Consider the following 47,881-nt stretch of genomic DNA (forward strand, 5'->3'; position numbering starts at 1 on the left):
CGCGGGCGCCCACATGGTGCCGATCACGCACCCCGCCGCGATCGCCGCGGTGATCGCCGAGTTCCTCGGCCGCACGGCGTGACGGCAGAGCTCCTGCCCAGCGCGGCCGAGCTCGGGTGCCGGCGCCGGTCACGCCCACGCCCACGCACCGCGCTCGCGGCGTTGCGTCTGCTCGCTGCCGGGCTCGTCGTGATCACGGTGATCACGATCGTGCTGCTGCAGCTGCTCCCGCCGGACGGGCCCGGGTCGGCGTACGCGCAGTGGGGGTGGCGCATCCCGTTCGCGATCGGCTTCGTGCTCTCTGCGGCGATCTTCCTCTACTACCTGCGCTCGGTCCCCGAGTCCGAGCTGTGGACGAGGATGCCGAAGGCGGACCGGCCGCTGCGGACGCTGCTGCGCGGGCGCAACGCGCGGTCGCTCGGGTTGGCGTTCCTGGTCGGCACCGGGGCGTGGCTCACGCTCGACGCCACCGTCGGCGTGTTCGCCGGGCACCTCAAGGGGCTCGGCACTCACCCGCCGCCGTCAACGCGGCCATCCTCACCGCGGCGGTGATCGGGATCGGGATGTTCCCGCTCATCGGCGCGGCCGGGCAGCGGCACGGCCGCAGGCGGGTCTTCCTGGTGATCGGCGCGCTCAACGGCGTCGTCGCTCCGGTGCCGCTCGGCGTCGCGATCGCCGGGCGGGAGAGCACCGCGGCCGTGCTCGTCGCGGGCGGGCTCGTCGTCGGCTCGTACCTGAGCAAGGACCTGCGTCACGTGGATCTCGCGGACGCCTGAGGAACCGGGTCCGCTCACTCGTCCATGCAGCCGAAGAACGGGACGTCGAACTCGTAGAGCAGCCGCAGTCCGGCACCGGCGGCGACGAGGAGCCAGCCCTGCCGCCACGTCGTCGAGCTGTGGGTGACGTCGTCTGCGAGCCGCGGGTCCACCCGGCCCCGCGGGTCGTGGACGACGTCGATCCGCTCGCCCTCAACGCCGAGCCGGTCGTCCGTGGTCATGGATCTGATCGCGCGGTCGGTGCACTCGACGTCGGTGACGTGCCGGACGCGGTGATTCTCCCCCGAGGACACCGTGACCGGGTGGACGGCGAGCACGGTGCACGAGGTCGGCTCGCCACGCCGTGCGAGGACCTCGGCGTCGGTTGCGGCACCGATGAATTGCAGCCCGGTCATGAACACGAAGAAGGCTCCGAAGAACACGAGGACGTTCCGGTACCGCAGCTGCGAGGAGGCCGCGAGGGCGAACCCGCCGACCACGAGCACCGTGCACAGGCTCCCGCCCCGTGCGGTGGCGGCGAAGAAGTCGGGTCCGTCCGCGGCGAGGCGACGCCCGGCGACCACCAGCCCCCCAGCCACCGCCGGTATGCCGACGGCGAAGGCCAACCGGCCGAGGAACCCACCGAAATCCACCGTCCGCTCCTCCCTGTCGGGGGGGACGACCCGATCGCGGGTCGAACGGTTGGGGTGATCGCGCCCGGCTCACCCCTCGCACGGCCGGTCGAGGTCGACCCCCGGCGGGAGCAGGGCGCGCTCGGTGGGGGTGAACGGGCGGTCGGTGAGCCGGCAGAGCCGGTCGACCCACCCCTCTGCCTCCAGCGGGAAGGTGAACGGGCGACGCCCCTCGTTGCCGGAGGTGATGTTCAGGCGCTCGTCGCTCGTCAGCTGGTCGTCCATCTCCATGCCCGGCGGCATCGTGGAGCCGACCCGCTGCCCTCGGACCGGATCGTGCACGATCACCCGGAAACCCGTGGACGGGTCGTGCCTGGCAAAGCTCACCAGGTGCCCGTCTCGGAGGAACCCGAGTTCGGGTCCCGCGTCCGCAGCCGCGATGGGTGGCCCGACCGGGTCTCCGGTGACGAGATCGACCACCTGGGTGGTGCGGTCCTGGCCGTCGATTGCGGCGAACCGACCGGAAGCGTCGAAGGTCACCCACAGGGACGGCGCCTCCGCACGGAACGAAGATCGTCGCATCGGTGCCGGGGATCCGCTCACGGACGCGGCTCGTGCGTCGACCAGGCACGTCGCCATCACGCCCGGCGGACCGGGCCGGTCGCCCCGCGGGAACAGGGACTTTCACCCGGCCGGCGCGGGCCGTGCGACCGCAGCCCGCGCCACCCCTGCGCGGCACCCTCGACCCCGGCAGCGAGTGGAGGTCGAGGAGATGAAGCAGGGACGCAAGCGGGTCGTCGTGGGCGTCGACGGCTCGGACGGCAGCCGGGCCGCGCTGGCCCACGCCCTGGAGGACGCCTCCCGCCGCGGGGCCGCCGTCGAGGTGGTCTCCGCGTTCGAGGCGCCGACGTACTACTGGCTCTCCCCCTACCAGGTCCCCCTGATCCCGCTGGAGCAGGTGGAGGCGGAGGTCCGGCGCGCCGTCGAGTCGGTGGTGCAGGAGGTCACCGGCGAGCTCGCCGACGAGATCTCACCGATGCCGCGGGTGACGGTGCACGTCGCCCCGGGCAGCGCGAAGACGGCGCTGCTCGAGGCCGCCGAGGACGCCGACCTGCTGGTGGTGGGCAGCCGCGGCCACGGCGCGGTCGGGAGCCTGCTGCTCGGCTCGGTGAGCCTCGCCTGCGCGCTGCACGCCCCGTGCCCGGTCACGATCGTGCACGCGACCCGGCCGAAGAAGGCCGAGGAGCCGGCGATGCAGCACGCCGCGCCGGCGACCTCCTGACCCGTGCCCGCGCCGGCCGAAGGGTGGAGAGGATGACGACGCCCACCGTCGCGAACGTCATGGCCCGCGACGTGCCGACGGCCCGTCCCGCGACGCCGGTCGACGAGCTGGCCCGCGCGCTGGACGGGAACCGCGTGGGTGCGCTGCCGGTGCTCGACCCGCAGGACCGGGTCATCGGGATGGTCTCGCGGCGGGACCTGCGCCCCGGACGGGCGCAGCGCCGCCCGGGGCGCCGGCGCTGGTGGCCGCGGCCGCACCGTCGCACCGCCGGCACGGTCCGCGACGTGATGACCGCGTCGGCGGGGGCGGTCACCCCGGGCACGACCCTGGCGCAGGCGGCCCGGCGCATGATCGAGCACGGCGTCGAGCACCTCCCGGTGGTCGACGGTGGGGCGCTCGTCGGCGTGGTCAGCCGCGCCGACCTCGTCCGCGCCTTCGTCCGTCCCGGCGACGACATCCACGACGCCGTCCTCGGCGAGGCCTTCCGGTACGTGCTGTGGGCCGACCCGGCCGAGGTGGACGTCACCGTCACCGACGCCGGCGTCACCGTGTCCGGCGCCGTCGCGCAGCGCAGCACCACGACGATCGGCGAGCGGCTCGTGCACCGCATCGACGGGGTCGTCTACACGGTGTCGGGAATCGACCGCACGGACGGCTGCGGCGGCGCATCGGGGCGGGCCGCGCCGCCGACCGCGGGCTCGCCGTGACCGCCGCCCACGGCCCGGCCGCCGTCGGCGTCCCGGGGAACGGCGTGCCGGGCGCCCGCCCCCGCGGCCCCGTCGTGGTCTGCACCGACCGGTCGGCCGCGGGCGACCGGGCCGTCCGGTGGGCGGCCGCCGCCGCGCGACGGGCCAGGACCGCCCTCCACGTCGTGACCGCCGAACCACCGCAGGCCGGGGCGCCGGCCGGGCGCCGGGCCGGGTTCGCCGCCGCGTGCGCGGCCGACCGGTCAGCCGGTGCGGGCGCCCTGGTCGTCCCGGCGACGCTGCCCGACGTCGAGGCGGTCGTCGCCGGCTCGTCCTGCCCCGTGGTGGTCGTGCCCGACCGGGTGCCGGACGACGAACGCGGCCCGGTCGTGCTCGCGGTGGCGCCGTGGACGGGCGATGACGCCATCGCGCTCGCATTCGCCGAGGCCGCGGGGCACCGCGCCCCGTTGCTCGCGGTGCGCGCCTGGTCCGAACCCGGCATCGACCTCGGCCGACCGCGCGCGGACCGGATCGCCCGGTGGGACCGCTGCGCGGAGCGGGCCCGCCGCGAACTGGCGGCGAGGCTCGCGCCGTGGCGGGCCGCGCACCCCGGGGTCGAAGTGCGCGTCGAGGCGGTGGACGACCCGGCCGCCGGCGAGCTGCTGGCCGCGCTGTCGCAGCGCGCCCGCACGGTCGTGGTCGGTCGCCCGCGGCCCGCCGAACGTGTCCGGGGCGCACCGCCGCTCGGTTCCCGCTGGGGGTCCCCGGTGGCCGCGCTGCTGCGCGCGACCGGGTGCCCGGTCCTGGTGGTGCCGCCCGCGCAACCGCCGCACGCAGCCCGTCGCGTCGAAGGGAGCAGGTCATGAAGGCTCAGGTGGGTGACTGGATCGTGATCGAGGGCCGCACCCTCGGCGACCGCCGTCGGCAGGGCCAGATCGTCGAGCTCGTGCACGCCGACGGCACGCCGCCCTACCGGGTGCGCTGGGTGGACGACGACCACGTGTCGGTGGTGTTCCCCGGCCCCGACGCGCGGATCGAGCCCCACCCGGTTCCCCCGGCCACCGGGCCCACCCGCTGAGCGCCGCTACCGGCTCGCCCCGACCCGGTGCGCGAGCCGCTCCCGGGTGCGCTGCGTCAGCGCCTGCAACCGCGCGGACGTGCGGGGCCGCAACCGCAGCGGGCCGCGCAGGGCCCGGGCCGCCGGGGGCAGGGCGGCGAGATCGGCCTCGAACCGCTCCCGCGCCGCGGCCACCGCCTCGGCCGGGGACGGCCGCGGCCCGATCCGGCGGCCCGCCCGCACCACCGGCTCCAGCAGCGGCTCGCTCCCGGCGGGGCAGGCCTCGTCCGCCAGCCCGAGCACGTCCGCGCAGCCCGGCCCGCGGAACACCTGCTTCGCCCCCGGCAGCGTGGCCTTGCCCTCCGACAGCTTCATCACCGGCCGCCCGGCGTACTCGACGAGCTTGTAGGCCGCGTCCAGGTAGGGGGCGTCCGCCGAGGTCCCGACCTTGGTGCCGACCGCGAGCACGTCCACCGGGGCGCCCCGTTCGTGCAGCTCCTCGATCCCGTGCTCGTCGAGCCCGCCGCTGGCCACGATCCGCGCCCGCGCGAGGCCGGCCGCGTCCAGGATCGCGCGGGCCCGCTGCGCCAGCGCGGCCAGGTCGCCGCTGTCGAGCCGGACCCCGATCTCCCGATCGGGCGGCACGCCGCGCAGCACCTCGGCCGCGCGGCGCACCCCCTCCTCGGTGTCGTAGGTGTCGACGAGCAGCGTGACCGGGCCGACGGCCGCGTCCGCGAACGCCGCGAAGGCGGCCCGCTCGTCGTCGAACACCTCGACGAAGGAGTGCGCCATGGTGCCGCTCGCCCGCATGCCGTACACCCGCGCCGCGGCGACGTCGCTGGTCGCGGCGAACCCGACGATCGCGCCCGCCCGCGCGGCGTGCAGCCCGGCCTCGACCCCGTGCGTGCGGCGGAGCGCGAAGTCCACCACGGGCTTGCCACGGGCGGCGACGACGCAGCGCGCCGCCTTCGACGCGAGCGCCGTCTGGTGGCTGATCTGGTTGAGCACCCACGTCTCGAGCAGCTGGGCCTGCGGCAGGGGCGCGGTCAGCTCCAGCAGCGGTTCCCCGGGGAGCACCACGCGCCCCTCGGGGACGGCGCGGACGTCGCCGGTGAACCGCAGCCCCGCGAGCGGGCGCAGCTCGGCCACCGGGACCCCGAGGACCTCGGCGAACGCATCCAGGTCGGCCTCGTCGACGCGGAACCGCTCCAGGTGGTCGAGCACGTCGGCGAGCCCGGCCGCGACGAGGAACCCCCGCTCGGCGCGCGACTCCCGGGTGATGAGGCTGAACGTCGCGGGCGCGGTCAGGCCCTCCCGGAGGTAGGCGAGCGCCATCGTCACCTCGTAGAGGTCGGTGGCGAGCGGCGAACCGACGCCGAGCGCCGTCGGCGCTCGATCGTGGCCCCGCCGGCGGGTCCGGCCGGTCACGACTCGGCGAACAGGCCGATGACGTTCCCGTCGGGGTCGGCGAACGTCGCGACGGCCATGCCGGTGCCGATCCCCGTCGGCTCCTTCACCGTCCGCCCGCCGAGCTCGGCCGCGCGGCCGAGGGTCGCGTCGAGGTCGCGCACCGCGACGTAGAACCCGACCCAGGGCGGGGTGTCCGGCGGCGCGGGGGCGATCCCGCCGCCGATGCCGGAGCCGGAGCCCGCCCGCACCACGCCGTAGCCGGTCCGGTCGTCGACCTCGACGGCCCACCCGAACAGCTCGGAGTAGAACCGCCTGCTCCGGTCGGCGTCCGGGGTGCCGATCTCGAAGTGCACCACCGGCGCCCCGCCCTCGGCGCCCCCGTCCGCGGAGCGGGTCCGCTCGCTGGTCAGGAGCACGTCGAGCACGTCCCGGGCCGAGACGACCCCGACCGCCTGCCCGCTGTCACCGACGGGGACGTGCCGGATCCCGGCGTCGAGCATGAGCGACGCGGTGTCGGAGATGGTGTCGTCGGGGTCGGCCCACACCAGCTCGGCCGTCATCACGTCCACCGTCTGGGCGTCGTCGAGCGACCAGCCCGCCGCGACGGCCCGGACGACGTCGCGCTCGGAGATCAGGCCGACCGTGCGGCCGCCCTCGGCGACGAGGACGGTGCTGACCTCGTCCGCCGCGAGCTCCCTCGCCACGTCCCGCAGCGACCGCCAGGCCGGCACGGTCGCCACCACGCGCGTCATGACGAGGCGCACGGGATCGGAGGGGCGGGCCTCCCGCGTCGTGGTGATCATTTCTCCTCCGTTCGCCGGTGTCGACCCGGTCAGCGTTCCGGGCCCCGTCGGCGACGGCAGCGGCCGGAGGGCCCCGTACCGGCGGGACCTCCGGCTCCCGATCACCGGGTCGGCGCCACGCCGGCCCGCAGGGCCTGGAGCTCGACGACGCGGCGCACGTCGTCGAGCCCGATCACGCCGACCGCGCGCCCGTCGGGCCCGGTGACCACGAGCCCGGCCGGGTCGATCGGCCTGCGCAGGACCTCCAGGGCCGGTTCGTCGACGCCGACGACGCCGTTCGGCCGCAGCGGCCGGGCCACGTCCCGCACCGCCTTCGACGGGCGGGCGTCCAGGGGCACGCGGGCCAGGTCGGTGAGGGTGATCCAGCCGGTCGGCCTGCCGTGGAAGTCGATGACGGGGAACGCCTCGACCGGCGGCGCCCCGGGCCCGAGCAGGTGGTCGACGAGCGCCGCGACCGTCCACCACCCCGGCGCGAAGTACGGCTCCCGCCGCATCACGTCCCCGGCGGTGAGGCCGGCCAGCCGCTCGGCGGTGATCCCCTGCACCCGCTCGCCCGCGGCGGCGCCGGTGAGGAACCACCCGACGAGCACCAGCCACAACCCGTCGAGCCGGCCGTTGAGCAGCAGCAGGACGCCGAGCCCGGCCACGAGCGCGCCCAGGAACTGGCCCGCGCCGCCCGCGGCGCGGGTCGCCCGCTCCCGGCTCCCGGTGAACCGCCACACCAGCCCGTGCACGACGCGGCCCCCGTCCAGCGGGGTGCCCGGCAGCAGGTTGAAGATCCCCAGCATCAGGTTCACGGTCGCGAGCCACAGCAGCACGGCCGACGCGAGCGCCGGCGCGCCGGTCGCGGTCGCCGCCCAGCTCCCGACGCCGAACACCCCGGCGAGACCGAGGCTGACCGCGGGCCCGACCAGCGCGATCCGGATCTCGGTCCCCGGGCGTTGCGGCTGGTCCACGAGCTCCGAGACACCCCCGAGCAGCCAGAGGGTGATGGAGCGGACGCCGAGCCCCGCGTGGCGCGCGACCATCGCGTGCGCCACCTCGTGCGCGAGCAGCGACAGCACGAACACCGCGGCGCCGGCGGCACCGACGAGCAGGTAGGTGAACGGGCTGTGGCCGGGCGCCATGTCGGGCAGGACGTTCAGCGCCAGCAGCTCCCCGAGCAGCAGCACGATGACGAGCGCGGACCAGTGGGCGCCGACCGGGATGCCGCCGATCCGGCCGAACGAGACCGTCGCCTTCATCGGGCCACCTCCGCTTGTGCCGGCCTGCACGCGCGGCCGATCGCGTGTCGTACCCCCACCCATACCTCGAAGGTGGCACGCATCCGGGGCACCGTGCAGGGGCGTGCGGCCCGGGACGGGCGGGTCCACCGGCCGGGCCGGGGCCTACCGGGCCCGGCCCGCCATCAGCCGGATCGCGAGCCGGATCGCGGAGGCGACCGCGACGAGCAGGGCGAGCGTCGATCCGACGATCCCCAGGACCAGGACCGCGCGGACGACGAGCGCCCAGTCGACCCCGGACGCCGGGAACGCGAACGGGAACACCCGGACGAGGCGGACCATCGCCGCGAGCCCGAGCGCCGTCGTCACGACCTCCCCGACCGCCCGCAGCAGCGGCCGGTCGACGACCAGGCAGACGAAGTTCACCGCGACCCCGACCGCGACCGCGAGGTTCACCAGGGTGAGCACGCGCACGAAGTCCTGGGTGAGGAAAGGCAGGGCGGCCCAGCCCGGCCAGACGTTCACCGCGACCAGCAGGGCGGCATCCCCGGCGACGGCGAACGCGTGGCCCACGGCCCGGCTCCTGCGCGAGGACGGCGTCGTGTCGATGCCGGTCACGACGCCGGGACCCCCTCCAGCGGCACGCCGACGGCCAGGAAGCGGACCGTTTCGCCGGGGTGCAGGTCGCGCACCTCGTCGCCGCACCCGACCCGCACCGGGCCGCCGCCCGGGCGGGGCCCGGCGGACACGGTCACCTCGCGGCCGACGACGCTCACCGTGATCGGCTGCCCGCGGTACTCGACGGCGAACTCGAGCCGCCCGAGGGCGAGCGGCCAGTGCGGGTTGAACCACAGCGCGTCGTGGCGGGTCTCCAGGCCGGCGAAGCAGCGCTGGAGCAGGTCCACCGAGCCGGCCATCGCGCCGAGGTGGATCCCCTCGGCGGTGGTCCCGCCCTGGATGTCGGCGAGGTCGCTCACGACGGCGCGCTCGAAGTGCTCGAGCGCCTGCGCCCGGTTGGCGCGGGCGAGGACCCAGGCGTGCACGAGGGCGCTCAGCGTGGAGCCGTGGGAGGTGCGCGCGAGGTAGTACTCGATGGTGCGCGGGATCGCCTCGGCCGGGAGCGCGTAGCCGAGCCGGCCGAGCAGCTGGCGCAGCTCGTCGGCCGACAGCAGGTAGAACAGCATCAGCACGTCGGCCTGCTTGGACGCCTGGTAGTCGTCGACGGAGCGGCCCTCGGCCTCGAGGATGCGGTCGAGGCGCTGGATGTCGCCGTAGCGGCGGCGGTAGCCCTCCCAGTCGAGTTCGGGCAGGTCCCGGTAGCCCTCGAACTGGCTGATGATCCCGTCCGACGCGATCGGCACGTACATGCGCCTGCTGATGTCGCGCCAGTGCAGCAGCTCCTCCGAGCGCAGCCCGAGGCCCTCCACCAGCTCCGTCCGCCGGGTGGGCGGCAGCACGTCCAGCACCTCCTGGGCGCGCAGCAGCAGCCACACCACCATCACGTTGGTGTAGGCGTTGTCGTCGATGCCCGGCTCGGCCGCACCCGGGTAGCGGGTGCTGTACTCGTCGGGCCCCATGACCCCGCGGATGCGGAACCGGTCCCGCGACGCGTCGTAGGTGGTCGCGCTCGCGAAGAACCGGGCGATCTCCAGCAGGGTCTCGGCGCCGTGGTCGGCGAGGAACTCCACGTCGCCGGTCGCCTGGTAGTACTGCCAGATGTTGTAGGCGACGGCGAGGCCGACGTGGCGCTGCAGGTGGCTGGTGTCGGGCAGCCAGCGCCCCGACCGCGGGTTGAGGTGCACCCGCTGGGTCTCCTCGCGGCCGTCGCTGCCCGACTGCCACGGGTACATGGCGCCGGTGTACCCGGCCTCCCGGGCGGCCCGCCGCGCGGCGTCGAGCCGGCGGGTGCGGTAGCGCAGCAGCGCACGGGCCAGGCCGGGCAGCCGCAGGGTCAGGAGCGGGAGGACGAACAGCTCGTCCCAGAACACGTGCCCCCGGTAGGCCTCGCCGTGCAGGCCGCGGGCCGGGATGCCCGCGTCGAGGTCGACGTTGTGCGGCGAGACCGACTGCAGCACGTGGAACACGCTCAGCCGCACGGTGCGCAGCACCTCGTCGGTGGTGCGGCGCTCGGGGGCGGCGAGGTCGTCGAGCTCCACGCGGAACCGCCGCCACAGCTGGTGCCACACGAGCTCGTGGCGGGTGAGCAGCTCGTCGAACCCCGCCGCCGCGGCCACCCGCTCGGTGGCGGCGAGCGCGGGCTCGGAGATGGCCGGGTCCCGGGAGGTCTGCAGCGCGACGACCTTCTCGATGCCCACCGAGCCGCCGGCGGGCAGGCTGAGCGCGAGCTCGTGGGCGACCCGCTCCCCGTCCCGCACGAGGCGCCGCCCCGGGTCCGGCGGGCCGGAGCGGTGGATCCGGGTCCGCGCGGCCTCCGCGATCCGCACCTCGGACTGGTTCGTCCGGGCCACCAGCAGGAGCGTGTCCGGGGCGGGCTCGCCGGTGGCCACCACCTCGAGGTGGTCGTTCGCCATGCCCGCGTACCGGGCGACGCCGCTGTTGGTGACCGCGCCGTCGATGCCGGAGGCCACCCGGAGGGTGCCGCTCCAGTCCTCGGCGGTGACCACCGTGTGCAGGCCCGCGAGCTGCGGCTGGGCCATGCTGACCAGCCGCCGCTGCCGCAGCGACGTGGTCCGGCCGTCCGCGTCGACGAACCGCAGCTTGCGGACGAGGACGCCGCGCCGCATGTCGAGCGCCCACCGGTCCTCCAGCACCTGCACGTCGGCGAGGTCGATCCAGCCGCCGTCGCCGATGGCGAACCGCAGGTCGAGCCAGTTCGGCAGGTTCACGAGGCTCTCGTTCTCGACCGCCGTCCCGGCGATCTCGTCGCGGAGCCGGTTGTAGATCCCGGCCGCGTAGGTCCCGGGGTAGTGGACGCCGTCCGCGCGCGCCTCGGGGGCCGCGCCGCGGGTGGCGAACCGGCCGTTCCCGAGGGTGCACAGCGCCTCGCGGCGCCCTTCGGCGGCGGGGTCGCGACCGTCGAACTCGAACGTCCAGGTGTCCACGACCGGCTCCGCGCCGGGCTGGGCGCTCACCGGACCCGCCCTTCGCGGGGCGCGTCCGAGGCGAGGGCGAAGTAGTTCTCCTCCTCCTGGACGAAGTGCAGCTGCAGCACGGCGTTGAGCCCGTACAGCGTGGCGAGGACGTCCTCGACCTGGCCGGGTTCGAGCCGGCCCGCCGCGTCGGCGAGCTCGAGGTGGGTGGCGAGCCGGGCGGTGAGCCGCTCGATCTCGGCGTGCATCCTGCTCATCGTGGCGGTGGCCTCGGGACCACCGAGCGGCCCGGCGAGCGCCGGGTACAGCTCGGTCTCCTCGGCGCGTTCGTGCGGGAGCAGGTCCTCGACGAGGAAGGCGTGCGCGCGGCGCAGTGCGTCGAGCGCCTCCGGGCCCGGGCCCACCACGAGCAGGCTCGCCGCCCGCCGCAGCAGGCCGAAGACGTCGGTGAGCCGGTCGTGCTCGCCGGCGAACCGGTGGACGAGGACGTCGGCCTCGCCGGTGAGCCGCGGGCCGGTCGCGGGTCCCGCGCCGAGCGCGCGCAGCGCGTTGAGGATCACGGCGACGTCGATGCCCTCCTGCAGCAGCGCGCCGAGCGCCGGAGGCAGCCACCCGGCGGCGGCGACCGCCATCGCGGCGAGCGACAGGCCCATCCCGACCGTCGCGCTCTGCACCGCGATCCGGCGGGCCCGGCGGGCGATCTCCATGGCGTCGGCGACGCGGTCGAGGCGGTCGGTCGTGAGGACGACGTCCGACGCCTCCGACGACGCCGTCGCGCCGCGGGCGCCCATCGCGACCCCGACGTCGGCGGCGGCCAGCGCCGGGGCGTCGTTGACGCCGTCGCCGACCATCACGGTCGTGGCCCGTCGGCACTCGGCGCGCACCGCCTCGACCTTGTCGGCCGGGGTCTGCTCGGCCCGCACCTCGTCGAGGCCGAGCACCGTGCCCACCTCGCGAGCGGGCTCGGCCCGGTCGCCGGTGAGCATGACGACACGTTCCAGGCCGACGGACCGCAGCCTGCGGATGGTCCGCGAGGCGTCGCGGCGGAGCGGGTCGCGCAGCACCACGGCGCCCGCGGGCTCGCCGGCGACGCCGATCCACGCGACGGCGGCGCCGTCCAGCCGGGCGCGGTCGACCACGGCCCTGCCCCACGGCTCCTCGGTGGCCGCCGCGTGCTTGCCCACCTCGACCCGCGTGCCGTCGACCACCGCCGTGACGCCCCGCCCCGGCTGCTCGTCGACCCGCTGCGGGACGGGCAGGTCGAGGCCTCGGCGCCGGGCCTCGGTGACGATCGCCTCGGCGAGCACGTGCGGCGACAGCTGCTCCGCGGCGGCGGCGAGGCGCAGGACCTCGGTCGGGTCACGGCCCGGCCCCACGGCGACCTCCACCACGGCCGGCCTGCCGACGGTCAGCGTCCCCGTCTTGTCCATCACGAGCGTCCGGGCCCGCCCCAGTTCCTCCAGCGCCCCGCCGCTGCGCACGACGACCCCGATCCGCGACGCGCGAGACAGCCCGGACACGATCGCCACCGGCGCGGCCAGCAGCAGCGGGCACGGCGTCGCCACCACGAGCACGGCCACCGCCCGCACCGCCGACCCGCTCGCGAACCAGGCCAGGCCGGCCACCGCGAGGGCGAGCGGCAAGAACCAGGCGGCGTACCGGTCCGCCAGACGCACGACGGGGGCGCTCTCCGCGCCCGCGGCCTGGGCCAGCCGGACGATCCCGGCGTAGGTGCTGTCCTGCGCGGTCGCGCTCGCGCGCAGCTCGAAGGCGGCGCCCGCGTTGACGACCCCGCTCCGCAGCGGGTCGCCGACGGCGCGCTCGACCAGCAGCGGCTCCCCGGTGAGCGCGGACTCGTCGACCACCGCGCCCGCCGCCTCGACCCGGCCGTCGACCGGAACGACCTCGCCGGGCCCCACGATCACCAGGTCACCCGGGGTCACCTCGGCGAGCGGCACCACCTCGACCGCGCCCCCGCGGCGCCTGCGCGCCGAGCGGGGCACGCGCTCGAGCAGGGCGCGCAGGTCCCGCGACGCGCGCCGCTCGGCGGCCGACTCGAGCGCCTGCCCGGTGGCGACCATGACCGCGATCAGCGCCCCGGCGAGGTACTCCCCCACGGCCACCGTGCCGACCAGGGCGATGACGGCGAGCAGGTCGACCCCCGCTCGGCCGCGCCGCAGGGCGGCGACGACCCATGCCAGCGACGGCACCACCGCCGACACCGTGCCGACCACCCAGCAGGCGTCGGCGACCGCCTGCCTGCCGAGCGCCCAGGCGATGCCGCCTGCGGCGAACGCGCCGACCGTGACGGCCAGGAACGCGCGTTCCCGCCAGCGCGTCCGGACACCGGTGGAAGGGCCCCTCACCACGCCTCGAGCATCCGCGACGGGGTCGGTGGTCCGTCAGGGCCGGGCGGGCCCGCCCGCCGGGACCAACGGCCTCCCGATCAGCCCGGGGCCCGGGACGCGGCGGCGCGGCGCAGCAGGTCGACGACCTCGTCGTCGGTGACCTGCCGGAAGTTGGCGTAGAACCAGCCGACCCCGAGGAACCGCGCCGGCGTCTCGAGGCACACCAGCTCGTCGACCTCCCCGCTCAGCGCGGCGGCGGTGTCGCGGGAGCACACCGGGGCCGCGAGCACGACCCGGTCCGCGCCCTGCGCCCGGACCACCTGGCAGGCCGCGCGGGCGGTCGCGCCGGTGGCGATCCCGTCGTCGACCACCACCGCCGTCCGCCCGGCCACGGGCTCCCGGGCCCGGCCGCCGCGGTAGAGCAGGGCCCGCCGGTCGATCTCGGCGCGGGCCCGCCGGGCGAGGTCGGCCAGCACCGTCTCGCTCACGCGCGCCCTGCGGACGACCGACTCGTTGCGCACCAGGACACCGCCCTCGCCCGCCGCGCCGGCGGCGAGCTCGGGTTGGGCCGGGACGCCGAGCTTGCGCACGAGGACGACGTCCAGGGGAGCGCCGAGCGCCTCCGCCACCTCGGACGCGACCACGACCCCGCCCCGGGGCAGCCCGAGGACGACCACGTCGTCGCCGCGCAGGTGGTCCAGCGCCCCGGAGAGGCGCCGTCCCGCGTCCATCCGATCGACGAACGGCATCGCATCGCCCCCTTTCTCCTCCCGGTTCACCCCCCGGCGGCGGGCGGCGGGGCGCTCGGTGCCGCGGCGACGCGGAGGACGTGGCGGACCCCGTACAGCCGGGTGAACCCGCGCCACGGCGCGGGCAGCTCGGCCGCCACGTCGGGCGTGGCGAGCACGCGGGGTTCGCGCACGTCGTACCGCACGCCGCGGACCTTCAGGCCGCCTGTCCCGGCCGCCAGGAGGTTGCGGAGCCAGTCCGTCTCCGCGCCGTACGGCAACGGAACCACGAATCCATCGTGCACCCGCAGCGCCACCACGGGGGTGCGGTAGGTGCGGCCGGACCGGCGGCCGACGTGCTCCACGTAGCCCGCGTACCAGAGGCGGCGCCCGGCCAGCCGCATCATCAGCGGGTTCAGCACCCGCTTGTTGAACCGCCGCACCCGGTCGAGCACCGCGGGCGAGCCGGTGCGGAAGGTGACGACGACGAGCGCGCGGAGGGCGACGGCGCCCAGCGCGACCGCCAGCAACCGCCGCCACCGCGCGGCAGGGCGTGCCATGGCTCCTCCTGCACGGATCAGTGGGATCGGGCCCGCAGCGCGTCCAGCCGCGCGCGGTAGTCCTGCTCGTCGATCTCCCCGCGGGCGAACCGCTCGGCCAGCAGCTCCTCCGGGGTGACCCGTTCCTCGGGCACCCGGCCGCCCGTCACCTGCAGGTACCGCACGAGCGCGATCAACCCGAGCACGACCAGCGCCAGGAACAGCAGCGTGCCGATGCCCATGAGCGCCATGCCCCAGCCGCCCGCGCCGGGCCCGTACCACCACATCATCTCGATCTCCTCACCTCGCGGGACCGCCCGGCCCCGACCACCCGCGTCCGCACCAGCTCCGCCAGGGCCCACGCCACGACGACCGCGACCACGAACACGGCGAGCAGCCCCTCGCTGAGCGCGCCCTCGTCGGCGCGGATGAACGCCACGACGCCGACCGCGCCCGCCCCGACGGCGGAGACGGCGGCCGCGACGCCCCACGCCCCGCGGAACGCCTCCCGCCCGACCGCCGCCACCGCGGCGAGGCCGAGCACGAGCCCGACCGCGGCCATCCCGCGCGGGTCGCGCACGAACGGCATCCCGCCGCGCGCCAGGTATCCGACGTACGGGACGACGATCGCCGCGACCAGCAGCGTCGCGACCCCGTCCCGCCAACCGAGCCTCACCGACGCCACCTCCAGCGCCGAGCGTGTTCCCCGCCGGCCGGGCCCGGCACGGCCATCGGGCCCGCCGCGGGGGACCGTTGGTCACCGTTCGTGACGCGCGGGGGCGGGTCGGGCATTCGTCCGGTTCACGCGTTCCGCGCTGATCGCGTTCAGCGTCGCCACAGCATCCCTGCGATTTCGTACCGCCGGACTCCCCGGAAACAGGAGATGCGATGACCCACTCCCTCGACACCCGCTTCGCGCAACGGACCTCCCCCGTGCTGCTCGTCCGGCGCGGTCTGGTCGCGCTGACCGGGATCGGGATCCTCGCCACCGCGTTCGAGCTCGCCGCCGAGCGGCACTGGGGCCACGTCGAGCAGCTCGTCCCCTGGCTCGCCCTCGTCCTCCTCGCGATCGCCGTCGGGCTCACCCTGCTGCCCGACGGCCGGGGCACGACCGCCGCCCGCGTGCTCGCGGTCGTCGTGCTCGGCGCCTCGGCCTACGGGGTGATCGAGCACGTGCTGGTCAACGCGGGCGCCGGCCGGTTCGACCCGCGCCTCGGTGACGTGTGGGCGTCGCTGCCGCTGCTGGAGCGCGGCTGGTACGCGCTCACGAAGACCGTCGGGTCGGCGCCGACGCTCGCCCCCGGCGTCCTCGCCCAGACCGCCCTGCTGTTGCTCCTGGCCACCGTGTGCCGGGCCGGAACCGGAAGCGGGTCCAGCCCTGTTACCGCAGGTACGGCCCCGAATGGGCATTGACCGCCGTCGACCCCGCGAGAAACATTGGCGGGTCGCGGTGCGCGAGCGCCGTGATACGAGCAGTCGCCCGTCGCTCCGGTCCCTGGCGGCGGGCTTCTTCGGCTGTGCCCCAACACGGCCTTAAGACCAGGCTGCCTTCGAGCGATCGCGAGGACGGACGGCACCATGCGGCACCGGGACCAACGCTCCGAACTCGCGCCCGCCCCCAGCGGCGGGCCCGGCCCCGCTCCCGCGCTCGTCGCGCGCGAGCCGATCATCGACGCGCTCCACCAGGTGATCAGCGACCTGTTCGCGGTCGGGCTCCAGCTCCACCTGACGGTCGGGGACTTCGATCCCGACAGCGAGGCGGCCCAGCGCCTGCGCGCCGCCCTGAAGCGCCTCGACGAGGTCCTGGCCACGCTCCGGTGGGCGATCCACCTCCACCCGCCGGCCGAACCCGCGGCCGGGGTCGCCGACTGGCGCCAGGTCGCCCAGGCCGAAGGCGTCATCGCCGAGCGCCACGGCGTTCCCGTCGCCGACGCCGTCACGGCGCTGGCCGCGTACGCCCGCGAGCGCGGCGAGCGGCTGCCCGACGTCGCGCGCGCCGTGCTCGACGGGGACGTCGACATCCGCCCGGACTGACGCGCCCGCCGCCCGGGCGTCGGCGTTCCCGCCGTGCCAGGATCGCCGGGTCCTCTGCTCCGGCGCGGGAGGTGCGGTGCCAGCACGGCCGACGACGCCCGAGCTGTCGCTCGTGCCGCGTCACGCAACGTTGGGTAGGTAATCGGGTCTGCGGATCTTGGAGTTGACTGCGTAGTGCCGCTTCGGGGTGGCGCGGCGGTTGGACCACCGGATGTAGCGGGCGATCGCGGTCTCTTGGGCGGCGTGGGAGGGGTAGTCGCTGCCGTCGAGGGTGAAGTAGCGCAGCGCGGTGAACTCGCACTCGATCCAGTTCAGCCACGAGGCGTTGGACGGGGTGAACACCGGTTCGACGCCGTGGGCGGCGCACCACGCTTGGACCTCGGCCTTCTGGTGTGCGCCGTAATTGTCGCAGACCAGGTAGAGCCGCCCGGTCGGGAAGCGGCGCCGCAGCTGGCGGCAGAAGTCGAGGAACTCCCTCCAGCGTTTGCGGTCCCGGAACCGGTAGAACATCTGCCCTGAGGCCAGGTCCAGCGCGGCGAACATGTGCCGCACCCCGGCGGTGCGGGTGTAGGTGGCCCGGCGGCGGGCCGGCTGACCTTTGCGGAACCAGCCCCGGCCCGGGCGAGGGATCAGGTTCAGGGGTCCGAACTCGTCGACGCAGATCACTCGCCCGTCTGCGGGTGAATGGTCGTAGAGGTCGAGGATCCGGTCCATCTTCGCCGCGAAGTCCGGGTCCCGGCTGGCCTTCCAGGTCTTGGTGGCCTGCCAGGAGATGCCGGCCTCGCGCAGCACCCGCCGGATCGTCTCGACCGACACCGGCAGGCGGTGGTGCTCGGCGAGGTAGTCCGCGAGCTTGGTCAGGCTCCAGGTGGTGAACGGCTGCCCCAGCGCCGACGGGGTGCTGCGGGCGGTCTGGCAGATGATGTCGCGGGCGGCCGGACCGAACTTACGGGGCCGGCCGCCGCTCCATTTTGGGTCCAGAGCGGCGAACCCGGTGTCGTTGAACGCATGGATCACCTCCCGCACATAGCCCTCGGTCGCGGCGAACATCTCCGCGATCTGGGCCGCGGTGCGGCCCTGTACCGAGGCCAGCACGATCCCCGCCCGGCGCAGCCGGACCCGATCCCGTGAGGTTCTTGCGATCTTGACCAGTCGCTGGGCCTGCTCCGGCTCCAACGGCTGCACGAACACCTCGGGCTGACGAGCCACCCGCACCACCTCCGCCGGGCAGCCTCCCAGCCACGAACCACACCGTCAGCCCGACCCGATTACAGCGGCAACGTTCTGTGGCGCGGCACTCGCACGGGTCGACGGGTCGGGCCGGCGAACCGAGACGTACGTCCTCACGAATCCGCTGCGCCGTTACGCGATCACCCCGCGGGGCGACATCAGGCGCCGGATCGGTGCCCGGTCGAAGGTCGTCGCGGGCGCCACGGCCGCGGCGGGAGCCGTCGTCGTGGGCTCGTGGGCCGCGGCGACCGCGGCCTCGACCGGATGGGGCATCACCAGGTTCGTCGTGATGGGAACCATCGGCCTCACCGCGGTGGGGGCGCTCGTCGGTCTCACCCTGTGGCTGTGGAGCGCGATCAGCGCCGCCCGCGACATGGGGAGGAACACGGCGGATGTCTTCGTCGCGATCGCCCCGTCGCAGGCGCGCGCGTGGCGGCTGTGCGCGATCGCCGAGGCGATCAGCGAGGTCGGATCGTGGCGCGACCGCACCGTCGATCCCCGACGGCGCGTCGCGGGCGTGCTCTGGTCTGCGGTGCGGCGCTGCCTGGAGGTCGACCAGCTCGAGAAGGACCTCGAACGCGCCTCGGCGCACCAGGCGCTCGCCGAGCTGGCCGACGAGGCCCGCGCACGGATCGACCACGACCGGGACACCCTGGACCGGGTTCAGCTGAACCTCGGGAAGGTCCTCCTCGCCGCCCGGGCGATCGACCAGCAGCGCAGGGACGCGGCCCGCGCGGCCGAGCGGCGTCGTGCGCGGGAGCGGGAGGAGGCCGAGCTCCGGAAGCGGCTCGGCGACACGCTGGCCACGAACACCCCCGGTGGCACCGACGACGAGGTCGAGCGGTCCGCGGGCATCGCGATCGAGGCCGAGACCGTCGCCGAGCTCCTCCGGGACAGCGACCGGATCCTGCGTGAGCCCGACTAGGGCGTGTCCTGCAAGTCGGTGCGCAGCCATAACACGGTCGCCGCGATGATGATCTCGGCTCGGTAGTAGGCGGCGCGTTTGGCATAGCGAGTGGCCAGTCCGCGGAACTGTTTGAGCCGGTTGAAGCACCGCTCGACCACGTTGCGGCCGGCATAGATGGCCTGGTCGAAGGCGGGTGGGCGGCCGCCGCGGGAGCCCTTCGCGCGGCGGCGGCTGATCTGGTCGTCGCGTTCGGGGCAGGTGAACGCGATCCGGCGCTCGCGCAGCGCCGCGCGCGTGGACGGGTGGGAGTAGGCCTTGTCGGCCACCACCCGCTCCGGGCGCGTGCGTGGCCGCCCTGGCCCGTCCCGGTGCACGGCGATCTGGTCCAGCAACGGCAGCAACTGTGGGTTGTCGCCGGCTTGGCCTGCGGTGAGCAGGATCGACATCGGCAACCCGCGTCCATCCACCGCGAGGTGAATCTTGCTGGTCAGCCCGCCTCGGGAGCGGCCGAGCGCTTCGCCGTCGATGGCGAGCCGCTCGACCCACTCGCTGGTGCATCCCCCTTTTTCCGGGCCCCGGCGGCGTGCTGGTGGGCCCGGACATGACTGGAGTCAACACTGATGACCCACTCCACGACGCCGACGGAGTCGTCCTTGACCACCGCAGCGTCCAGAATGCGTTCCCAGGTGCCGTCCGCGCTCCAGCGCCGCAGCCGCTCGTGCGCGGTCTTCCACGGCCCATACCGCTCGGGCAGATCCCGCCACGGGGCACCGGTGCGCAGCTTCCACAGGATCGCGTTGATCACCTGCCGGTGATCCCGCCACCGACGCCCGTTGCCCGCTGCCGGCGGCAGCAGGGGCTCGATCCGCGCCCAGGCCTTATCGGTCAGCTCGCCGCGCCCTACCACCCAATCATGATCACCTGACCAGGCCAGATCACTTACAGGACACGCCCTAGCCACCGACACCGGTAGCGGACGTCACAACGCCGGCATCATGTGGAGCACACCCGAGGTGTGAAGCCGCCGGTGCAGGCGAGCGCGCGGGGCAGGGCAACGTCGACGGCGAGGTCCGGTTCGGCGGAACCCGCCGGGGACGAAACCGCGGGCCCGAGGTTCGGCGTGAGCGGCGACGTGCTCAGGCCCGGTCGTCCGCGGATCCGGGCTCCGGCAGCCGCGCCTCGATCGCGTCGAGGCGCGCCAGGATCTGCTCCAGCGCGAAGCCGACGTCGACGCGACGGGCGACCTCGACGCCCTCGCGCCCGGACGGCGGGACCGGGGAGGCGCCGGGGTCCTTCCCCAGGTGCGTCATGATCTGGTCACGCGCGAATCCGACGTCCGCGCGGGAGGCCAGGCTGTTGAGCTTCGCGCGGTCCTCGGGCGTGAACATGTCGTCCTCCAGGTGATCGGCGACGAGCGCGCGGAACGCGACCATGTCGAAGTTCGGGTCGATCTTGCGGCCGGTCGGGGCGGCCACCTCCTTGTGGCCGAGCACGCGCGCCACCGCCACGCGGTAGTGCCCGGCGAGGGCGGCGCAGAGACGGGCGTACGCCTGGTACTGGACCATCGGCCATGGCGCGGTGCCGGTGGCCTCCGCCTCGATCCCGATGGCCCACCTGTTGCCCATGTTCGGCTCGTGGACCACGCCGGCGTGGAAGCACAGGCCGGCCGCGACGACGTAGACGGTGCCGCTGCGGCCGAGGACCAGCTGCGCCAGCCCGCGGTCGCGGATGAAGTTCAGCGACGGGACCTCACCGGTGGGCGGGCCCGCGGTGTGGTGGCAGACGATCGTCCGCACGCCGGACATCTGGCCGTGCCCCCGGCTCTGCCAGCCGTCGACCTCCACGACGCGCAGCCCGGAGCCGCGACAGGCGTCGGCCAGATCGAGCAGGAGCATCGCGACGTAGCGTCGCACGACCGCTACGGCGTGTTCCAGCCGACAATCAGCTGATCCGGCCCGCCGCGGACGCTGCGTGCTCGCTCTCCTCCTGGTCGCGGTGCCTCCGTGGCTGGTGGTGCTCGCGGTGGGCGACCGGCGGACGCGGGGCCGCTACGACCTCGACGGGCTGCTGGCGGCCGACCGCGGGGCAGGCGGTCGCGGGCGAGGCGGAGGCCCGCCCGTTCGCTGGTCATGGCTTCGGGGTGGGTTCCGCGGGACCTCGAGCGACGGGGACTGCGCTGCACCAGGAGATGCGGCGGACCGCCGTCGGTGGCGCACACGTGCCCGGGACGCCTGGAGCAGCGCGACGCCGAGGTTCCGCGGAACCAGGCGGCTCGGTCAGGCCGCTCCGTGGTCGCCTGCGTGCTGCCGCACGAGGTGCTCCCACACCGCCGCGACGGCGCCGTCGTGGTAGATGTGCCCGCGCTTGGCCAGCGACTCCTCCGGATCCGACCACGTCGGCCACCCGCCCGCGGAGCGCGTGAGCAGCTGCTGCGCGCACGCGCGTTCGAGCAGCACGGCCGCCACGGTGGCCGCCTGCAACGTCTCGCCCACCGCCACGATGCCGTGGTTGACCAGGAACATCGCCCTGGCGTCACCCAGCGTGCGGGCGACCGCCTCGCCCAGCTCCGGGGTGAGGATCAGGTCCGCGGTCTCGGTGAAGCGGGGCACCTCGGGCGGCACGAACGCGTTGGCGGCGTGGCTCACCGGCAGCAGCGGCTGCCCGCTCGCCGCGAGCGCCACCGCGTGCGGCGGGTGCGTGTGCACGACGCCGCCCACGTCCGGGCGGGCCGCCATGATCTCGGTGTGGATCGGGTACTCGCTGTGCCGCGCTCCCCCGCCGGAAAGGACCCGCCCCTCGCCGTCCACCAGGTGCACCCGGTCGGGCGTGACCTCCCCGAGGCCCCACTCGGCCGACTTGATCCACACTCCCCGGCCGTCCGGGTCGCGCACCGAGGCGTGGCCCCAGATCAGGTCGTCGTGGCCGGTGCCGGCCAGGATGCGGGAAGCGGTTGCCACGAGCTCGCGCATGTCGCCCTTCACGATCGGAGTGCGCTGGGGAGGAGGAAGATCAGCCAGGTGAGCACCGGCGCCGTCACGGCCATGCCGATGCCCCAGGCGAACATCGTGCGGAACACCGTCGGCCGCTCCTCCTCGGGCGCGTTCGCGAGGGTGAGCGCGCCGACCGACGAGAACGGCGTCGAGTCGACCACCGTCGCCGAGATCGCCAGCGCGATGGTCATCGCGGCCACGCCGATCTCGCCCTGGAGGAGGAACGGCACCGCGAGCGGGATGAGCACGCCCAGCAGGCCGGCGCTGGAGGCGAACGCCGAGGTGAACGCCGCCACCAGGCACAGCAGGTAGCCGGTCAGCAGCGGCGCGCCGATCCCGGCGATGCCGTTGCCGATCACGTCCACGGTGCCCCAGCGCTGCATGGCCCCGACCAGGGTCACGACGCCGCAGATCAGCAGCACGACGCTCCAGACGATCTGCCGGTCGGCCTTGGCGCACCGCTCGGGGAAGACGGCGTGGAGCAGCGCCGCCGCGATCAGCGCGAGGAAGCCGATCTCCAGGTTGAACACGAGCGCCCCGACCGCGACCGCGACGATGACGGCCAGCGTGATCGACTGGTCCACCCGCAGCCGGGTGCGCACCGCCTCCCGCACGGCGAGGCCGCCACCACCGGTGCCGCCCCCGCCCTCGGCGGACGCGTCGTCGTCGCGAGCGGCCGCGACCAGCGTGCGCCGCTCGCGCCACAGCTTCCGGCCGCCGAACATCAGGTAGATGACGACGGCCAGGCCGATGTTGTAAGCGGCGTTGCCGAAGAACAGCGCCGAGGCCGACACCGACAGCCCGTCGCGCTCCAGCGCCTGCCGGACGATGACCGCGAGGCCGTTGAGCGGCGAGAAGTTCCCCAGGCAGGAACCGTGCATCACCATGAGCGCGGCCATGCGCCGGTCGATGCCGTAGCGCTCGCCCAGCCGCAGGCACAGCGGCGCGAGCATCGCGACCCCGGCCGGACCCAACGCGCCCGCGGTGGTCGGCACCGCCGAGAACGCGAAGATCAGCCATGGCACGAGCACCGGGCGGTCGCCCAGCAGCCCGACCGCGCGGTCGATGAGCCACTCGATCGTCCCGTTCGTGGCGGCCAGCCCGAACAGGTACGTGACCCCGACGAGCAGGACGAACAGGTCCGCCGGGAAGCCGGCGAGCAGTTCCTTGACGCTCTCGTCGGCGACGAGCGTGCCGATGAAGAACGTGGCGATGAGCGCGAGCGCGCCGATGTTGACCGGTCGCAGCGTCCCGACCACGAAGACCAGTACGAGCGCCACGACTCCGATGACGTGGATGGACACCTGGGCTCCTCCGAGCTCTCGCGGCCCGACCTCGCGACCAATTCTCTGCGTTGCGGAAGTACTTTCTTCTGCTCACCCGATCGTGTCAACCCTTGATCGGTCGTGTCCGATCTGACACGAATGCGCTGATAGGGCGCCCCTACCCGAGGCGGGCCAGCTCGTGGCGCCATGCGGTGGCGGTGTTGAACCCCGCCCCGAGGTCGGGCAGCTCCGCCATGTCCGCGTCCGGGATGTCGACGAGGGTGCCGCCCGCGCTGACGACGCGCAGCGACAGCCGCGCCAGCCGGTCCACGCTGATCGCCTGCAGCACGGCCTGCTCGACGCTTTCCGCGGCGCTGGTGAGCCCGTGCGCGCGGAGCACGACCACCGGGCGGTCCGCCATCGACGCGACCATCTCCGCGGCGAGCCGCCGATCGCGGATCAACACCCCGCGCGGGTGGACCGGCACGCCGCCCGCGGCCAGCCGGGTGCCCGGGATGTCGAACGCGCCGACGATCGGGCGGATCGCGATCCCCGCGAGGTCGGCGGCGACGACGTCGGGCGGATGCGCGTGCACCACCGCGGCGACGTCGGGGCGGCTGCGGAGCACCTCGGTGTGGAGCGGCAGCTCGTTGGGCGGGGTGTAGCCGCCGTCGAGCTCACCGGGCGCACCCTCCTCCCCGTCCAGGTCGACGAGCCGGATGTCGGCGTCCGTCGTGAACGCGAGGCCGCGTTCCTCGGGGCCGCGGCAGCGCACCAGCAGGCGCCGGCCGTCGACGCGGAGGCTGATGTGGCCGAGGATGCCGTCGGCGAGCCCCCGGGCGGCGAGCACGCGGCACGCCTGCGCGATCGACGTCCGCGCCGGGGCGAGCTCCGCGCTCACCGCACCGCTCCGGCCCGGTCCGCCGCCCGGCCTGCGAGGACCTCGACGGCGTCGCGCACGTCCGTCAGCGCGGCGGCGCCGCCCACCGCGCGCCTGCAGGCGACCAGGGCACGGGGCCAGTTCACGGTGGCGGCTCCGGCGAGCCGGCCGTCCGCGTCGGCGTAGAGCACGGCGAACGCGCCGTCCCGCCCGCGGACGAGCTCGTGGTCGAGGTCGCCGCCGGTGCGGCCGGCGAGCTGGATCTTCCAGTCGTACTGGTCGCTCCAGACGTACTCGACGGGCTCGTGGGCCCGCGGCCGGTCGGGGTGGACGATGTTGTGGGCGACGCACGCGGCCTGCTCGACCGCGTTCGTCCAGTGCTCGAACCGCACCAGGCGCTGGTGGCGCGGGTGGAACCAGCGGGCCACGTCGCCCACGGCGTGCACGTGATCGGCGCCCACCGCGCGACCGTACCCGTCGCAGACCAGGCCGTCGTCGACCTGCAGCCCCGACGAGCGCAGCCACTCGTCGTCGGGCACGGCGCCGATGCCGACCACGACGGTGGCGGCGGGCAACGCGGATCCGTCGGCGAGCCGGACGGTCAGCCCGTCCGAGTGCGGGTCGATCGCGGTGACCCCGATCCCGAACCGGGTGGCGACGCCGTGTCCGGCGTGCAGGTCGGCGATCAGCTGCGCCACCTCCGGGCCCACGGCGCGGCTCAACGGGACCGGCGCCGGGTCGACGAGGCTGACGCGCTCGACGCCCATCCCGCGGGCGGTCGCGGCGACCTCGGCGCCGACGAACCCGGCGCCGATCACCACCAGCGGGCCGCCGCGGCGCAGGGCCGCGCCGAGCGCGATGGCGTCGTCGAGCGTGCGCAGGACGTGCACCCCGGGCGGCTCACCCCACGGCGAGGGCCGGGCCCGCGCCCCGGTCGCGACGACGACGTCGTCGTAGGCGATACGCCCGCCGTCGGCCAGCTCCACGTACCGCTCGTCGACCGCGAGCCGGGTGGCGGGCCGGCCCAGCAGCAGCCGGATGCCCGCCTCGGCCGCGGCCTGTTCGGTGAGCAGCGTGACGCCCGCCGCCGTGGTGGTGCCGGCGAGCAGCGCCTTCGACAGGGGCGGCTTGTCGTAGGGCAGCGTCGGCTCGGCGCCGACGAGCAGCACCTCGCCGGCGTACCCGGCGGCGCGCAGCGCCTGCGCGGTGCGCACCCCGCCGATCGACGCGCCGACGATCACCGTGCGCGGCGTCACCGCGCCCCGCCATCGACCGACGGGTCCCCGCTCGACGCGCCCTCGATCGACAGGGCCGACACCGGGCACGCCCGCACCGCGTCCCGCACCCGGTCGAGGTCGGCCTCGTCGATCTCCTTCCGCAGCAGCACCACGACCCCGCCGTCGTCGATGTCGAACACGTCGTCGGCCGCGACGACGCAGTTGGCGTAGCCCTGGCACAGCTCCAGGTCGGCCCTCAGGACCGGCATGTCTCCTCCTCGTACCCGCTCAGGCCTTCACCGCGATCCCGCCGTCGGGGTGCACCACGCCACCGGTGATGCCCCGCGCGCGGGCGGAGGCGAGGAACACGTAGCTCCACGCCTGGTCCTCGCTCGACAGGGCGACCTGCAGCGGCACCCGCGCCGCGAGCTCCGCCTCGCGGTTGGGCGTGGCGCCGAGGCTGCGGGTGTCGAGCCCGAGGCTGCGCAGCCCGCGCAGATCGGTGCCGACGGTGCCGCCGGGCGCGACGCCGTTGACGCGGATGTCGGGCGCCAGCTCGTGGGCGAGCGCGGTGACCAGCCCGCGCACGGCGAACTTCGACGACACGTACAGCACCCCGCCGCGGCCCGGGTAGTAGGCCGAGGTCGACTCGGTGAGCACGACACTCCCCCGGCTCTCCCGCAGCGCGGGCAGCGCCGCCTTCACCGCGTGCAGCTGGCTCTTCACGTTCACCGCGAACATCTCGTCGAACGCGTCGTCGATCAGGTCCGCGTCGAGCTCGCCGATCCCGCGGTAGAAGTCGAACACCCCGACGCAGTTGACCAGCACGTCCAGCCCGCCGAACGCGGACACCGCCGCGGCGACCGCCGCCTCGTTGGCGGCTCGGGTCGTCGCGTCGCCCGCGACGACGGGGACCTCGGGCAGGTCGGCGGCGAGCTTCTCGCACTTCGCGGCGTCCCGTTCCAGCACGGCGACGCGGGCCCCCTCGGCGCGGAACGCGGTGACCACCGCTCGCCCGATCCCGGAACCGGCCCCGACGACGAGCGCCCTGCGCCCGTCGAGCCACCCGCTCACTCGTCGTCCTCCGGCACGAGCGGGCTGTAGGGGTTGCCGATCATCGCCGAGAACGTCGCCGGGTTCTGCCAGGTCAGCGCCTCGACCTCGAGGGGGCACAGCGCCACCCACTGGCCGGACTTCGGCGACTCGACGAACAGCCGCGCACCGTTGCGGGTCTCCACCCGGCAGACCCGCACCTCGGCGAACTCGTTGCCGATCACGATCGCCTCGCCGGTCTGGTGGGCGAGCAGCTCGCGGCGCTCGGCGGCGGCCCTGGCCGCGGCGCGGGCGTCGGTGTCCTCGCCCTCGAAGCGCAGTTCCTCGGAGCTCACAGGAAGATCGCCAGGTTCTGGGTGCGCAGCACCGCGTCGTCCACCATGATCGTGCGCCGGGCGAGCAGCCAGCCGCCGCCCCGGGCGCGGCGCAGCAGGTCCTCCCGCCCCGCGGAGATGACCGCCGCCTCGCGGACGTCGCCGCGGCTGCGGTAGAGCAGCACGGCCGAGTCGACGACGAGGTGGTCCGGGTCGTCGGTGGCGAACGTCCGGACGTTCGTCACGTGGTGGCGAAGCCGCGACGGCGGGTCCTCGGTCCAGGCGTGCTCGGTGCGGAACCGGGCGACGCGCCGCGACAGCGAGTACTTGTTCTCGTCGAAGTGCGCCATGCCCGGCGAGGTGTCGTACCCCGCGCCGAGCGCCGTGGTGACGCGCACCGGCATCAGGTAGTGGACGTCGTCGGCCAGCAGGTCGAGCCACTCGTCGTAGCGCTGGGCGTCGAGCAGGTAGGCCTCCTCCACGAGCCAGTGGTGGGCCTGCAGGTGCCGCTCGTCGGAGAACGGGAGGGAGCGGCCGGCGCGCTGGATCCGGGAGGCGTGCCCGCCCAGCGGCGACCCGACTGCGCGGGTGCCAGTCGTGTTCGTCGGGGCCGTCATGCCGACACCGCCTTCGTGGCGTTCTGCGCCGCGGCGCCGCCGACCTCGACCTGGGCGAGCTTCTCGACGGGGCGTTCCAGGTGGTCGGCCCAGCGGGCGAGCAGGTGGCGCTGGTTGTGCTCGCCGTAGCCGACGAACGCCTCCCCCGGGCCGGCGAACCGGTCCGCCGGCAGCGGCGGCACCACGGTCGTGCCGTCCTCGAGCAGGCCCATGCGGCTGTTGAGCAGCAGCCGCCGCGCCATCGAGCCGGCCGCGGTGCTCGTCAGCGACACCCAGTTCTCGACGTCGTCCTGCTCGAACATCCCGGTGGACCCGAAGCACATCAGGTAGGCCTTGTACGACAGGGCCTTGAACTCCTCCGGCGCCTCGGCGTCCACCGCGAACCAGGACAGCACCTCGGTCTCGTCCGGGCCGACCGGCTGCCAGGTGCGGATCGAGATGAACGGCAGCACGTCCTCGGAGTCCTCGACCCGCGGCCAGTTGTGGACGAGGCTCAGGTTCGGGAAGACCGACGCCGCCGAGACCATGAACCCGTCGCGGCCGATGACGTCGAGCTGGGCCTGCGACCACTGCCGCTTCATCTTCTCGATCATCACGTCGGGGTAGCCGACGTAGCGCAGCCGCTCCTCCAGCGAGCCCGGGGGCAGCTTGTAGGTGGTGCCGCCGCCGTTGCCCGCCCAGTACGTGCAGCCGTCCTTGCGCTTCTCCGCCTTCGGCTCCCGGAACAGCCCGATCTCCACGACGCTCGTGTGGGTCTGCGGCGTGTGGTACATGTCGCCGGCGAAGTTCTCCGCGCCGATCTTCCAGTTCGCCTTGACCCGCCAGCGCTGCGGGCCGCGCAGCTCGATCCCGCTCTCCGACTGGCGCGTGTAGTAGTCCAGGTAGAACGCGAAGTCACCGAGGTAGTCCCGCAGCGGCGGCGCGTCCGGGTCGAGGCTGACGAAGATCAGCCCGTTGTAGGTGTCCAGCGCCGGCGCGGGCAGCAGGGTCTGGCCCTTCCGCCGGAATCCCGCCTCGCCGCCGTAGGCGTCCTTGTGGAACGGCAGCCCGACGAGCCGCCCGTCGTTGCGGTACGACCAGCCGTGGTAGGGGCAGCGGAAGTGCGAGGCGTTGCCCATCTCCGCGCGGCACACCTGCATGCCCCGGTGCAGGCACATGTTGAACAGCGCCCGGACCTCGCCGTCCTCGCCGCGGGCGACGATGAACGAGTCCTCCAGCACGCGCCGCACCACGTAGTCCCCCGGCTGCGGGATCTCCGAGGTGTGCCCCACGAACACCCACGCGCGACCGAACAACCGCTCGCGCTCCAGCCGGAAGATCTCCTCGTCGTTGTAGATGTGCGCCGGGATCATCCCGCGCCGCACGTCCCCCAGGACGAGGTCCAGATCGGTCATCCTGCCGCCCTTCCTCGGCGCTTCTCTGCTCTACAGAGACCATCTCCTCGTCTTAGAATCACCGCCTCGCACACCCGTTGTCAACACGGGCCCGAGGTTTGACCGACGACCGGCAGGCGGTTAGCGTCCTCTGCTCAACAGAAGATCATTCCGCTACCGGGAGAGCCATGGCGACGCCGACGGACGAGACGATCGCGAGCGCAGCGGCCTCGGTCGCAGCACGGGAGTGGCACCTGCACGTCGGCGGGCGGGCCCGCCCGGCCACCGGCGGCCGCACCTACGACGTCGAGTGCCCCGCCACCGAGACGACCCTCGCCGTGGCGCCGGACGCGAGCGCCGAGGACGTCGACGCGGCCGTGCGGTCGGCCGCGGACGCCGCCGTGGCGTGGCGGTCGGTCGACGTGCGGGAGCGCGGACGGCGGCTGCGGGCCCTGGCCGACGCGGTGCGCGCGCACGCCGACGAGCTCGCGCTGCTGGACGCGCTGGACTCGGGCAACCCCGTGAGCGCGATGCGCAACGACGTGGCGTGGGGCGCCGACGTGCTGGACCTGTTCGCCGACCAGGCCGCCCACCTCGGCGGCGCGACGATCCCGGCGTCGGTGGGGAACCTGCACTACACGCGGCGGGCCCCGTTCGGGGTGGTAGCCCGCATCGTGCCGTTCAACCACCCGGTCTTCTTCGCCGCCTCGAAGGTCGCCGCGCCGCTGATGGCGGGCAACGCCGTGGTGCTCAAACCGTCCGACACCACCCCGCTCTCGGCGCTCCGGTTGGCCGAGCTCGCCGCGGACGTGCTGCCGCCCGGCGTGCTCTCGGTGGTCACGAGCGGCGGACCGGCGGCGGCGAGCGCGCTGGTGCGCCACCCGCTCGTCCGGCGCATCGGGTTCATCGGCAGCGACCGCGTGGGGCGGATCATCCAGCGCGACGCCGCCGAGGTCGGCGTCAAGGACGTCACCCTCGAGCTCGGGGGCAAGAACGCCCTGGTGGTCTGCCCCGACGCCGACCTCGACGCGGCCGCGGCGGGCATCGTCAACGGGATGAACTTCGCCTGGTCGGCCGGCCAGTCCTGCGGCTCCACGTCGCGGGTGCTGCTGCCCGCCTCGGTCGCGGACGAGGTGCTCCACCGGGTGCTCGAACGGATCGCGGCGATCCGGATCGGGTCGCCGGTCGACCCGGACACGCAGATGGGGCCGCTCGCCTCGCGCGCGCAGTACGAGAAGTCGCTGCGCTACATCGACGTCGCCGCCGACGAGGGTGCGCAGCTGGTCCACGGCGGGCGCCGCCCGGACGGACTCGACCGGGGCTACTACCTGCAACCGACCGTCTTCACCGGGGTGCGGCCGGGCATGCGGATCGCGCAGGAGGAGGTCTTCGGGCCCGTCATGTCCGTGCTCACCTACGCCGACCTGGACGACGCGGTCCGCATCGCCAACGACGTCGCCTACGGCCTCACCGCCAGCATCTGGACCCGCGACGTCTCCACCGCGATCTCGCTCGCCGACCGGCTCGACGCCGGGTACGTGTGGGTCAACGGCTCGTCGCGGCACTTCTGGGGCGTGCCCTTCGGCGGCACGAAGTCCTCCGGCGTCGGCCGCGAGGAGTGCGTCGAGGAGCTGCTCAGCTACACCGAGCTCAAGGCGGTGAACGTCCTTGCCTGAGTCGTCGTCCGGGTCTGCGTCGTCGTCCGGGTCTGCGTCGTCGTCCGGGCGGACCGGCGCCGACCTCGTGGTCGAGTGCCTCGCGGCCGAGGGCGTCACCCACGTGTTCGGGCTGCCCGGCACCACGATCATGGATCTGATCGACTCGCTCGCCCGGCAGGACGGGATCCGGTACCTGTCCACCCGCCACGAGCAGGTCGCGGGCTTCATGGCCGACGGGTTCTCCCGGGCCGGTGGCCCGCTGGGCGTGTGCCTGGCCTCCCGCGGGCCGGGGGCGGCGAACCTCGCCATCGCCGTGCAGAACGCCTACGACGAATCGATCCCGATGCTGGTGCTCATCGGGCAGGTGCCGTCCGCGATCGTCGAACGCCGGTCGTTCGAGGAGATGGACGTCGTGGCCGCGTTCCGGCCCCTGTGCAAGCGGGTCGTCGAGGTCCACCGGCCGGAACGGGTCCCCGAGCTCGTGCAGCGCGCGGTCCGCACGGCCGTGACCGGGCGGCCCGGCCCCGTGGTCGTGTCGCTGCCGCTGGACGTGCTGCAGGCCCCCGCGGCCGCCGCCGCGGCGCCACGGGTCCGCTTCCACGCCCCGGCTCCCGATCCCGGCGGGATCGCCGAGGCCGCGCGGCTGCTCGCCGCCGCCGAGCGGCCCGCGATCATCGTCGGAGGCGGCGCCCGCGACGCCACCGCCCTGCTCGGGCTCGCGGAGGCCGCCGCCGCGCCGATCGTCAGCACGTGGCTGCGCAAGAACGCCGTGCCGAACGGCCACCCCGCGTTCTGCGGCCCGCTCGGCTACGGCGCCCACGACGTGTCCGAGCGGCTCGTCCGCGAGGCGGACGTGATCGTCGCCCTCGGCTGCCGCTTCTCGGAGTTCACCACCCGCCGCTGGACCCTGGTCCCCGGGTCCGCGCAGCTCGTGCACGTCGACGTCGACCCCGACGAGCTCGGCCGGGTGCACCTCCCCCGCGTCGGGCTGGTCTCCGACGCCGCCGCGGCCGCGCGCGCCCTCGCCGCGGCGCTCCCCCCGTTGCTCGCCGACGACCTCGAGCGCGCCGAGCGGCGCGGCAACCGCCGGGCGGCGCTGCGCAAGGAGTACGAGAACGCGGCGGCCCCGCCCTCGACGCCGCCCCGCAGCGGCACGGTGTCGTCGGCCGCGCTCGTGCACGCGGTCCAGGAGCTCGCCGACCGCGACGGGATCGTGCTCGTCCAGGACGTGCACACGTTCGGCCCGTGGGTCGCCCGCCACCTGGCCGTCGAGCGGCCCGCGAGCTACTACGCCTCCGCGGGCGGTGCCATGGCATGGGGCTTCCCCGCCGCGATGGGCATGGCACTGGCCCGGCCCGACCAGCGGGTGGTGGCGATCAGCGGCGACGGCAGCTTCTGGATGGTGGCCCAGGACCTCGAGACCTGCGTGCGCGAACGCATCCCCGTCGTCAACCTCATCGTCAACAACTTCGCCTACGGCAACACCCGCGACCGGCAGCGCACCGCCCACGGCGGCCGCTACCACGGCGTCTTCCTCGACAACCCCGACTTCGCCGCCTACGCCCGCCTGCTCGGCGCCCACGGCGTCCGCGTCACGGACGACGCGGACCTGCGCGCCGCCATCGCCGAGGCCATCGCCCAGCCCGGGCCCAGCGTCGTGGACGTCGTACAGGACCCCATGGAGGGCCTGCCGCCGGGGCTCACCCCGCCCGCGGCGCGATGACCCGGCCCCCGGCGGCCGGTGCGCCGCTGCCGGTCACGGTCCTGGTCTCCCGTACCGCGCGCGAGCCGGACGCGCTCACCGCGTGGGCCGACGACCTGTGCCGGGACGCGGCGCGCATGCCCGGCCACCTGGCCGCGCACGTCGACCGGACCGAGGTGGCCGGGCGCACCGTCGTGCGGGTCGGCGTGACGTTCGCGAGCGCGCAGGACCTCGCCCGGTGGGAGCGCAGCGCCGAGCGCGCCCACCGGCTCGCCGAGGTCGACGCGATCACCGACGGCCCGCCGGTCGCGCTGTCGGTCGACGACCTCGAACGGTGGGGCGTCTCCTGCGCCCGCGGGCGGGCGCCGTCGCGGCTGCGGACGGCCGTCCGCATCTGGATCGCGCTGTTCCCGCCGGCGCTGCTGGTGAACGCGCTGGTGCTGCCCGGTCTCGCCGGCTGGCCGGTGGCGGTCCGCACCCTCCTGCTGACGCTCGTGCTGGTGCCCGTCGTCGTCTACCTGACGTTGCCGCTGGTCCTGCGGCTCACGGGCGGCGGCTCCCGCTGACCACCGGTCAGTGCAGCAGCAGCGAGGCGCGCTCGACGGTGGCGCGCATGAGCTCCGCGATCCGCTTCACGTCGGCGCGGCCCATGCGCCCGACCGGGACCGCGGTGTTGAAGGCCAGCCGCAGCGTGGACCGCTCGACCGGGAAGGCCACCGAGACCGACGAGACCCCCTCCTCGCTCTCCTCCGCGCTCGTGGCGTAGCCGCGCTTGCGGATCGCGGCGACCTCCTTCTCCAGCTGCGAGCGGCTGCGGATGGACCGCGGGGTGAGCCCGGGGAGCTCCTCCTGCGGGTAGAGCTGGTGGAGCTGTTCGGTCGGCAGCTGGGCGAGCATCGCCTTCCCGCTCGACGTGCAGTGGGCCGGCATGGACTGGCCGAGCCGCGAGGCCACCCGGACCGCGCGCGGGCTCTCGATCGCGTCGATGAACCGCACCGTCGCCCCGTCGAGCACGGCCATGTGGACCGTCTCGGTGGTCTCCTTGTTCAGCTCCTCCAGGAACGGGTGCAGGGTCTGGCGCACGTCGAAGCGCTGGATGATGGAGAACGCCACCCCGGTCAGCGCGGTGCCCGGCAGGTAGGCCTTGGACCGGCGCTCCTGCCGGACGAACCCCCGGTACTGCAGCATCGCGAGCAACCGGTGCGCCGTCGACGACGCCACGCCCAGGTAGTCGGCCACCTCCGTGAGCCGCAGCTCGCTGCGCTCCCCCAGCAGCAGGAGGATCTTCAGGGCGTTGTCCACCGACTCGATCGGGTACTGCGGCCGCGGGCCGGTGGGGACGATCGGCGCCAGCCCCGAGGATTTCTCCATAGCAGAAATGCTAGCTGCCTTGAGCAGGTTGGCCCCGCGTGACCCGCGGGGGCGGCTCCCCGCCGCCCCACGGGCCGATCGTCTCCCGGGACGCCGCGACGACGCGGGCGACCGCCCCGTCGAGCATGCACGGCGCGATCCTCGGCTACCGGGCCGAGATCGCCCGATCCGACGCGCTCATCGCCCGCTACGCGCTCGACGATCCGCCCCTGGTGACGCCCGACGAGCTGCCCGGGGAGATCACGACGGTGCGCGACGTCGTGCTCCACGTCATCGAGGAGGTCGCCCGGCACGTCGGGCACCTGGACATCGCCCGCGAGCTCCTCGACGGCGCGACCGGCCTCGGCCCCCGGTAGCCGACCCCGGGCGGGCGACGCGACCCCCGCTCAGTGGGTGATGTACTCGCGGCAGCCCGTCTCGATCATCAGCGGCTTGACCATCTCCCGCAGCATCCCGGCGAGCGGCAGCGAGAGCCCGACCTCGTCGGCCATCGCCGAGATGATCTTCATGTCCTTGTGGGACCACGGGAACCGATCGATCTTGCCGTAGTAGTTGAGGAACTGGTTCATCCCGCTCGAGCGGAGCAGGGCCGAGATCAGCGTCTCGGTGTCGACGCCGAACTCCGACGCGAGGGCGATGGCCTCGCGGTCGGCGATCGCGGCCGCCCAGAGGAGCAGGTTGTTCATCGCCTTGCCGACCATCCCGGTCCCGACCGGGCCCAGGTGGAAGATCTCCTTCCCGCACGGCTCCAGCGCGGGCCGGACGGCGTCGAGCGTCTCGCCGTCGCCGCCGACGAACCACAGGAGGTCCCCGTCGTGGGCGCCCGCCTCACCCCGGGCCACCGGGGCGTCGAGGAACCGCATGCCCGCCGACGCGCACTCCGCCCCGAACGCGCGGGCGTCGCTCGGGCTGATCGTGCTGCTCACGACGACGACCGTGCCCGGTGCCGCGCCCGCGAGCACCCCGTCGGCCCCGGTGAGGGCGGCCTGCACCTGCTTCGTCGTCCCCGGCATCAGGAAGACCACGTCGCAGCCCTCGGCCGCGGCGGCCGCGGAGTCGCACGTCGCGACCCCGTGGGACCGGGCGACGTCGCCCGCGTGCGGGTCCGGGTCGTACCCCCGCACCCGGTAGCCCGCCTGCCGGAGGTGCCGGGTCATCGGCTGGCCCATCCGGCCGAGCCCCACGAAACCGATCACCGACGTGGACGGGGAGGTCGTCGTCGACCGCTGCATGGTCTGCCCTTCGAGTCGCGCGGGAGCGGGGGGTTCACGGCCGCGCTACCGCGGCATGGCGTTGACGTGGACGAACTTCGGCTGGGTGTAGCTGTAGAGCTCCTCGATGCCCTCTTCCCGGCCGATCCCGCTGTTCTTGAACCCGCCGAACGAGGTCCCGGGGAAGTGGATCGACACCCCGTTCACCCAGATGTAGCCCGCCTCGATGCGGCGGACCGTGTCGAGCGCGGTGGCGAGGTCGCGGGTCCACACCGAGGCCGTGAGCCCGTACTCGACGTCGTTCGCCAACGCGACCGCCTCGTCGGGGGTCGACCAGCGCACGATCGACAGGATGGGCCCGAACACCTCTTCCCGGAACAGCCGCATCTCGGGCGTCACGTCGGCGAACACGGTGGGCTCGACCCAGTATCCCGACGGGAACGCCTCGCCGCGCAGGCTGTGACCCCCCGCGACCAGCCTGGCGCCGTCCTGCTCGGCGTGGTCGATGTAGCGCAGCACCTTCTCGTACTGGGCCTTCGAGTTGACCGGCCCCATGTCCGACGCCGGGTCCCGGGGGTCGCCGACCTTCAGACCGGACACGATCTCGGCGACCCGCGCGACCCCCTCGTCGTAGATGCTCTCGTGCAGCAGCAGCCGGCTCTGCGAGCCGCACGACTGCCCGGCCCAGTTGAAGTTCATCCCGCGGACGGCCGCGGGCAGCGCCGCGTCCAGGTCGGCGTCCGGGAACACGATCATGGGGTTCTTCCCGCCGAGCTCGAGCGTGAGCGACTTGACGGCGACCTCGGCGGCGGCCCGTTGCACGGCCAGCCCCGTGGGCACGGAGCCGGTGAAGGCGATCCGCCGGATCCGCGGCTCGCGGACCAGGGCCTCCCCCGCGGTCGAACCGAGGCCGGTCACGATGTTGACCACGCCGGGTGGCAGGACCTGCTGGCAGATCTCCCCCAGCACGCAGGCCGAGAGCGGCGACTGCTCCGACGGTTTGATGACCATCGTGTTGCCCGCCGCCAGCGGGGCCGCCATCTTGCCGGCGGCGAAGAAGATCGGGTGGTTGAAGGGGACGATCCGGCCGACGACGCCGAACGGCTCGCGCATCGAGAAGTGCAGGCCGTGCGCGGTCGCCGGAACCGTCTCGCCCTTCAGCTCACCGGCGAGTGCGGCGTAGTACTCGAGGCTCTCCGCCGCCGCGGCGATGTCGAGCTTCAGCTTGCGGATCGTGTTGCCCGAGTCGCGGATCTCGAGGTCGACGATCCGGTCGCTCTCCGCCCGCAGGGCCGAGGCCACCTCCTTGAGCAGCGAGCCCCGCTCCTGGGCGGACAGGGCGGCCCAGGCCGGGGCCGCCCTGTCCGCGGCGTCGGCCGCGGCGGCGACGTCGGCCGCCTTGCCCGCAGGCACCCGGCCGATGACCTCCTCCGTGGCGGGGTTCACCGACTCCAGGTGCTCGCCGTCCACGGCTTCGGTCAGCTTGCCGTCGATCAGCATGCGGCCGTGGAAGAACTCAGCCATCACGTCTCGCTTTCTCGTGTCAATCCGTGGACGGCGCGGTGCTCACGCCTGCGGGTGCGGTTCGCGAAGGCCCGCCTCGACCATCAGCGGGACGACCTTCTCGTTGAACTCGGCGAGGCCCTGACCCATGTCGACCCACCCCAGGGCGATCCCGTCGTAGCCGAGCTCGTGGTAGGTGACGAGCTTCTCGGTGATCTGCTCCGCGGTGCCCACCAGGGGCATCCCGCCCCACCCGGCGACCTTGGCGCGGGCCATCTGCAGGTGGTACTCGGGCGTGAAGGTCTGGCTCCCGCCGGCGAGCGACGCGCGGATCTGGTTCTTCGCCGCCTCGATGTCGCCCATCTCGTCGACGTACCAGTTGAAGTAGCGCCACGCCTCCTTCTCGGTGTCGGCCAGCACGACCGGGGCGTAGGTGAGCCGCCCGCCCCGCACGCCGAGCTCGCGCGCCCGCTCGTCGGTGCGCTGCGCGACGCCGCGCATGAACTCGATGTCCGGCCCGCCCTGGAACGAGAAGTCGGCCCGCGTCAGGGCGAAATCCAGGCCCACCTTGGAGGTGCCCGCGGACACGATCAGCGGCCTCGGGCGCTGGACCGGCTTCGGCTGGAGGTAGCCGCGGCGGACCGTGTAGAACCGGCCCTCCCAGTCCAGCTCCTCGTCCTCGGACCACAGCCGCTCGGCGATCGTGAGCCACTCCTCCGCGGCCGCGTAGCGGTCGTCGTGGGCGTGCTGGTCGATGCCGAACATGCCGAACTCGATGGCGTTGTTGCCGGCGACCACGTTGAGCCCCACCCGGCCCGCGCTGATCGCGTCGATCGTGGCGGTCATCTTCGCGGCCAGCATCGGGTGGTAGACGGGGATGTGGCACGTCACGAAGAGGTGGATGCGCTTCGTCAGGGCCGCCATCCCCGCCGCCCACGTGAACGTCTCGTACTGCTCGGCGTTGGCGTTGAACCGGCCCCCGTGCCCGCGCCAGCGGCCGAGGGAGAGCAGGAACTCCCAGCCCGCCTCGTCCGCGGCCTGCGCGACGGCCACGGTGTCCGGCCACGACAGCTTGTTCGGCGCCGCCTCGGACATCACCATTCCGCCGCTGATGTTGAGGCAGAATATCCCGAGCTTCATCTTGTTCGCGCCGTACATCGCCGAGGTCGGCTCGACGGCTGCGCTGCCCTTGGGGTTCTCCAGCTCGACACCCATCCCGTTCCTCCTGACTGCCGACCCGACGCCTCGACGTCGAACCGCATCCCTCGCCGTTTTCCCTCGGTCCGGAACTACCCGACCAGTGTTTTCGTGCTCACCGTGGCCCGAATCTCGAACTGGACGTGCTGTTCGACGCCCAGCTTGCCGGTGCCGCCGTTCTCCTCCCCCCACACGACGGTCACTTCCTTGCCGTCGACGGCGGTTTCCTGGTCCACCATGGCCAACGAGAAGAAACCGCCGACGTTGACCGTGTAGCCGCACAGCGTCGAGATCCCCACGAGCTCGTCGTGCGCCAGCACCTGGTCGAACTGCACCCGCGCGTAGCGGCTCAGCGGGTAGTCGAGGAATTTCGCCCCCGTCCCGCGGGGGTCGAACAGGCTGCTGCGGATGACGCGGGTGACGTCGTCGTCGTTCCACCGCAGCCACACCTTGCGGCTGTGCGGCTCGTCCTTGACCGCCTCGAGCGCCTCGCGACCGATGAAGTCGTGGTCGAACTTCAGGATGTGGCCGTAGTCCATGTCCCACGGCGTCCGGTAGTAGTCCTCCAGGTCGTCGGATGCGAAGCTGCCGCCGATGGAGAACTTGGCCTCGTAGCCGTCGCCCGGGAGCCATTCGCGGTAGGCCTTCATCCGCTCGTCCGTGTAGATCGCCGGCACCGGCTGGGACAGGTAGCCGGACTCGATGCCGGAGCTGTAGTACGCGAGGGCGCCCCCGCGCACGAGCCCGAACTCCTCCCCGGCGGTGAGCAGCGCCTCGAGGCAGCGCTGCGCGTCCTCCACCGGGCCCCAGATCTCCAGGCCCATGTTGTCGTCGCCGGGCGCGCCCGCCATGGTGTGCTTCAGCGCGCGGACCGGCGCCCCACCGAGGGTGAACTCCGACATGCCGAAGAACTTCATCTCCGGCAGCGGCCCACCGTGGGCCTTCTCCAGGATGTTCTTCGCGAGCGGGCCCTCGATCTCGTAGCGGTAGGTGCGCCGCGGCGCGTCGCTGTCGGCGGTGCGGCGGTCCCAGGTGATCTCGACGTCGTAGCCGCCGATCTCCGCCTGGTACTGCACCCAGTTGGCGCACGCGCTCGGACCGACGAGGCTGACCTCGCCGTCCTCCAGCCCGAACAGCACGCAGGTGCCGATCAGGTTGCCGTCGTACCCGCAGACCATGAACTGCTTCGCCTTGTTCCGGCCAAATTTAGCAAAACTGTTGATCCCGGTGTCGGACAGCAGGCGGACGACGTCCGGACCCTTGATGTAGGTCTCGTTCATGTGGTTCGACTGGTCGAACAGCACCGCCGTCTGCATCCACGCGGCCTGCTCGTCGCGCCAGTTCGAATGCTGCCGGGCGTAGGCGAGGCTGAACAGCTTGTGCGGGCCGTTCCGGAGCATGTCGACCGGCTTGTCGTACCGCTCCAGCCTCGCCTGCAGGCTCTCGTGGGCCATCGTCCGTCCTTCCGTTCTTCTGGGCTGCGGAACGCCCGGCGATTCGAGGTCGGGGGATCTTTCGGAAATGCATCCGCGCTCGCGACCGACTGGCGGCGGCTGCCTGCAGATCGCCTCCGACGATAAATTAGACAGGCGCGCCTGTCAATATCCCGGAATGCCCGCTCCGAAGGCCCTCGTGGGTGGCCACCGACCCCGACCGGCCGCTGCTCGTTCTGCCCATCGCGTCCTCTCGTCGTTGAGATCGCACGTTCACCACTCGCGGGAAGTCAGACGAAGACCGTGCCTCCGTCGGCGGCCAGCACCTGCCCCGTGATCTCGCGGGACCCGTCGCCGAGGAGGAAGGCCACGACCTCGGCGACCGCCTCGGGCCGGGTCCGCCCCGGGATCAGGCGGAGATCGTCCTCGTCACCGGCCACCCGATCCGCGGGCACGGTGCCGGCCTCGACCTGTTCGAGCATGCCCTCGGTCGCCATGAGGCCCGGCGCGACGGCGTTGACCCGGATCGCGTGGACCCCCAGCACCATGGCCAGCGACCGGGTGAGGCCGATGACCGCGCCCTTGGAGGCCGTGTAGGCGATCCCGCGCGCGTGGCCGCGGTAGAAGGTCGGGCTGGCGACGTTGACGATCGCCCCGCCCCGACCGTGGCCGCGCATCGAGAGCGCCGCCGCCCGGCTGCACAGGAAGGTCCCGGTCGCGTTCACCTCGAGGGTGCGCCGCCACGTGTCGGAGGTCATCACGTCCCAGTCGGCCAGCGGGAAGATGCCGGCGTTGTTGACCAGCCCGTCGAGCCCGCCCGCGGCGTCCAGTTCGGCGAACAGCCGGTCGACGGCGGCCTCGTCGGTGACGTCCACCGTCCGCCTTCCCCTCGCGGGAACCTCGTCGGGCACCGGGGTGACGTCGATGGCCCAGACCTCGCTGCCGGCGCCGTGGAGCACCTCCGCGATGGCCCGGCCGAGACCGCGGGCCGCCCCGGTGACGAGGACCCGTCCCATCACTTCTCCTCGGCGAGCCTGCGGTAGTAGCGGTACGTCGCGAGCACGCCCGACCGTCCGCCGGCCGAGCCACGGGGCCGGCTCTCGTCCAACGGGGTGGAGTACGCCGCGATGTCCTCGTCCGAGATGACCCGCGGCTCGCCCAGCAGGTACGCCTTGTAGGTCATGGTCGTGAGCTCGTTGAGCTGCAGGGTCCGCACGACCGCGTCCTCGACGCCGGTCCCGCGGACGGCGACCCCGTGCCCGCGCAGGAGGGTGTGGTCCCCGTCGCCCATGAAGTCGGCGAGCTCGGCACCGAGCTCGTCGTTCTCGATGCGACAGCTCCTCGGGTAGACGGGGACGCCCGCGATCGCCATCTGGACCCCCAGGCCGTAGGAGCCGTAGAAGGGCCGGATCGGTTTGTCGCACATGGTCAGCAGGACGGCCGTCTCCGGGTGGACGTGCACCACGCTGCGGGTCGCGGGCTTGCCCTTGTAGAGCCAGATGTGGAGGAAGCTCTCGCTGGGCGCCCGCAGCCCCGGGCGGCCGGACACGACGTTGGCGTCGAAGTCGACCTTGATGATGTCGTCGACCTCGGTGTAGCGCAGGCCGGACTCGTCGGGCCCCTTCCCCTTGATCAGCATGGTGCGCTCGTCGAGCCGGTAGCTCACGTGGCCGAACGAGTAGTGCGTCAGCTCGAGCCGCCCGAGGATGCGGCACGCCTCGGCCACGAGCTCGGCCGCGGCCTCCTCGGTCGGGGTCTCGTCGGTGGAACCGCTCATCGTGGGTCTCCCGTGGAGTAGGGCGCAGGCGCGACGATGGCACGCACCGACGTCTGGCGGTGCTCTTCCACGCGGGGTTTGCGCGAGCCGCCGTCCGGCTCACCCCACCGGACCGTCACCTCGGTGCCGGGCGTCGCGTGCTCCGCGTCGACGATCGCCAGCGACAGGGCCTTGCGCTCGTTGGCCGAGTAACCGCAGAAGGTGGACTGGCCGATCAGGCGCCCCGCGGGGTCGCGCACCTCGTCGCGGTGCATGAGCACCCCGTAGTCGGCGATCGGCAGGTCGAAGAACTTGTAGGGCACGCCCGGCTCGAACAGCGACGCGAAGATGCGCAGGACGTCGTGGGTGTCCCAGACCAGGGTGACGCGCCGTCTCGGCGGGGACGCGGCGATGTGCTCCAGGGCCTCCCGCCCGATGAAGTCGTGGTCGAACTTGACGATGTGGCCGTACCCGAGGTCGTACGGGGTGGAGTAGTAGTCCTCGATGTCGTCGGGGCGGTAGCTGCCCGCGAGCTGGAACCGCCCCTCCCAGCTGTCGGCGGGGAGCCATTCGCGGTAGCCGCGCAGCTCCTCCCCGGTGTAGATCGCCGGGAGCGGGTAGGCGATCCACCCCGATTCGTAGCTGCTGGTGAAGTACGCCTTCAGCCCGCCCTGGCGCAGGCCGTGCGGGGCGCCCGCCTCGAGGATCGCGGCGCGGACGGCCTCCCGCTGGTCGTAGGGGCCGGAGATCTCGAACCCCTGGCCCCGGCCCGCCATCCCGTGGCGGAGCACCAGCACCTCGACGCCGGCGATCGTCGCGGAGGCGGTCCGGAAGAAGCGGATGTCGGGGGGCTCGCCCGCCACGACCGCGTCGAAGATCTCGCCGGCGCGCGGGCCGTCGAGCTGGAAGCGGAACCGCTCGCGGCGCCCGGTCGGGTTGTCGGCGGTGTTGTTGTCCCGCCGCACCGTCACGTCCCAGCCGCCCGCCCCGGCCTGGTACTCGATCCAGTTGAGCAGCGGCATGCTGCTGACGAGCTCGTAGGTGCCGTCCGGCAGGGCGTAGAGGATGCAATCGCCGATGACGTGCCCCGACGGGCTGCACCCGATGAACTGCTTGGCGACCCCCGGCCCGAGGTTGGCCAGGCTGTTGACGCCGATGCGGCTCAGCAGCCGGACGGCGTCCGGGCCGGAGAGGAACAGCTCGGGCATGTGGTGGGACTGGTCGAACAGCACGGCGGTCTCGCGCCACGCCCGCTGCTCGTCCCGCCAGTTCGAGAACTCGGCGGGGACCGGGATCAGGTCGGCGCGGGTGCGGATGCTCGGTCCGGGCGTGTCGTGGTAGAGGTGGTCGACCAGCTTCGGGACGGAGTCGATCAGGTCCTGCAGGGACGGCCCGCGCTTCTCGTCAGTGGTCATCAGGAGCTCCGAGGGAGATCGGGTCGGGGGTCGCGGACGTCGACCGGCTCCTGGTCAGCGCCCTCCCGAGGACGAGGAGCACACCGGCGAGCACCGCGAAGCCGCCCATCACGGCCGCCACGGTCGGCCGCGTCGCCCCGGCGGCGAAGAGCGTGCCCGCGAGCGCCGGGGCGAGCGCGCTCCCGACCCGACCGACCCCCAGGACCACGCCGGTACCCGTGGCGCGCAACGGGGCTGGGAACGCCTCCGCCGCCGTGACCAGCAGCCCCACCGTCGCCGCCGCGACGCCGCCGCCCGCGAGCACCGCGACCACCACGACGAGCGCAGGCGCCGCGGGCACGAGCCCGAAGGCGACGACGGCGAACCCGAGGCCGAGGATCGACACCACCGCGAGGGCGTGACCGGACACGCGGCGCGACACGACCCCGAACACCACGCACGCGAACGCACCCGCCAGGCTGCTCGCGCTCGAGACCGTCGCCGCCGCCGACGGGTCGAGGCCCAGGCCGACCAGCATCGACGGCTGCCAGCTCAGGAAGAAGTAGATCGTCATGTACATCAGCAGGCTGATGACGCAGACGACGAGCGTGACCGGGAGCTGGCGGCCGCGGACGATTTCCCGGTAGGGCGCGCGCCGGTCCTCGTCGACGGGGGGCAGCGCGGGCAGGTCGGCGTGGCCGAACCGGCGCAGCACCGCGTTCACCCGGATCAGGCTGTCGTGCCGCCGCCGGGTCAGCAGGAACGCGAGCGACTCCGGCAGCTGCGCGGCGGCGAAGGGGAGCACGAGCAGCGTGAGCAGCGCACCGAGGGCGAACACCGACTGCCAGTCGAAGTACCGCAGCAGGACGGCCGACGCCGCCCCGCCGAGCGCCCCGCCGAGCGGGTAGCCGACCGACATCATCGCGACGGCGAAGGAGCGGGTTCGCCGGTTGGCGACCTCGACGGCGATCGGGTTGATCACCACCATCATCGCGCCGATGCCGACGCCGGTGAGCAGCCGAACCGCCACCAGCGGGGCCAGCGCCGTGCACAGGGCCGACAGGCCCATGCCGGCGACCATGATGCCGAGGCAGGTCAGCGCGATCGGCCGCCTCCCGAACACGTCGGCCAGCGGGGCGAGGGCGACCGACCCGATCAGGGCGCCCAGCAGGCCCGCCGACAGCAGCAGGCCGATCGCGGCGCTGTCGACCTCGAAGGACCTGGCCAGCACGGGCGCCACGAACGTCACCGACAACAGGTCGAACCCGTCGAGCGCGGAGATGACCCCGGTCAGGCCGATGACCCTGCGCTGCGCACGCGACATGGGAGAGTCGAGCAGGAGGGCCCGCGGGTCGGGGGAACCGTGGGCCGGGCGGCGGACTCCGTCGGGGGGTTGATCGCTCATGGCGCACTCCATCGGGCACGGCGAGGTGGGGAGGGATCGTCACAAGGTCCGCACTGGACAGCTCGCACCGGACAGCTCTGTCAGCTCTTGAACACAAGTCAATCTAGCTGCCGACGCCGAAAAGTCAATGCCTGCGAAGTGAGCTGGGACGAGCCGCCACGATCCGCGGCCGGGCACACCCGAGCGAGGCTCGACTCAGGTTCAAGAGATGCCGGATGCGCCCGTACGACACCGTCACGCCCCGGTTCCCGCAGCATCCCCCGGTCCGCGGTGGCGAGCACGGCCGTCTTGCAGACGATCTCCTCCTGCTCGGCGACGGGATCCGAAGCCCAGGTGATGCCCGCGCCCGTCCCGTACCTCGCCACCCGGGTCCGGCGGTCGACGACCGCGGTCCGGATGGCGACGGCGAAGCGGGCCCGGGCCGGCTCGCCGGGAGCGATGTGGCCGATGCACCCGCAGTACACCCCGCGCGGCCGCCGCTCGAGCTCCCGGACGAGCCGCATCGCCGCGATCTTCGGCGCACCGGTCACGGATCCGGACGGGAAGACCGCAGCGAAGAGCTCGACCAGCGACACGTCCGGCCGGAGCCTCGCCCGCACGTCGGACGTCATCTGCAGGACCGTGCCGTAGCGCTCGACGCGCAGCAGTTCCGACACCCGCACGCTGCCGATCTCACCCACCCGCGCGACGTCGTTGCGGATGAGGTCGACGATCATGACGTTCTCCGCCCGTTCCTTCGGGTCGGCCCGCAGGGCCGCGACGCGCGCCCGGTCCTCCCGCGCGTCGCGGCCTCGCCGCGCGGTCCCCTTCATGGGGGTGAACAGGACGTCCGGCCCACGGCGCTCGAAGAACAGCTCGGGGCTGGCGCTCACGACCACGTGCGTGCCGATGTCGAGGTAGGCGTTGTGGGCGCCGCCCTGCGCGCACGCGAGGTCCCGGTAGAACGCGCGGAGATCGCCGTCGACGCGTCCCGCCACCGCCGCCGTCAGGTTGCACTGGTACACCTCGCCGGTGGCGATCCGCTGCCGCACCCGCTCGACGTCGGCCCGGTACTCCGCGGGGACCCGGTCCGGTCGCCAGGTCGCGGACACCGGCCCGGCAGCGGGGCGGGCCCCCACGGGCGCGACCCGGACCGGATCGGCGCAGAGGGCGAACCAGGCGACGGGCGGGTCGTCGGCCGACTGCGGCCGTGCGACCAGGCGGGGGTCCAGCCCCGGCGCGGCCTCGTAGGCGAGGTACCCGACCGCCCACTCGCCCCCGGCCGTGGCGCGTTCGGCCTGCTCGAGGACCCGCGGGACCGCTTCGGGAGCACGGGCGGCGAGGATCCGCCGGGGGCGGCGGAAGGCGATCGCCCGTCCCGAGCGGAGGTCGTCGAAGCGGGCCCAGACCCGGCTCACGTCGGGCCGCCGGTTCGCCCCGTGCGCGCCTCGGACAGCCGCGCGGCGACGCGGACGGCCTGCCGGGTCGCCGCGACGTCGTGGACCCGCACGACGGCGGCACCTGCCGCGGCCGCCATCGCCGCCACCGCCGCGCCGGCGGCGTCGCGGTCCCGGGGTGGCGGGGCAGGCCCGTCGCAGGCGAGGGCCGCGCCGAGGAAGGACTTGCGGGACGCGCCGACCAGCAAGGGCCTGCCCAGGGTGGCCAGCTCGTCCAGGCACGCGAGGAGCCGCCAGTCGTGCGCCGGCCGCTTCGCGAAGCCAAGCCCCGGATCGAGCACGATCAGCTCCGGGTCCACGCCCGCGGCGGTGACGGCGTCGAGGCGGCGGCCGAGCTCCTCCCGCACCTCGGCCACGACGTCGCCGTAGCGGGCGTGCCGCCGCATCTCGGCGCTGGGCGCCCGCCAGTGCATGACGACGTACGGGACCGCCAGCGCGGCGACGAGCTCCACCATCGTCTCGTCGGCCAGCCCGCCGCTGACGTCGTTCACCACGCGCGCGCCCGCCGCGACCGCCTCGGCGGCGACCGCCGCCTTGGTGGTGTCGACGCTCACCGGCACCCCGTGCTCCGCCAGCGCCCGCACGACCGGGACGACCCGGGCCAGCTCGACGTCGACCGGGACCGGTGCCGCGCCCGGTCGGGTCGACTCGCCACCGACGTCGACGAGGTCGGCGCCGTCGCGCATCAGCTCCAGCCCGCGAGCGATCGCCGACTCCGGGGCGAGGTGATCTCCGCCGTCCGAGAACGAGTCGGGGGTGACGTTGAGGATCCCCATGACCAGGCAGCGGCCCGGCCACGGCACCCCGAGCACCTCCGCGGGCGGCGCGGGGACCGGGGCGGCCGTCATCCCACGTCGCGGCCCGCCCGGCCGCGGGCGGCGGCGAGGGTGTTGGACAGCAGCATGGCGATCGTCATCGGCCCCACCCCGCCGGGGACGGGCGTGATCAACCCGGCGATCCCGACCGCGGCGTCGAAGTCGACGTCGCCGCGCAGGCCGTTCCCGTCCCTGTGGATCCCCACGTCGATCACCGTGGCGCCGGGCCGGATCGCGTCGGCCCCGACGAGGCCCGGCACCCCGGCCGCGACGACGAGGACGTCGGCGCGCCGGCAGACCGCGGCCAGGTCGGCGGTCCGGGAGTGGGCGATCGTCACGGTCGCGTCCCGGCCGAGCAGCAGCTGGGCCATGGGCCTCCCGACGAGGTCGGACCGGCCGACGACGACCGCTTCGGCCCCGCGCAGGTCCACCTCGTACTCGTCGAGCAGCCGGATCACGCCGGCCGGGGTGCAGGGCCGCAGCCCGGGCCTGCCCTGGGCGAGCAAGCCCGCGTTGACGGTGGTGAGGCCGTCGACGTCCTTCTCGGCCGGGATCCGCGCCACGAGCCTGCCGGCGTCGAGGTGCGCGGGCAGCGGCAGCTGGACCAGGATCCCGTCCACGGCGGGGTCGGCGGCGAGGGAGTCCACGAGCGCCTCGGCCTCGGCCTGCGTGGCCTCGGCGGGCAGGTGCCGGTGCAGGTCGAGCATGCCCGCCGCGACGCACGACTTCCGCTTGTTCCGCACGTAGACCTCGGATGCGGGGTCGTCGCCGATCAGGACGGTGGCGAGCCCCGGGCGTCGCCCCGTCTCGGCGTGGAAACGCGCGGTTCCGGCCGCCACCTCCTCGCGCACGGTCCGAGCCACCCGCCGCCCGTCGACGAGTCGGCCCGTCGAACCCGCGTCGGCGCGCAGCTGGGTACCCGTCGAGATCACCACGGAAGCTCACATCCTCGAAGCCGGGGGCAGGGGTGGACGGCAGGGTCGATCGAATGCGTACGAACTATCTGGCCGAGACGGTAGGGCTCGACATCACGCACCGTCAAGGCTCTCTTGACTCCGAGCCAGAAGTCACTAGCGTGTCGGAGCGGAAGGTTCGTACATGGCCGATCCCGGTCGGGCGAGGCCTGCCGGAACGACCGGAGGCGCCGGCGCCAGCGGCCCCACCGCGCGGATCGGGACGGGCTCTCCACGGTGGACGCCGCGCCCGCGACCCCCACCCCTGCACATCGTCCGACGAAGGGACAACCATGACCCGCGAGAGCCTCGAGGCGAAGATCCAGCGCATCGGCGACCCGATCCGCATGCTCCGCCACTCCCCCCACGGGCCGTACAAGATGAAGTACCCGCCCGTCCACTCGAACTGGCAGGAGGAACAGCAGGCCATCCGCAAGACGGCGGTGCTGTTCGACCAGTCCCACCACATGACGGACGTCTACTTCCGGGGCCCGGACGTCACGCGTCTGCTGTCGGAGACCGGGACCAACAGCTTCGCCACCTACGGCCGCGACAAGGCCAAGCACATGGTCGTCTGCAACCCCGACGGCCTCATGATCGGCACCGCGGTCCTGTTCGGCCTGGAGAAGGAGGAGGCGGTCCTGGTCGGCCCCGCGGGCGCGGCCAACTGGGTGCAGTACCAGGCCGAGACCGGCGGCTACGACGTGGAGGTCCACCGCGACGAGCGAACGGAGGACAACCCGGGCCGGCGCCGGGTGTTCCGCTACGAGATCGGCGGGCCCCAGGCGTGGAACATCCTGGAGAAGGTCAACGGCGGCCCGATCCCGCCGGTCAAGTTCTTCACGATGACCGAGCTGACCATCGCGGGCCACCCGGTGCGGGGCCTGTTCCACACGGTCATCGGCGATCCCGGCTCCGACTCCAAGGGAATGGAGATCTTCGGGCCGGTCGAGCACGGTCCGGCCGTGCTCGACGCGCTGCTCACCGCGGGCGAGGAGTTCGGGCTCGTCCGCGCGGGCGGGCTCGCGTACTACTCCGGCAGCATCGAGACCGGGTACCCCGCGCAGCCCACGCCCGCGATCTACACCGGGGAATGGCTGAAGGCCTACCGGGAGTGGCTGCCCGGCGACTGGTACGAGGGCAAGCTCTCCGTGGGCGGGAGCTACGCCTCGGACGACGTGGAGGACTACTACGTCTCCCCGTACGACTTCGGCTACGGCCACCTCGTCCGGTTCGACCACGACTTCATCGGCCGGGAGGCGCTCGAGGAGCACGCCACGCGGCCGCACCGCAAGAAGGTGTGGCTGATCTGGAACGACGACGACGTGGTCGACATCTACCGGCGATCGCTGTTCGCCACGAAGGACCGTCCGAAGTACCTCGACACGCCGCTCGGCCGCTACGCGCGCGTGCACCACGACGCCGTGCTCGCCGGCGACCGGCTGGTGGGGATCTCGACGCAATGCACCTACACGGTCAACTTCGGCTCGTGGTTCTCCGCGGCCTTCGTCGACGAGGCCGACGCGAAGGACGGCGCGGACGTGACGCTGCTGTGGGGCGAGGAGAACGGCGGCACCGCGAAGCGCAACGTCGAACCGCACGTCCAGACGCCCATCCGGGCGACCATCAGGACCAGCAGGCCCTGAAGCGGGCC

The 47,881-nt window shown here is 73.9% G+C and carries 50 protein-coding genes and 1 pseudogene; 14 read left to right on the forward strand and 37 right to left on the reverse strand.

Going from position 1 to position 47,881, the window contains the following annotated elements; all coding sequences use genetic code 11:
- Positions 1 to 162: 162 nt before the first annotated feature.
- Entirely contained in the window at positions 163 to 552 is a 390-nt protein-coding gene (locus VKZ81_RS11565; RefSeq protein WP_324241495.1) for a hypothetical protein, read from the forward strand.
- Positions 549 to 776 (forward strand): hypothetical protein, encoded by a 228-nt coding sequence (locus tag VKZ81_RS11570; protein WP_324241496.1) that lies wholly within the window; start codon positions 549 to 551, stop codon positions 774 to 776. Before VKZ81_RS11565 ends, VKZ81_RS11570 begins: the two co-directional genes overlap by 4 nt.
- 14 nt (positions 777 to 790) lie before the next feature.
- Here VKZ81_RS11570 and VKZ81_RS11575 read toward each other — a convergent pair whose 3' ends face one another.
- Positions 791 to 1,408: a hypothetical protein gene (locus VKZ81_RS11575; protein WP_324241497.1), complete on the reverse strand. Its 618-nt coding sequence runs from the start codon at positions 1,406 to 1,408 to the stop codon at positions 791 to 793.
- Between the two features lie 69 nt (positions 1,409 to 1,477).
- Positions 1,478 to 1,735 (reverse strand): hypothetical protein, encoded by a 258-nt coding sequence (locus tag VKZ81_RS11580; RefSeq protein ID WP_324241498.1) that lies wholly within the window; start codon positions 1,733 to 1,735, stop codon positions 1,478 to 1,480.
- Between the two features lie 424 nt (positions 1,736 to 2,159).
- On the opposite strand from VKZ81_RS11580, the gene VKZ81_RS11585 reads away from it, so the two are divergent.
- Genes VKZ81_RS11585 through VKZ81_RS11600 form a run of 4 tightly spaced genes read left to right on the forward strand, consistent with a single transcriptional unit; the run spans position 2,160 to position 4,433 of the window.
- A complete protein-coding gene (locus VKZ81_RS11585) occupies positions 2,160 to 2,669 on the forward strand; it encodes a universal stress protein (RefSeq protein ID WP_324241499.1) in 510 nt (169 codons plus the stop codon).
- A gap of 32 nt (positions 2,670 to 2,701) precedes the next feature.
- Positions 2,702 to 3,376, forward strand: coding sequence for a CBS domain-containing protein (locus VKZ81_RS11590; RefSeq protein WP_324241500.1), 675 nt, complete (start codon positions 2,702 to 2,704; stop codon positions 3,374 to 3,376).
- Complete coding sequence (locus VKZ81_RS11595; RefSeq protein ID WP_324241501.1) at positions 3,373 to 4,221, forward strand: universal stress protein; 849 nt, start codon at positions 3,373 to 3,375, stop codon at positions 4,219 to 4,221. The genes VKZ81_RS11590 and VKZ81_RS11595 overlap by 4 nt, the downstream gene beginning before the upstream one ends.
- The gene (locus VKZ81_RS11600) at positions 4,218 to 4,433 is read left to right on the forward strand and encodes a DUF1918 domain-containing protein (protein WP_324241502.1); all 216 of its coding nucleotides are present in this window, start codon (positions 4,218 to 4,220) and stop codon (positions 4,431 to 4,433) included. Before VKZ81_RS11595 ends, VKZ81_RS11600 begins: the two co-directional genes overlap by 4 nt.
- 6 nt (positions 4,434 to 4,439) lie before the next feature.
- On the opposite strand, the gene VKZ81_RS11605 is transcribed toward VKZ81_RS11600, so the two are convergent.
- The 10 genes from VKZ81_RS11605 to VKZ81_RS11650 form a co-directional block, all read right to left on the reverse strand.
- Positions 4,440 to 5,840: a nicotinate phosphoribosyltransferase gene (locus VKZ81_RS11605; RefSeq protein ID WP_324241503.1), complete on the reverse strand. Its 1,401-nt coding sequence runs from the start codon at positions 5,838 to 5,840 to the stop codon at positions 4,440 to 4,442.
- Positions 5,837 to 6,625 carry a CBS domain-containing protein gene (locus VKZ81_RS11610; RefSeq protein ID WP_324241504.1) on the reverse strand — a complete coding sequence of 263 codons (789 nt, stop codon included), beginning with the start codon at positions 6,623 to 6,625 and terminating at the stop codon, positions 5,837 to 5,839. Before VKZ81_RS11610 ends, VKZ81_RS11605 begins: the two co-directional genes overlap by 4 nt.
- A 101-nt stretch (positions 6,626 to 6,726) precedes the next feature.
- Positions 6,727 to 7,869, reverse strand: a complete 1,143-nt coding sequence (locus tag VKZ81_RS11615; protein ID WP_324241505.1) for a site-2 protease family protein — start codon at positions 7,867 to 7,869, stop codon at positions 6,727 to 6,729.
- Positions 7,870 to 8,013: 144 nt separating this feature from the next.
- Positions 8,014 to 8,466, reverse strand: a complete 453-nt coding sequence (locus VKZ81_RS11620; protein ID WP_324241506.1) for a hypothetical protein — start codon at positions 8,464 to 8,466, stop codon at positions 8,014 to 8,016.
- The gene (locus VKZ81_RS11625) at positions 8,463 to 10,940 is read right to left on the reverse strand and encodes a glycoside hydrolase family 65 protein (RefSeq protein WP_324241507.1); all 2,478 of its coding nucleotides are present in this window, start codon (positions 10,938 to 10,940) and stop codon (positions 8,463 to 8,465) included. The genes VKZ81_RS11620 and VKZ81_RS11625 overlap by 4 nt, the downstream gene beginning before the upstream one ends.
- Positions 10,937 to 13,267: a heavy metal translocating P-type ATPase gene (locus VKZ81_RS11630; RefSeq protein WP_324241508.1), complete on the reverse strand. Its 2,331-nt coding sequence runs from the start codon at positions 13,265 to 13,267 to the stop codon at positions 10,937 to 10,939. The genes VKZ81_RS11625 and VKZ81_RS11630 overlap by 4 nt, the downstream gene beginning before the upstream one ends.
- Before the next feature lie 77 nt (positions 13,268 to 13,344).
- The gene (locus VKZ81_RS11635) at positions 13,345 to 13,995 is read right to left on the reverse strand and encodes a phosphoribosyltransferase (protein ID WP_324241509.1); all 651 of its coding nucleotides are present in this window, start codon (positions 13,993 to 13,995) and stop codon (positions 13,345 to 13,347) included.
- A 26-nt stretch (positions 13,996 to 14,021) separates the two neighbouring features.
- Positions 14,022 to 14,534, reverse strand: coding sequence for a PNPOx family protein (locus tag VKZ81_RS11640; protein ID WP_324241510.1), 513 nt, complete (start codon positions 14,532 to 14,534; stop codon positions 14,022 to 14,024).
- A 17-nt stretch (positions 14,535 to 14,551) separates the two neighbouring features.
- Positions 14,552 to 14,803: an SHOCT domain-containing protein gene (locus VKZ81_RS11645; RefSeq protein WP_324241511.1), complete on the reverse strand. Its 252-nt coding sequence runs from the start codon at positions 14,801 to 14,803 to the stop codon at positions 14,552 to 14,554.
- Positions 14,800 to 15,189 carry a hypothetical protein gene (locus tag VKZ81_RS11650; protein ID WP_324241512.1) on the reverse strand — a complete coding sequence of 130 codons (390 nt, stop codon included), beginning with the start codon at positions 15,187 to 15,189 and terminating at the stop codon, positions 14,800 to 14,802. Before VKZ81_RS11650 ends, VKZ81_RS11645 begins: the two co-directional genes overlap by 4 nt.
- A gap of 212 nt (positions 15,190 to 15,401) precedes the next feature.
- Here VKZ81_RS11650 and VKZ81_RS11655 point away from each other — a divergent pair, with 212 nt between their 5' ends.
- Both VKZ81_RS11655 and VKZ81_RS11660 read left to right on the forward strand, forming a co-directional pair.
- A complete protein-coding gene (locus VKZ81_RS11655) occupies positions 15,402 to 15,926 on the forward strand; it encodes a hypothetical protein (RefSeq protein ID WP_324241513.1) in 525 nt (174 codons plus the stop codon).
- 165 nt (positions 15,927 to 16,091) lie between these two features.
- Complete coding sequence (locus VKZ81_RS11660; protein ID WP_324241514.1) at positions 16,092 to 16,547, forward strand: ANTAR domain-containing protein; 456 nt, start codon at positions 16,092 to 16,094, stop codon at positions 16,545 to 16,547.
- Positions 16,548 to 16,667: 120 nt separating this feature from the next.
- On the opposite strand, the gene VKZ81_RS11665 is transcribed toward VKZ81_RS11660, so the two are convergent.
- Both VKZ81_RS11665 and VKZ81_RS11670 read right to left on the reverse strand, forming a co-directional pair.
- Positions 16,668 to 17,756, reverse strand: coding sequence for an IS630 family transposase (locus VKZ81_RS11665; RefSeq protein ID WP_324241515.1), 1,089 nt, complete (start codon positions 17,754 to 17,756; stop codon positions 16,668 to 16,670).
- A 153-nt stretch (positions 17,757 to 17,909) separates the two neighbouring features.
- Positions 17,910 to 18,077 carry a hypothetical protein gene (locus VKZ81_RS11670; RefSeq protein ID WP_324241516.1) on the reverse strand — a complete coding sequence of 56 codons (168 nt, stop codon included), beginning with the start codon at positions 18,075 to 18,077 and terminating at the stop codon, positions 17,910 to 17,912.
- On the opposite strand from VKZ81_RS11670, the gene VKZ81_RS11675 reads away from it, so the two are divergent.
- Positions 18,067 to 18,702, forward strand: a complete 636-nt coding sequence (locus VKZ81_RS11675; RefSeq protein ID WP_324241517.1) for a hypothetical protein — start codon at positions 18,067 to 18,069, stop codon at positions 18,700 to 18,702. The genes VKZ81_RS11670 and VKZ81_RS11675 overlap by 11 nt on opposite strands.
- Here the strand turns inward: VKZ81_RS11675 and VKZ81_RS11680 are convergent.
- The 11 genes and pseudogenes from VKZ81_RS11680 to VKZ81_RS11730 form a co-directional block, all read right to left on the reverse strand.
- Positions 18,699 to 19,591 (reverse strand): annotated as a pseudogene (locus VKZ81_RS11680) (IS5 family transposase). The gene VKZ81_RS11675 and the pseudogene VKZ81_RS11680 sit on opposite strands and share 4 nt — an antisense overlap.
- 229 nt (positions 19,592 to 19,820) lie before the next feature.
- The gene (locus VKZ81_RS11685) at positions 19,821 to 20,579 is read right to left on the reverse strand and encodes an N-acetylmuramoyl-L-alanine amidase (protein WP_324241518.1); all 759 of its coding nucleotides are present in this window, start codon (positions 20,577 to 20,579) and stop codon (positions 19,821 to 19,823) included.
- Between the two features lie 381 nt (positions 20,580 to 20,960).
- A complete protein-coding gene (locus VKZ81_RS11690) occupies positions 20,961 to 21,653 on the reverse strand; it encodes a class II aldolase/adducin family protein (RefSeq protein ID WP_324241519.1) in 693 nt (230 codons plus the stop codon).
- A gap of 8 nt (positions 21,654 to 21,661) precedes the next feature.
- On the reverse strand, positions 21,662 to 22,978 hold the full coding sequence (locus tag VKZ81_RS11695) for an SLC13 family permease (RefSeq protein ID WP_324241520.1): 1,317 nt from the start codon (positions 22,976 to 22,978) through the stop codon (positions 21,662 to 21,664).
- Positions 22,979 to 23,117: 139 nt separating this feature from the next.
- Complete coding sequence (phtC, locus tag VKZ81_RS11700) at positions 23,118 to 23,840, reverse strand: 3,4-dihydroxyphthalate decarboxylase (RefSeq protein ID WP_324241521.1); 723 nt, start codon at positions 23,838 to 23,840, stop codon at positions 23,118 to 23,120.
- Positions 23,837 to 25,075, reverse strand: coding sequence for an NAD(P)/FAD-dependent oxidoreductase (locus tag VKZ81_RS11705; RefSeq protein WP_324241522.1), 1,239 nt, complete (start codon positions 25,073 to 25,075; stop codon positions 23,837 to 23,839). Before VKZ81_RS11705 ends, phtC begins: the two co-directional genes overlap by 4 nt.
- Complete coding sequence (locus VKZ81_RS11710; RefSeq protein WP_324241523.1) at positions 25,072 to 25,305, reverse strand: ferredoxin; 234 nt, start codon at positions 25,303 to 25,305, stop codon at positions 25,072 to 25,074. The genes VKZ81_RS11705 and VKZ81_RS11710 overlap by 4 nt, the downstream gene beginning before the upstream one ends.
- Before the next feature lie 19 nt (positions 25,306 to 25,324).
- Positions 25,325 to 26,110: a 3-(cis-5,6-dihydroxycyclohexa-1,3-dien-1-yl)propanoate dehydrogenase gene (gene hcaB / locus VKZ81_RS11715; RefSeq protein ID WP_324241524.1), complete on the reverse strand. Its 786-nt coding sequence runs from the start codon at positions 26,108 to 26,110 to the stop codon at positions 25,325 to 25,327.
- Positions 26,107 to 26,424 (reverse strand): hypothetical protein, encoded by a 318-nt coding sequence (locus VKZ81_RS11720; RefSeq protein WP_324241525.1) that lies wholly within the window; start codon positions 26,422 to 26,424, stop codon positions 26,107 to 26,109. Before VKZ81_RS11720 ends, hcaB begins: the two co-directional genes overlap by 4 nt.
- On the reverse strand, positions 26,421 to 27,020 hold the full coding sequence (locus VKZ81_RS11725; protein WP_324241526.1) for a 3-phenylpropionate/cinnamic acid dioxygenase subunit beta: 600 nt from the start codon (positions 27,018 to 27,020) through the stop codon (positions 26,421 to 26,423). Before VKZ81_RS11725 ends, VKZ81_RS11720 begins: the two co-directional genes overlap by 4 nt.
- On the reverse strand, positions 27,017 to 28,414 hold the full coding sequence (locus VKZ81_RS11730; protein WP_324241527.1) for a Rieske 2Fe-2S domain-containing protein: 1,398 nt from the start codon (positions 28,412 to 28,414) through the stop codon (positions 27,017 to 27,019). Before VKZ81_RS11730 ends, VKZ81_RS11725 begins: the two co-directional genes overlap by 4 nt.
- A gap of 167 nt (positions 28,415 to 28,581) precedes the next feature.
- Here VKZ81_RS11730 and VKZ81_RS11735 point away from each other — a divergent pair, with 167 nt between their 5' ends.
- Genes VKZ81_RS11735 through VKZ81_RS11745 form a run of 3 tightly spaced genes read left to right on the forward strand, consistent with a single transcriptional unit; the run spans position 28,582 to position 32,319 of the window.
- Complete coding sequence (locus VKZ81_RS11735; protein WP_324241528.1) at positions 28,582 to 30,069, forward strand: aldehyde dehydrogenase family protein; 1,488 nt, start codon at positions 28,582 to 28,584, stop codon at positions 30,067 to 30,069.
- Entirely contained in the window at positions 30,062 to 31,774 is a 1,713-nt protein-coding gene (locus tag VKZ81_RS11740; RefSeq protein ID WP_324241529.1) for a thiamine pyrophosphate-binding protein, read from the forward strand. The genes VKZ81_RS11735 and VKZ81_RS11740 overlap by 8 nt, the downstream gene beginning before the upstream one ends.
- Positions 31,771 to 32,319 carry a putative antibiotic biosynthesis monooxygenase gene (locus VKZ81_RS11745; RefSeq protein WP_324241530.1) on the forward strand — a complete coding sequence of 183 codons (549 nt, stop codon included), beginning with the start codon at positions 31,771 to 31,773 and terminating at the stop codon, positions 32,317 to 32,319. The genes VKZ81_RS11740 and VKZ81_RS11745 overlap by 4 nt, the downstream gene beginning before the upstream one ends.
- 7 nt (positions 32,320 to 32,326) lie before the next feature.
- Here VKZ81_RS11745 and VKZ81_RS11750 read toward each other — a convergent pair whose 3' ends face one another.
- On the reverse strand, positions 32,327 to 33,124 hold the full coding sequence (locus tag VKZ81_RS11750; RefSeq protein ID WP_324241531.1) for an IclR family transcriptional regulator: 798 nt from the start codon (positions 33,122 to 33,124) through the stop codon (positions 32,327 to 32,329).
- Positions 33,125 to 33,162: 38 nt separating this feature from the next.
- Between VKZ81_RS11750 and VKZ81_RS11755 the strand changes: the two genes are divergently transcribed.
- Entirely contained in the window at positions 33,163 to 33,480 is a 318-nt protein-coding gene (locus tag VKZ81_RS11755; RefSeq protein WP_324241532.1) for a mycothiol transferase, read from the forward strand.
- Positions 33,481 to 33,510: 30 nt separating this feature from the next.
- On the opposite strand, the gene VKZ81_RS11760 is transcribed toward VKZ81_RS11755, so the two are convergent.
- The 11 genes from VKZ81_RS11760 to folD all read right to left on the reverse strand — a co-directional run bounded on the left by VKZ81_RS11760 (position 33,511) and on the right by folD (position 46,206).
- A complete protein-coding gene (locus tag VKZ81_RS11760) occupies positions 33,511 to 34,356 on the reverse strand; it encodes an NAD(P)-dependent oxidoreductase (RefSeq protein ID WP_324241533.1) in 846 nt (281 codons plus the stop codon).
- A 45-nt stretch (positions 34,357 to 34,401) separates the two neighbouring features.
- Positions 34,402 to 35,859 carry an aldehyde dehydrogenase family protein gene (locus VKZ81_RS11765; protein ID WP_324241534.1) on the reverse strand — a complete coding sequence of 486 codons (1,458 nt, stop codon included), beginning with the start codon at positions 35,857 to 35,859 and terminating at the stop codon, positions 34,402 to 34,404.
- Positions 35,860 to 35,901: 42 nt separating this feature from the next.
- Complete coding sequence (locus tag VKZ81_RS11770; RefSeq protein WP_324241535.1) at positions 35,902 to 37,053, reverse strand: LLM class flavin-dependent oxidoreductase; 1,152 nt, start codon at positions 37,051 to 37,053, stop codon at positions 35,902 to 35,904.
- A gap of 74 nt (positions 37,054 to 37,127) precedes the next feature.
- Positions 37,128 to 38,489: an aminomethyl transferase family protein gene (locus VKZ81_RS11775; RefSeq protein ID WP_324241536.1), complete on the reverse strand. Its 1,362-nt coding sequence runs from the start codon at positions 38,487 to 38,489 to the stop codon at positions 37,128 to 37,130.
- Between the two features lie 269 nt (positions 38,490 to 38,758).
- The gene (locus VKZ81_RS11780; RefSeq protein WP_324241537.1) at positions 38,759 to 39,484 is read right to left on the reverse strand and encodes an SDR family NAD(P)-dependent oxidoreductase; all 726 of its coding nucleotides are present in this window, start codon (positions 39,482 to 39,484) and stop codon (positions 38,759 to 38,761) included.
- On the reverse strand, positions 39,484 to 40,245 hold the full coding sequence (locus VKZ81_RS11785) for a class II aldolase/adducin family protein (protein ID WP_324241538.1): 762 nt from the start codon (positions 40,243 to 40,245) through the stop codon (positions 39,484 to 39,486). Before VKZ81_RS11785 ends, VKZ81_RS11780 begins: the two co-directional genes overlap by 1 nt.
- Positions 40,242 to 41,639, reverse strand: a complete 1,398-nt coding sequence (locus tag VKZ81_RS11790) for an aminomethyl transferase family protein (RefSeq protein WP_324241539.1) — start codon at positions 41,637 to 41,639, stop codon at positions 40,242 to 40,244. The genes VKZ81_RS11785 and VKZ81_RS11790 overlap by 4 nt, the downstream gene beginning before the upstream one ends.
- Positions 41,629 to 43,023, reverse strand: coding sequence for an MFS transporter (locus tag VKZ81_RS11795; protein WP_324241540.1), 1,395 nt, complete (start codon positions 43,021 to 43,023; stop codon positions 41,629 to 41,631). Before VKZ81_RS11795 ends, VKZ81_RS11790 begins: the two co-directional genes overlap by 11 nt.
- A gap of 98 nt (positions 43,024 to 43,121) precedes the next feature.
- Positions 43,122 to 44,420, reverse strand: a complete 1,299-nt coding sequence (locus VKZ81_RS11800; RefSeq protein ID WP_324241541.1) for a chorismate-binding protein — start codon at positions 44,418 to 44,420, stop codon at positions 43,122 to 43,124.
- Positions 44,417 to 45,307, reverse strand: coding sequence for a dihydropteroate synthase (gene folP, locus VKZ81_RS11805; protein ID WP_324241542.1), 891 nt, complete (start codon positions 45,305 to 45,307; stop codon positions 44,417 to 44,419). The genes VKZ81_RS11800 and folP overlap by 4 nt, the downstream gene beginning before the upstream one ends.
- Positions 45,304 to 46,206 (reverse strand): bifunctional methylenetetrahydrofolate dehydrogenase/methenyltetrahydrofolate cyclohydrolase FolD, encoded by a 903-nt coding sequence (gene folD, locus VKZ81_RS11810; protein WP_324241543.1) that lies wholly within the window; start codon positions 46,204 to 46,206, stop codon positions 45,304 to 45,306. The genes folP and folD overlap by 4 nt, the downstream gene beginning before the upstream one ends.
- A 314-nt stretch (positions 46,207 to 46,520) precedes the next feature.
- On the opposite strand from folD, the gene VKZ81_RS11815 reads away from it, so the two are divergent.
- Complete coding sequence (locus VKZ81_RS11815; protein WP_324241544.1) at positions 46,521 to 47,873, forward strand: aminomethyl transferase family protein; 1,353 nt, start codon at positions 46,521 to 46,523, stop codon at positions 47,871 to 47,873.
- Positions 47,874 to 47,881: the final 8 nt, after the last annotated feature.

It is taken from the genome of Pseudonocardia sp., from assembly GCF_035305885.1.
GTDB lineage: Bacteria > Actinomycetota > Actinomycetes > Mycobacteriales > Pseudonocardiaceae > Pseudonocardia.

Bases quoted from the DNA above. Each gene is read 5' to 3' on its own strand.
- VKZ81_RS11585 (WP_324241499.1), top strand. From the start codon at position 2,160: ATGAAGCAGGGACGCAAGCGGGTCGTCGTGGGCGTCGACGGCTCGGAC.
- VKZ81_RS11590 (WP_324241500.1), top strand. From the start codon at position 2,702: ATGACGACGCCCACCGTCGCGAACGTCATGGCCCGCGACGTGCCGACG.
- VKZ81_RS11600 (WP_324241502.1), top strand. From the start codon at position 4,218: ATGAAGGCTCAGGTGGGTGACTGGATCGTGATCGAGGGCCGCACCCTC.
- VKZ81_RS11610 (WP_324241504.1), bottom strand. From the start codon at position 6,625: ATGATCACCACGACGCGGGAGGCCCGCCCCTCCGATCCCGTGCGCCTC.
- VKZ81_RS11615 (WP_324241505.1), bottom strand. From the start codon at position 7,869: ATGAAGGCGACGGTCTCGTTCGGCCGGATCGGCGGCATCCCGGTCGGC.
- VKZ81_RS11635 (WP_324241509.1), bottom strand. From the start codon at position 13,995: ATGCCGTTCGTCGATCGGATGGACGCGGGACGGCGCCTCTCCGGGGCG.
- VKZ81_RS11640 (WP_324241510.1), bottom strand. From the start codon at position 14,534: ATGGCACGCCCTGCCGCGCGGTGGCGGCGGTTGCTGGCGGTCGCGCTG.
- VKZ81_RS11645 (WP_324241511.1), bottom strand. From the start codon at position 14,803: ATGATGTGGTGGTACGGGCCCGGCGCGGGCGGCTGGGGCATGGCGCTC.
- VKZ81_RS11655 (WP_324241513.1), top strand. From the start codon at position 15,402: ATGACCCACTCCCTCGACACCCGCTTCGCGCAACGGACCTCCCCCGTG.
- VKZ81_RS11660 (WP_324241514.1), top strand. From the start codon at position 16,092: ATGCGGCACCGGGACCAACGCTCCGAACTCGCGCCCGCCCCCAGCGGC.
- VKZ81_RS11675 (WP_324241517.1), top strand. From the start codon at position 18,067: ATGGGAACCATCGGCCTCACCGCGGTGGGGGCGCTCGTCGGTCTCACC.
- VKZ81_RS11670 (WP_324241516.1), bottom strand. From the start codon at position 18,077: ATGGTTCCCATCACGACGAACCTGGTGATGCCCCATCCGGTCGAGGCC.
- VKZ81_RS11685 (WP_324241518.1), bottom strand. From the start codon at position 20,579: ATGCTCCTGCTCGATCTGGCCGACGCCTGTCGCGGCTCCGGGCTGCGC.
- VKZ81_RS11690 (WP_324241519.1), bottom strand. From the start codon at position 21,653: ATGCGCGAGCTCGTGGCAACCGCTTCCCGCATCCTGGCCGGCACCGGC.
- VKZ81_RS11710 (WP_324241523.1), bottom strand. From the start codon at position 25,305: ATGCCGGTCCTGAGGGCCGACCTGGAGCTGTGCCAGGGCTACGCCAAC.
- VKZ81_RS11725 (WP_324241526.1), bottom strand. From the start codon at position 27,020: ATGACGGCCCCGACGAACACGACTGGCACCCGCGCAGTCGGGTCGCCG.
- VKZ81_RS11730 (WP_324241527.1), bottom strand. From the start codon at position 28,414: ATGACCGATCTGGACCTCGTCCTGGGGGACGTGCGGCGCGGGATGATC.
- VKZ81_RS11735 (WP_324241528.1), top strand. From the start codon at position 28,582: ATGGCGACGCCGACGGACGAGACGATCGCGAGCGCAGCGGCCTCGGTC.
- VKZ81_RS11745 (WP_324241530.1), top strand. From the start codon at position 31,771: ATGACCCGGCCCCCGGCGGCCGGTGCGCCGCTGCCGGTCACGGTCCTG.
- VKZ81_RS11750 (WP_324241531.1), bottom strand. From the start codon at position 33,124: ATGGAGAAATCCTCGGGGCTGGCGCCGATCGTCCCCACCGGCCCGCGG.
- VKZ81_RS11760 (WP_324241533.1), bottom strand. From the start codon at position 34,356: ATGCAGCGGTCGACGACGACCTCCCCGTCCACGTCGGTGATCGGTTTC.
- VKZ81_RS11765 (WP_324241534.1), bottom strand. From the start codon at position 35,859: ATGGCTGAGTTCTTCCACGGCCGCATGCTGATCGACGGCAAGCTGACC.
- VKZ81_RS11770 (WP_324241535.1), bottom strand. From the start codon at position 37,053: ATGGGTGTCGAGCTGGAGAACCCCAAGGGCAGCGCAGCCGTCGAGCCG.
- VKZ81_RS11775 (WP_324241536.1), bottom strand. From the start codon at position 38,489: ATGGCCCACGAGAGCCTGCAGGCGAGGCTGGAGCGGTACGACAAGCCG.
- VKZ81_RS11780 (WP_324241537.1), bottom strand. From the start codon at position 39,484: ATGGGACGGGTCCTCGTCACCGGGGCGGCCCGCGGTCTCGGCCGGGCC.
- VKZ81_RS11785 (WP_324241538.1), bottom strand. From the start codon at position 40,245: ATGAGCGGTTCCACCGACGAGACCCCGACCGAGGAGGCCGCGGCCGAG.
- VKZ81_RS11790 (WP_324241539.1), bottom strand. From the start codon at position 41,639: ATGACCACTGACGAGAAGCGCGGGCCGTCCCTGCAGGACCTGATCGAC.
- VKZ81_RS11795 (WP_324241540.1), bottom strand. From the start codon at position 43,023: ATGAGCGATCAACCCCCCGACGGAGTCCGCCGCCCGGCCCACGGTTCC.
- folP (WP_324241542.1), bottom strand. From the start codon at position 45,307: ATGACGGCCGCCCCGGTCCCCGCGCCGCCCGCGGAGGTGCTCGGGGTG.
- VKZ81_RS11815 (WP_324241544.1), top strand. From the start codon at position 46,521: ATGACCCGCGAGAGCCTCGAGGCGAAGATCCAGCGCATCGGCGACCCG.